Source organism: Chitinophagales bacterium, from assembly GCA_013816805.1.
In the GTDB taxonomy this organism is placed as follows: Bacteria; Bacteroidota; Bacteroidia; order Chitinophagales; family UBA10324; genus MGR-bin340.
The window spans coordinates 1-57,671 of the sequence record JACDDS010000008.1 but is presented as its reverse complement, the minus strand read 5'-3'; the positions used below and the strand labels follow the sequence as shown (position 1 = coordinate 57,671).

The window sequence follows — 57,671 nt, the reverse complement described above, 5'->3', positions numbered from 1 at the left end:
TCTTCAGCAGGTAAAATACTACCCCAGTAGTTTTTTTCACGCACCAGCATAGTAACCGGAATGCCGCGCGTGTGCAGCATTTCAGCCATTTCTATACCGATCAATCCGCCGCCAACAATCACCGCATTTGAAATACCACTCGTGTTTTTTTCCATGCTTTCCAGGTCCTGCAGACTGTATAAACCCTGTACACCATTTAGATTCTCACCAGGCCACCCGAATTTATTGGGTTTACTGCCACAGGCAATAATCAGTTTATCGTAACTGATTTTTTCACCATTACTCAAAATACATTGTTTCCTTTCGCTGTCAATTTGATCTACTCTGTTGTGCACCAGGTTAATGCTGTTCTTTTCCCAAAACCAATCTTCATACGGCTTAATGTGTTCGAATTTCATATGTCCCATATACACATACATGAGTGCCGTTCGGGAGAAAAAAAAATTACTCTCAGAAGAGATCACTGTTATTTCATGGCCGGATAACTGTCGAACGGTACGCGCAGCAGTTGTGCCTGTAATACCGTTACCAATTATAACTATGTGCATGAATAGTAATCTTCACAAGTTAACAAATAGCAAAGAATGTTCGCAGACCTTGAGTTCTTCTTCTATTTCTTCACAAAATTCAATGCAGAGCCATCCAGACAATAGCGCAGGCCGGTCGGCTGAGGTCCATCATTAAAGATATGTCCTAAATGAGCACCGCAACGACTGCAAACCACCTCAGTTCGGGTTGAGCCCGTACTGGCATCTGTAAAGGTTTTTACTGCCTTGTCATTAATGGGTTTGAAAAAGCTGGGCCATCCAGTTCCCGATTCAAACTTGGTTTCAGAGCTGAACAGGGGTTCACCGCATGCTATGCAATTGTAAATTCCTTTCTCATGGTTATTCCAGTAAGGGCCGCTGAAACCCGGATCGGTACCTTTTTCACGGGTAATATAATATTGCTGTGGTGTTAAAAGCTTTTTCCATTCAGCGTCTGTTTTCGTGATGGGATAAGTAGCTTTGGAAGATGGAAAAACATAACTTTTGTTTTCCATTTGTGCACAGGCGCTCAACCCCAACGCCATTAATGCCAGGATAAAAATGAGATATTGCTTCATTATTGAAATTTTTAGAAATTTAATGAATATACGTAACGCTATAAGTGAACAGTTTGGTTCTCTGAAAGAAATATTTTTTAAGTGTACCCAAATTACATCTTCGATAAAAATTAAATAATGATGAAATGGCTTTATACCATTATAACTCTGGCAGTTGCAATCTCTGTTTTGAATATTGGAATTTCGTGCACAAATGCTCCCGAAAAAAAAGTTGCTAAATCACTTTCTGCTTCGGAGGCTCATCTTGGCGAGCACATGGGGCAAATGCAATATTATGTGGTTAAGCTCGGATTGGCCCTACAGCATAAAAACCAACCTCTCGCAAATTTTTATGCCGGAGAAGTAAATGAAACCTATGAGGAAATGCGTTCTTTAAACATTGTGGACGACAGCATCCCAATCAGCAGGTTATTAAATCAATTGCTTTCACCTGTGCTTCAAAATGTAACGTCGGTAATTTCACAAAACGACACTGCACAATTTTTATCGCAATACCAGGCATTGATTGAGACCTGCAACAGCTGCCATAAAGAAACCGGTCGTCCTTTTATCGTGGTCCAGGCGCCACATGAGGAGTATAACGGGCAGGATTTCTCATCAAATAAAAAATAACGGGTTGTTATTTCAATCACTTTAAATGTCTGTTCGTATGACAATTTCCAAAGCCCAGAAAAAAGTAGACGACTGGATTAAAACTACAGGCGTGCGATATTTTAATGAATTGACAAATCTCGCCATTTTAACGGAGGAAGTAGGAGAAGTAGCACGTATCATTGCCCGCAAATTCGGGGAACAATCCTTTAAAGAATCCGATAAAGAAAATAACCTGGAAGATGAGTTAGCTGATGTTCTGTTTGTAATAATCTGCATTGCAAACCAAACAGGCATCGATCTTACGGATGCACTTTCCCGGAATATAGAAAAGAAGACCCTTCGTGATGCGGAACGCCACCAGCAAAACGATAAATTGAAAATATAGAGAAACTATATCTTATCAGTAATCTGCTTAAAATCAAAATGTTATAATATTTTACCTATTAATAGTTAAGTATTTTATTATGGCATTACTTCATTCTTAAATGATTATTTTTAAATTAATTAAGATTTTGATTATGGAAACAACCACTACTTCTCAAAATATAATTTCCTGTTTGCAACGACTATTTATGGTGCTATTGGTTATAAATACCATAAGTAAATTTTCTTCGGCACAAAATCAAAATGATGTCTGGTACTTTGGAAACCATAGTGGAATAGATTTCAGTGGGGCTTTACCGGTTGCTATTTCAAATGCTGCAATGAATGCCTACGAAGGTTCAGCAAGTGAATGTGATAACAATGGTAACCTTATTTTCTATACGGATGGGGTTACAATCTGGGACAAAAATGATCATATTATGCCTAATGGGAGCGGATTAAAAGGAGGAAGCTCCTCAACACAGGCAGCATTAATTGTAAACATTCCTTCTCAACCGGGTATCTATTATGTATTTACCGTTGGTGACCAATACAGTAATGGGGGAATTTACTATTCATTAGTGGACATGAGCCTCAATGGAGGTCTCGGTGATATAGTAGCAGGAAAAAAAAATATTATGTTGCTATTCCAAAGCACGGAAGCGATCGCAGGAGTTTTAAAATACGATCGGTCGGGTGTTTGGGTAATAGTTCATGAGCTGAACAATAACAATTTTGATAGTTACCTGGTTAATTCAGGAGGGGTTTCTGATCCTATAGTATCCTCAATGGGAAATCTCAGGGACTGGGCTCATATAATAGGGCCAATGAAAATATCCCCTAATGGTAATTTCATTGTTTATGAAACTACTTTCGGTTCGTCACAGATAGAGCTTTTTACCTTTAATCAAAAAAACGGGATATTAAATTCAACCAGAAATATCACAGCTTATTTTCCAGCAGTGGAGGGAGCATATGGTGCCGAATTTTCTCCTGATAATCACTTTCTTTATATTTCCGTAATGTGGAATGCAGCGTACCTCTATCAGTTAGATCTTATAAATAATGCTCTGACTGTACTTGATCATGCTGAAGGAGAATATATATGGGATGCGTTGCAACTTGCCAGTAATGGAAAAATATATCTCTCAAGAAATAATGAATCATATGTGGGAGTAATAAATAATCCAAACGCTTCAGGTACAGATTGTATTTACCAAGCGCATGGGTTGGATTTACAGCCAGGAACATTTTGCAGACTAGGTTTGCCAACTATTCCAAGCTACGCTTATAAACCTATTCAAATTTCTGATGCATTAGCAAATACTGTGGAAAAGGGTGCTTTACAATCCGAAGGAGCACAGATCAATATACTTCCTAATCCAATTAGGAATGCTACTCTTGAAATAAATTCATTGTGTTTTAATCAAAATGTAGCGGATAAGATTTCATTAGTGGTTTTGGACCTAAAAGGAAAAATAATTATTAGTAAATCTATCGACCACTACATTAAGGATTATTCTCTCGATATAACTAATCTGCAAAAGGGCTGTTATATTCTGGAGATATTTAATGCTGATGAAAAACGAATAACTAAGTTTCTCAGGGAATAATTTTATTCGTGTTATAAAACCTATCAGTGCAGCAACTGGGTAATTTTTTGTTGATTGATTTTTTTTTGTAAAAGCAATGGAGACTCACTTTCAGACTTCTAAAATCAATTAAGAATATCTTTTCCTGAATTCAGTAATTTTTTGGATTCGGGCTTATCACCTTTAACAGGGAATCCTTATCAGGGGGCTGGGATTCATTAATGTTAGGATTAGGAATCGCAGGGCTTGTCTGATTTGGATTTGTGGCGTTCGGAGGTAAAGGTGTGACATTTATCTGGATCGTATTGGAGTTAGAAGGTGCAGCAGGCGAAGCCTTATTTGAAGAAGTATCCTTAGAAATTTTACCAGGACTTGTATTTAAATTAGGGGTCGTGGGCGTTGTGGTCTGGGCTTCTGAAAATAGGAAGTTAGCAATCACCATTACTACCACAAGCACAATTTGCCTGAGCGGGAATTCTTTTAAAACTTTTATTTTACTACCTGGTCTTTTCATGGTTCAGGTTATTTATTATCTGCTGGAATACAAATACGCAGAGGCATGCTGTTACATATTCAATCCAAAAAATAATTAACAGAGGATTATAAAGCCGGGCCTTCTTTAGATCCGCCTGAATTTGGCGCTTCACCTTTATCACCGAACAAAGAATGCAGCCAATTTTCTATGTCAGGAAAGTGATCTTTCAGCGCTGATCCACCTTTAGTTTTCAGCTCACTAAAATACTCCTGTGCCTTATCTGATAATCCTTCGGCATCGCTCTTATATTTATGTGCCTTATCCTTTAATGTACTGGAGAGCTTCTCCTTTTCTTCGGGAGTCATGTTCATGTATTTATGGGCAGCGAAAGCGGCGGCGGCACCTAATAAAAATGTGGCAATGTGTTTTGAATCTACACTCATAGCGATTTTTTTGAAAGCGAAATTTATGATTAAATATTGACTTATATGTAATCTAAGAATGCATTAATTACTTCACTTAAATTTACTGTTGATTATTTTAGTTTAAGAAAGACAGCTTTATCCGTATCGAATGCGGACAGGCCTTGTATCAAATGCGAACAAGTTTTCATGCTCTTCATAATTAAGTCGCTGTAAATCATAAACTCTTTTTTCTGGCATATTCCTGTCAGGACGAATAGTTTTTATCTCCTTTTACTTCTTCTGTAACAATTACCTGGAATGCATCGCTTTATAATTATAGTGACAACCAATTGACATGATTAGAAATTACCTTAAAGTCGCTTTACGCAATCTCAGGAAAAATAAAGGATTCTCACTGATCAACATTATAGGTTTGTCGGTAGGCTTGGCCACCTGCATATTGATATTGCTTTTCGTTCAGGATGAATTGAACTACGACCGGTATAATAAAAATGCGGGTCGCGTTTACCGCACGGATGCAGATATTCAGTTCGGCGGCGCTCACTTCATCCTTGCTGTCTCACCACCGCAATTGAGCTCTGTTATGTTAAAGGAATACCCTCAGGTAGAAGCTGCAGTCCGCTTCCGGGACTATGGTGGATTTTTGGTAAGAAAAGGAAATGAAAACATCCAGGAAAACAGGGTCATCTATGCTGACTCTTCGTTGTTCTCTGTTTTTACACTTCCCATGATAGCAGGCAATGCAAACAATGCTTTATCAGATCCGAAGTCAATCGTGGTCACCAGAGATATTGCAATGAAATACTTCAACCGAACCGATGTTGTAGGACAAAATTTCACAATCAATGATACAGGCAATTATAAAATTACCGGTGTGATTGAAAACGTACCCCGTCAGTCGCACTTCAATTATGATTTTTTTGTCTCACTGAGCCAATCACCGGAAGCAAAACAGGATAACTGGCTCAGTAATAATTTCAATACATATGTGCTTTTAAAGCCCGGGGTGGATGGTAAAAAATTTGAATCGCATCTCGATGAAATTGTAAATAAGTATGTTTTTCCGCAAGCGCAGCAGATGCTGAATGTATCAAAGGAAAATATGCTGAAGAGCGGAACTCACGTTTACTATTCACTCACGCCACTTACACAAATTCATTTGCACTCAAACAAAGTGGCAGAGTTAAGTGCAAACAGTGATATACGCTACGTTTATATTTTTTCCATTATCGCGGTTTTAATCCTCATCATTGCCTGTGTCAACTTTATGAACCTATCTACAGCACGTTCTGTAAACCGTGCAAAAGAAGTGGGAATTCGTAAGGTTGCAGGATCATTAAGATCAAACCTTATTTTTCAATTTCTCACAGAATCCACCCTAATTAGTTTTTTTTCTTTACTGCTTGCGCTAGTTATAGTGCTTCTCTTATTACCTTATTTCAATCAGCTATCCGGCAAAGAAATCAGTATAGGGTCGGTGTCTATTTCCCGGGTAGTTCCATTGCTGCTTGCGCTGGTGCTGATTGTGGGATTGCTGGCAGGAAGCTATCCTGCATTTTTTCTTTCACGCTTCAAACCAATTGAAGTATTGAAAGGAAAATTTTCCTCAGGCTTTAAAGGAAGCTGGCTCCGCAGCAGCCTGGTGGTTTTTCAATTTGCTACTTCTATCATTCTTATTGTTGGAACCATTGTAATCTATAATCAGCTTAATTATATCCGCAATAAAAATCTGGGCTATAATCGTGAGCAGGTACTTGTAATTCAAAATTGTTACCCGCTTGGTAAACAGGCAAAGACATTCGAAGCTGAATTATTAAAGCTAGCCGGCGTACAACGCGCTACGCTCACAGGATATTTGCCTACAGGATCGTATAGAAGTGACAGCCCTTTATTTGAAGACCCTACGCTTGACCAGCACAAATCGGTATCCATGCAAAATTGGCTAGTGGATGAAAATTATATTCCCACGCTTGGCATGCAGATGGTAAAGGGAAGAAACTTCTCTTCACAATTTGCAACCGATTCAGATGCAATAATCATTAATGAATCTGCGGCAAAGCTTTTGAGCTTTAAAGATCCCATTAATCAAAAACTCTACCTTCTTAAGAATCTTCAAACCAAAGCAGTTTCTGCTTATAACATTATCGGCGTTGTAAAGGACTTTAACTTTAATTCGCTTCGTGAGCAGGTAACGCCAATGGTGCTCTTTGACCGCGAGGAGCATGGAAGCATAGCGTTACGGATCAATACCAGCAACATTCCTGGCCTTATCAGGCAGGTTCAGGATAAGTGGAAAACGATGGCCCCGGGTCAACCCTTTGCATATTCTTTTATGAATGATGATTTCAATAACACCTATCTTTCTGAGCAGCGAATAGGTAAAATTTTCGTCTCTTTTGCTATTCTGGCTATTTTAATTGGTTGCCTTGGCTTATTCGGATTGGTAACCTATGCAGCCGAACAGCGAACAAAAGAGATCGGCATTCGTAAGGTTTTGGGTGCCACCGTCAGCAATATTGTTGCTCTGCTTTCCAAGTACTTTATCAGGCTGGTGATAGTTGCAGCAATTATTGCTTTTCCAATAGCATGGTTTGGTATGAATAAGTGGCTGCAGGATTATTCCTATCGGGTCAGCATCGATTGGTGGACATTCGCGGTAGCTGCTATAATTATTATAACCATATCTATGATCACCGTAAGCTTTCATGCAATTAAAGCTGCTATTGCCAATCCCGTAAAGTCGTTAAGGACGGAATAGCCTTTTACCTTCAACCTTACACTTTTTAACCTAAATCCTTTTAATCCCTAAAAATTCATGATCCACCTGCAAGGCATTACTAAATGGTATTCCGTAGGGCCCGGTAAAACTTATATTATTAATAATGTGGATCTTGATGTTAAGGAAGGTGAATTCATTTCCATTATGGGACCTTCCGGATCCGGTAAATCAACGCTTCTGAATATTATCGGCATGCTCGATGAGCCTTCTGAAGGAGATTATTTCTTCCTTGGAAATAATGTATTTGATCTGAAAGAAAAACAAAGGTCTAAGCTGTATAAAGAATACATAGGTTTTGTGTTTCAGGCTTACCATCTTATAGATGAGCTCACAGTATATGAAAATATAGAAACACCATTGATTTATCAGAATATAAAGGGATCGGAGCGAAGAGCTATGGTTGCAGATATGCTCGACCGTTTTCAGATTGTGGGTAAGAAGGACCTTTTTCCGGCCCAACTATCAGGTGGTCAGCAGCAATTAGTGGGTATTGCGCGTGCTCTTATTGCTAATCCAAAACTACTTCTTGCGGATGAACCAACCGGCAACCTCAATTCCAAGCAGGGTGAAGAAATAATGGCCCTCTTTAAAGAGCTTAATCAGGACGGCGTAACGATCATTCAGGTAACGCATTCAGAAAAAAATGCTTCTTACGGTTCCCGGATTATTCGTTTGCTCGACGGCAGAATAGAGCTATAGAAGTGTAAATGTCTTTCACCTTTAGCGACTATACCAACCCTTCATTCGATAATGTTTTGGTATAAACACTTGTTTATTTAAGGCATTATATTTATCCTCCACTAAATAATTTCCGTTGAAATGTATAAACTCTTATCTGCTATCTTTGCCCTCCTTTTTTAATATCCGGAACACTAAACAATATAAACCCCAAACCTTTTTGATACTGTATGGCTGACAATAAGATTATTTTTTCTATGCAGGGTGTTGGCAAAATGATTCCTCCCAACAACAAGCAAATCCTTAAAGATATTTATCTCTCATTTTACTATGGTGCCAAGATCGGCATCATTGGTACAAATGGAAGCGGAAAATCAACGCTTCTAAATATTATTGCGGGAAAAGATCAGCAATATCAGGGAAAGATTCAATTTGAGAAAGAGTACAGCATAGGCTTGCTTGAGCAGGAACCGCACCTCGACAGTACTAAAACCGTAAGGGAAATAGTGAGCGAAGGGGTACAGGAAGTTATGGATATGCTTAAAGAATTTGAGGATATCAGCAATAAATTTTCGGACCCGATGAGTGCTGATGAGATGGACAGATTGCTGACCAAGCAGGGTGATTTGCAGGAAAAAATTGAGGCCGCTGATGGGTGGGAAATTGATTCAAAGCTGGAGCGAGCCATGGATGCGCTGAACACATCGGATGGAGATTCTGTAATAAAAAATTTATCGGGTGGTGAGCTAAGAAGGGTTGCATTATGCCGGCTTTTACTTCAGGAACCGGATATTTTACTGCTTGATGAGCCCACCAACCACCTCGATGCCGAAAGCGTAATGTGGCTCGAACAGCATTTAAAGCAATACAAAGGAACTGTGATAGCGGTTACGCACGATCGCTATTTCTTAGATAATGTAGCGGGCTGGATTCTGGAGCTTGATCGGGGGGAAGGCATTCCCTGGAAGGGAAATTATTCCTCATGGCTGGAGCAAAAATCACAGCGTTTGATACTGGAAGAAAAGCAGGAATCTAAGAGGCAGAAAACCTTGCAGCGAGAGCTGGAGTGGGTGCGGATGGGTCAAAAAGCAAGACAGGCCAAATCCAAGGCCCGTATCCAGAACTATGAGCGAATGGCGAGCGAGGAAACGAAACAAAAAGAAGACAAGCTCGAAATATTTATTCCGCCCGGACCACGCCTGGGAGCTAACGTAATTGAATCTATAAATGTAACCAAATCTTTCGGGGACAAAGTGCTGTTCGAGGACCTCAATTTCAATTTGCCGCAGGGCGGTATTGTTGGAATTATTGGTCCTAACGGAGCGGGAAAAACGACCCTGTTCAGGATGATCCTTGGAACAGAAAAGCCTGATAGCGGAGTATTCAATATCGGTGAAACCGTAAAGATTTCTTACGTAGATCAAATGCATACTTCTTTCGACCCGAACAAAACAGTTTTTGAAGTGATATCGAACGGTCTTGATTTTGTGGAAGTAGGAAAATATAAGATCAGCTCACGGGCCTATGTTGGGAAATTCAATTTCACAGGAAACGATCAGCAGAAAAAAATAGGTGTGCTTAGCGGTGGTGAACGCAATCGCCTGCACCTGGCACTTACCCTTCGTGAGGAAGCAAACGTATTGCTGCTCGATGAGCCGACCAACGACCTTGATGTAAATACACTTCGCGCTTTAGAAGAAGCCCTGGAAAATTTTGCAGGGTGCGCCGTGGTGATCTCGCATGACCGTTGGTTTTTAGATCGGGTGGCGACTCACATTCTGGCTTTTGAGGGAGATGGAGTAGAATATTGGTTTGAAGGCGGATTCTCAGATTATGAGGAAAATAAAAAGAAACGCCTCGGCGAAACCACACCTCATCGTTTTAAATATAAGAAACTGGTAGCCGGATAAATATACTGTTGCTTCATGTATTGCCAGGTTTTTATATTTTAATTGAGTAAATACGACTATCAATGGCTTGTCAATTTTCAATACCATTCAAGGGAAATGCATCAACAATTATCTCCAGGGTTAACGAGGCTATTACCAAGGCCGGCGGCAGCTTTACTACTGCAGGAAATACGGGTAGTTTTCATATTTCCCCGCCGATAGGTAAAATATCCGGAGAATTCGCGATTGAAGCATCACTGATGAAGATCAATATCAGTCACAAGCCGGTATTCATCCCGTGCAAAACTATTGAGCAGTATATAGCGCGGTATCTGGCCGAATAGCCCGCTATCCTTTAAAATAAGGTGGTAATATAGTAGATTCCAGCAGCCATTAGCATGGAGATAGGAATTGTGATGACCCAGGCAATAAGAAGCTTCCTGGTAATGCCCCACTCTACAGCAGAGACTCTTCTCTTTAAACCTACTCCAATGATAGAGCCTGTTATGGTGTGAGTAGTGCTTACAGGAATTCCCAATTGTGCCGTCGAAAAAAGCGTAATAGCTCCGGCTGTTTCAGCAGCAAATCCTTCGAAAGGATTTAAATGAGTGATCCTGGTTCCCATGGTTTTAACAATGCGCCAGCCGCCCATGGCCGTACCTAGAGCCATAGCACTCTGGCAGGAGATAATTACCCAAAACGGAATAGGCGCATCTTTGCTGATATTATTGGTAGCAATGAGAGCGGCAAAAATAATTCCCATCACTTTTTGTGCATCGTTTGCGCCATGTCCAAGACTGTATGCTGCCGCTGAAACTAATTGCAGCCGCCTGAATAGATTATCAACTTTATGCGGTATCGACCGCCTGAAAATATACATGAGCAATACAGCAAGAAAGAATGCAACGACCATCCCGATTACGGGGGCAAGGAAAATAAAGCTGATGATGCGGAATAGTTCATTGCTGAATACGGCCCCTACGCCTGCTTTAGCTATGGCAGCCCCGGCGAAGCCACCTACAAGAGTGTGTGAAGAGCTTGATGGAACACCGTAGTACCATGTAAATAAGTTCCAGATAATGGCTGCTATTAAGCCACTCAGGACCACCTGCAGCGTAACTATCTCTGGGTGAACAATCCCTTTCCCAACAGTAGAAGCAACATGCAATCCGAAAACAAGAAAAGCAATGAAGTTGAAAAATGCTGCCCAGATCACCGCTGCCCCAGGTGACAATACTTTTGTAGAAACTATAGTAGCAATAGAATTAGCGGCATCGTGGAAACCATTAATTACATCAAAGGCTAAGGCAAGGCCAATTACTATTATAAGAAGGATCATAATAAATAGATGGTTGTCTTACGCCGATTTAATAATGATCGATTCGAGCACATTTGCGCAATCCTCACATTTATCGGTAGCCGTTTCAAGCGCCTGTAATATCTCTTTCATTTTTATTAATTCTATTGCATTTTTTTCCGTTTCAAAGAGATTAGCAACGGCTTTGTCAAAGATATCGTCCGCATGGTTCTCAATACTATTGATCCTTACGCAAGCATCCGTGATCCTTCTCAGGTTTTTAAGGTTTCGCAATTCCATCACGGCTATATAAAGCTCATTGCTGCCTGTTTGTATCAGCTCAGCGAGCTTGACAATGTCGGGTGAAAAATTAGTAATCCTGTATAGCTCCATCCGCTTGGAAGCGCCATGAATATAATCCAGCACATCGTCCATATGAGAAGTAAGCCGGTGTATGTCTTCCCGGTCGAAAGGGGTAATAAAGTTCTTCCCCAGCTCACTAAAAACCTCATGAGCTATCTCGTCTCCCGTATGCTCAAGCTGAGCCACCTTGCGCATATATTCAATCCGCCGGTCAGGAGATGATGCAGTAACGGCGAGGTACAGGTTATTCGCACATTCTTTTAGGTTGGCCGCAGCCCGTTCAAACAACGGATAAAATTTTTTATCCTTCGGGACTAAAAAACTAATAAAGTTATTGACGTTCATAAATCAATGAGTATTTGTAAAAATTATAGAGGCAGATCTTTACAATTTCCGGGATAAAAGCAATGGTTCGGGGTAAAGATAAAATAACGGGTTAACAATAGCTTAACATGAAGCCTTTTCTGCATAATGCTACTTCGGAACAATTATCAGAGTAAAAAAAGGGCCGCTGATTTTTTACAACTTACCCAATATTAATTAATTGTTATCAAATTATTAACGAAATAACTATTTCATAAAGCGGGAAATTAAGATCAGCGCTCACCTTGAAGGTAGCTTTGCACAAATTAATTCTGATCAAATCACATTAACATGAACAAAATCATTGTTGCATTTGCAGCACTAACGTTATTAAATGCCTGCAATAGTTCTACTGACAATACAAATGCAAAGCAGGATCAGCAAAAGAAAAATCTGACAGTTTCAATTGACGGATCCAGTACGGTATATCCAATCTCTGAAGCAGTTGCCGAAGAATATGGAAAGCAAAATCCTGATCTCAAGGTCACAATCGCAGAATCGGGAACGGGCGGTGGAATGAAGAAATTTTCAGCAGGGGAAATTGATATATGCGATGCATCACGGCCTATAAAAAAGGAAGAAGCGGATGCCTGTGCTGTAAAAAATATAAAATACATAGAATTACCAATCGCATACGATGGTTTATCCGTAGTGGTAAATCCTAAAAATACATGGGTTGATAAGCTGACAGTTGCTGAACTAAAGAAAATTTGGTCTTCAGCAGCACAAGGGAAAATTACAAGCTGGAACCAGGTTAGGCCTGGTTTTCCAAATAAAGCCATCAAGCTTTTTGGTCCGGGTACAGATAGCGGCACCTTCGATTATTTCTGCGAAGTGATTAACGGAAAAAGAGGAGACCACCGCGGCGATTATACTGCTTCCGAAGATGATAATATTCTGGTTCAGGGAGTTTCCTCGGATGAAGGCGCCATCGGATATTTTGGCCTGGCCTATTACGAGGGAAACAGCGATAAGTTAAAGCTGATTCCCATAGATGATGGAAATGATGCTAATGGTAAGGGTGCTATTTTGCCTACCCTCGAAACCGTTCAGAACGGAACCTACGCTCCGCTGTCCCGTGCACTTTTCTTATATGCAAATACCGCTGCCGAAAGCAGGCAGGAGGTAAAAGATTTTTTATCCTATTATTTACAGAACGTTCCAAAGCTTTCCAAAGAAGTTGGTTATATCCCGCTGCAGGATGATCTGTATCCAATAGTAACACAACGATTGCAAAATACAGTGACAGGCTCTCTGTATACGAATGGAGAAGAAATGGGTACCACGCTGGAAGGGTTGCTGAAAGGTAATGCAGCTACCTCATCAGAAACACATTAATAGCTGATTAACCATCATAAAAATTTGGAAGTAGTGGATCAGGTGGAAACAGCGGTTCTTGATCAACCTGATGTGAATGCGGATAGCGGTATCCGCTTCGGGTTAACCCGAAGATATTACGTCTATGGGCGTGAAAAAGTAGTACAGGTTCTATTACTATTATGTGCACTGGTTTCTGTATTTACCACCCTTGGAATCATCATTGTTCTGCTACTGCAAACCATTGATTTTTTTAAGGAAGTATCCTTGTGGGATTTCTTAACCGATACCCAGTGGACGCCTCTTTTTGCTGATAAGCATTTCGGTATCCTGCCCCTTTTATCAGGAACATTACTAACATCAACAATTGCTCTTGCTGTGAGCGTACCTCTTGGATTAATGATTGCAATCTACCTTAGTGAATACGCTGCCAAACCTGTGAGAAAAGCAGTAAAGCCTTTCCTGGAAGTGCTTGCCGGGATTCCTACCATTGTGTATGGATATTTTGCACTCGTCACCGTAACGCCTTTATTGCAGAAATTAATTCCATCCCTGTCAGGTTTTAATGCCTTGTCGCCGGGTATTGTAATGGGAATTATGATTTTACCATTGGTGACTTCGCTAAGTGAAGATGCGCTTCGCGTGGTGCCAAACGGTTTGCGGGAAGGTGGCTATGCATTAGGTGCCTCGAGGCTGCAGGTTTCTTTATCCATTGTTTTCCCTTCTGCTTTTTCCGGGATTATAGCCTCCGTTATTTTGGCTTTTTCCAGGGCTATTGGAGAAACTATGATCGTGGCAATTGCCGCCGGGCAGTTACCGAATCTTACTGCAAATCCACTGAACCCCGTTTCCACCATGACGGCATATATTGTGGGAGTAAGCCAGGGTGACACCCCTTATGGCACCCTTTCATACAATACCATTTTTGCCGTTGCCATCACCTTGTTTTTATTTACTTTCCTGTTAAATATTATCAGCTTCAGAATTAGAAAAAGATTTTTAGCAATTGGTGGTGATTGAGTCATGTGAAGAAATCGAACTATGAAGGCAGTAATGAGTTATATGTTAAGAAAACGTTGGATTGATGGGAATACGGTAAAAAGAATCATGATATGATGACTGTTTATGAAATCCATGCATTTAAGCAGCGAACTAAGAATGTTCTATTTCAGGTTTTTGCACTTATGGGACTTTTATTTGCGGTAATTGTATTAGTGTTATTGCTGATCAATGTAATTAAAGATGGAGCAGGGAGAATCAGCAGTGAGTTTTTAACCAGCTACCCATCGCGTAATCCAAAAAATGCGGGAATTATTGCAGGGTTAGCCGGCACTTTGTATATGGTGATTATTACTGCGCTCATTTCTATACCCATCGGGATTGGTGCAGCTATTTACCTGGAAGAATATGGAAAGAAAAACCGGATCGGCAAGCTGATTGAAATAAATATCGCCAACCTGGCAGGTGTTCCATCTATCGTGTATGGATTATTGGGGCTGGGATTGTTTGTTCGTTTTTTTTCACTGGAGAGAAGCCTGATTGCCGGAGCGCTTACTATGAGCTTGCTTATTATGCCTACCATTGTGATTGCGACCAGGGAAGCAATAAAGGCAGTGCCGGGCGGAATTCGCGAAGCCTCCTATGCAGTGGGCGCTACCAAATGGCAAACCATCTGGCATCATCTGATACCCATCTCTTTTCCATCTATTCTTACAGGAATTATTCTGGCAATCTCAAGGGCAATTGGGGAGACAGCTCCACTTATAACGATCGGTGCTTTAACGTATGTCACCTTTTTGCCCTCTAACCTAAAGTCACCCTTTACCATCTTACCTATACAGATTTATAACTGGGTTTCCCGTCCACAGGCTGGCTTTCATGAAGATGCTGCTGCGGGCATTATTGTTCTGCTTGTCTTTACATTGTTGTTAAACTCTATTGCCATTATTTTAAGAAACCGCTTCAGCAGGTAAAAAGGAAATTGGGAAATATGTTTAAGGTGGAAACCATAAAGCTTAACATGTATTACGGCACTACTCATGCACTTAAAGAGGTGACTATGGGTATTCCGGAAAATAATGTAGTGGCTATTATTGGTCCGTCGGGATGTGGCAAATCGACCTACCTGCGCCTTTTTAATCGCATGAACGACATGATCGATGGCGTGCGTATAGAGGGGCAAGTGCTTCTGAGCGGAAAAAATATATATAACGGCACGATGCGGGTAGAAGAGGTTCGTAAAAAAGTAGGAATGGTATTTCAAAAGCCCAATCCCTTTCCGAAATCCATCTTTGAAAATGTAGCCTATGGCCTGCGGATTAATGGCGTAACCAATAAAAAATTTATTGAAGAGTCGGTGGAACGTTCGCTTCAGCATGCAGCATTGTGGGGAGAAGTGAAAGATAACCTGAAGAAGCCGGCTCTCGAGTTATCCGGCGGGCAGCAGCAGCGATTATGCATTGCACGCGCACTTGCTGTGGAGCCTTCTGTAATTTTGATGGACGAACCCTGCTCCGCGCTCGACCCGATCAGCAATGCTAAGATTGAGGAATTGATTTATGATCTGAAGAAAAAATATTCTATTGTAATTGTAACGCACAACATGCAGCAGGCGGGTCGTGTGAGTGATAAGACGGCTTTCTTTTACCTGGGTGAATTGATAGAGTATAATGATACGAAGGAGATGTTTACAAATCCTAAAAAAGAAAGAACCCAAAATTATATTACAGGAAGGTTTGGATAAGGATGGTTGAAAATTTAGAGTTTCGGTTTTAATGGTTGATGTTAAAATATTTGAATCGTTAAAGTTTAATATCCATAAATGGCAACAGAAGAATTGGGAACAAAAAAAATGATTCATCTCGATATAGAGTTGCAAAGACTAAAAAACGAGATCAATGAAATGGGTCTATTGGTACAGCACCAATTAAAAAAAAGCATTGACGCCCTGGTTTATATGGATAAACACCTGGCAAGAGAAGTGATTTTTCAGGAGCGGAGGGTAAATGCCGAAGAATTGAAAATAGACCGCGATTGTGAAAATATTATGGCGCTGTTTAACCCGGTGGCTATAGACCTGCGGCTGGTTTTTGCCTCTTTTAAAATTAACGGACACCTGGAGCGGATTGGAGATAATGCGAAAGGTATTTCCCGCTACGTAACCGAAATGGAGCATCCTTATGATCAGCAACTATTAAATGATTTAAACCTGGTGCCAATGTATGAATTGGCCGACTCCATGATCGCCGATAACCTGGTAGCCTTTGAACAATCGAACACTTCCGAAGCACGGAATATTTTCAGCAAAGACGTGGATATTGACGAGTTCAATAAGAATGCAACGCATACCATTTCAGCATACATCCGGGACCATACGGATGATATCGTTCCCATCCTTAATCTCATTTCCGTGATACGAAAGCTCGAGCGTATCGGCGATCTTAATAAAAACATTGCGGAAGAAATCATCTTCTTCGTGGAAGCCAATGTATTAAAGCATGAAAAAGAAAAGATCTGATAATGGTATCCGAAAATTATTTCCAGGCACCCAAAATAAACAGCATGACGGAACTGCAGCCACGCATCCTGATAGTGGATGACGAGATTGATATCCTCGAATTCATAAGTTATAATCTCGAGAAACAGGGTTATAAAACCACGGTAGCAAAAGATGGGCTGGAAGCCATCCGTTTGGCAAAAATTTTGAAGCCTGATTTAATTTTGCTGGATATAATGATGCCCAACCTCGATGGGTTTTCTACTGCAGAGCACATCCGTGAACTGAAGGAGCTTAACCATTCGATGATCGTTTTTCTTACTGCTAAAAGTGATGAGGAATCAGAGCTTAAGGGTTTTAATATTGGTGCAGATGATTACATCACAAAACCTATAAAACCAAAATTGCTGGTAAGCCGTGTAAAAGCGTTGCTTCGACGGCAGTCTTCCGATTCAGAAAATGATATTATTGAACTTGGGAACATAACGATTGATAAGGATCAGCACCATGTTAAAGTTGGTAATGAAGAAGTTTTTCTGGCAAGGAAAGAATTTGATCTCTTAGTGCTGCTTTCCTCGAAACCTGGAAGGGTTTTTCACCGCAATGAAATTTTAAGTAAGGTTTGGGGCGATGATATTGTTGTAGGCGATCGCACGATCGATGTGCACATTCGAAAAATTCGAATGAAGGTGGGTGAGGAAATAATTAAGACGGTGAAAGGTGTAGGATATAAATTTGAAATCTGAGACATTGATTGAAAATTTATTGAATGCTACTATATGATTGCGAAAAGATTAATGATCGAGCTCAGTTTAAACACTAACCTTTCTATACCTTCATAATGATAACTAAACCAATACCTGAAAGCTGGTGCTGAAAGCTGAAAAATAAAATGAAAAATCTAAAACCGCGCTCGGTAGCTCTTTATATCTCACTTGCTGTTGCTGCTCTTACCATACTGCTTGCATATGCTTTTGATGAATACCAGGTAAAGCCTGTGCTGCACTACCTTTTAATTTTTGTCAGCGTCTTCATCTTCTCCAACTATTTATTTTATTACGCATTGGAGCGATTTATCTACCGGAAAATTAAGCTGATTTACAAAACCATCCATTCGCTTAAGCTCGATCGGTTTACAAGCGATATCCTTGGAAAATCAGTTCGCGAAGATGATCCCGTTTCAGAAGCCGAAGCCGAAGTAATTCAATGGGCAGAAAACCGCAGCCGGGAAATAGAATCATTAAAAAAGGCGGAGCAATACCGTAAAGAATTTCTGTCAAACCTTTCGCATGAAATAAAGACTCCCCTCTTTAGCATCCAGGGTTACATCCACACACTCCTTGATGGTGCCATGGATGACAAGGAAGTAGAAAAGCATTTTCTCGAGAAATCTGCCTCCAGCATCGAGCGACTTTCAAACCTGATAAATGACCTTGAAGAAATTTCTAAGCTGGAAAGCGGTGATGTAAAGCTTGAAAAGGAAACCTTCGACATGCATTCACTTACCAAAGATGTGTTTGAAGAATTTGAGTTTAGAGCGGCTACGAAAAAGATACGCTTCTCTGTGAAGAAAGGTTGTGAGCGCCCTTTTTATGTATGGGCGGATAAAGAACGAACCAGGCAGGTGCTCACAAACCTTGTCGATAATTCCATTAAATATGGTAAGGAAAACGGGAACACTGTTGCCAGCTTTTACGAGATGGGCGACAACATCCTTACAGAAGTTACCGATGATGGCCTGGGCATTACGGAAGAAAGCCTTCCCCGTCTTTTCGAGCGCTTTTACCGCGTAGACAAAAGTCGCTCACGCGAGCAGGGTGGCACCGGTCTGGGTCTTGCGATTGTAAAGCACCTGATAGAAGCGCATGGGCAAACCATTAATGTAAGAAGCAAGAAAGGCGTGGGATCTACCTTTGGATTCACAATGGCTAAGGCAGAAAAATAACCCATACCTCAGTTGCGGAAATCCGTAATAGAAAAAATAGAGTTGCGGAATTCAATTATGGAGTTACAATCCATAGCGGTAACTTCATAACTCTATGCAGCTTGATTTAAACATTATTGTTCACCCTTTAATGATTTTTCTATGAAGGCCTATTTCCGTTTTACAATTTCTTCTTTATGTATTTTTTGTCTCTATAGTTCATCCCTATTTGCCCAGGAAATTTCGCCTCCAACTTATATCTGTGATTGCTGCCCGGAGAATCCTTGCATTAATGGTACAAAATGGTACAATACATCCGCAAGCGTAGGTATTGTTGATTGGACGCTCCTTACCTCGTCTGGTTCCAACGCCGGTTTGGAGGTTTTTGTAAATAATAATAATGACGTAGCGGCAATTAAAAATATCCCCTTTGTCACCTATGGGGGTTAACAAATACAAATCTTATTTCAACAGCTCCAATATTACGGATACAGCCGGCCCCACCTATAAGATGGATATTTACTTCCCTGTTAAATTTTATAGCGGTACTACAAATTGCACCAGTTCTTTAAATGCTGATGAGGAAAGTCAAGCATCAGATGAGAGTGATACTTATGATGATAGCAGCGATTATGATGAGGGTGATGAAGATTGGTATGATGCAGATACCACCAAAGCCGATTCTTCAAGTGATACCGATAGCTTTTCTGATTCACAAAGCAATTCATTACTAAGTGGCCAGCGAAAATATCCGGTGCTTTTATTTCTCCCGGGCGGCGGCTTTAACTCAGCAAAAAAAGATGGTGAGAATGAACAGACCTGCGATTCACTTGCTGCACGCGGCTTTATTGTAGCAACTATTAAGTACAGAACCGATAAGACGCATCCTCAGTGCGATGATGCAAACAACAATTACCTTCTTGTAAGAGCTGTGCAGGATGCCCGATTGGCGCTGCGCGCCTTGAAAGCCATATCAAAAGGAAATTACAATGCTAATGGCAAGGGTTATGTTTTAGACATGCCTTTTCTGGATATGACCCGCATTTTTATAGGTGGCAGCAGCGCCGGAGCGGTAACAGCAGTAACTACGGCTTACTATGATGAATGCGATATTAATGATGCCTTGAACTCTAATAATGAATTAGAGGACAAAAGCCTGGCAACATCACTTCACTCTACTAAATCCATTACCTGCAATGGCAATAGTGTAGACGTGCCGTTCAAAATAGATCTTGCAGAAAGCACCAATGGAGATGATGCGGTAACTTTATATTTCAGCACTACTCAAAATACAAAGGCAGCAATAGATGCCATCAAGGGTATTTTTAATATAAAGGGAGGCGTTCCGGAGTACGGTGGCAACTATGCACCACCTGTAGATACACAGGATCCTGACGTATTGCCTCTCTATGTATTCAATGGAGGTGATCACATCCCGATAATTGAGTTCGATGGGTTGAGTGATGCTACTGTTCCCGCAAGAGATAATTTTGAAAGCAATTACGTAATAGAGACTGGTGCTAATTGCGGTACGGAAAATAATAAGGTTTATGATTTTTGCCTTTCTACTATATGCGATAATTGTAATAACGGAACTTGCCATCATCATGTATTGTATAATGGCTTCTTATGGGGACCTAAAAAAATCTATGACAAGATTATAGACTATAATATTCAAAACAGCACCGACTTTAAAGTTCAATATTACGGTGTACCCGGCGGAACCCATTCCTTCGAAACGGTGGATGGAAACAAATGGCCTTTCATTTATACGCAATCGGCGTTGTTTTTTCACAATATCATTTGCGATAAAGATGCTGTTGTTTCAGACTATGATACTATTATGGATTTTTCGGTGCCAAGCAGTAGCATTAAATTTGATAATTGCACCACAAATAATAATACAAATATTGCCGATTTCCGTTTTAATGTACAAAACGATAATGTATCTGCAGTTTTAAAAACTTTCGATTATGTCGTAGAAATACAACAGAATGGTACTTCAAATATTGTTGCTTCATCAGTTGCGCAAACTGTAAACTTTGAAAAAAGTAGTAATAGTTCAGGACCATATATACTTCCCGGTGAAACAGGAACTTTTTATATTACTGGAGTAAACCTCAAAACCCAATTTCCATTTTTAAATAATGCAACGGACCATAAGATTACAATTACATTAACAAAGCCTAATGGTTTTTACTATTCTGCTTACACTAATCCTTCAACTAATACTACCTACAGTTATCAAAAGTCTTCGCCAGTACCCACCATTTGCGCTTCCCAACGCTTGTCAAATGAGAATACTGAATCAATTGTTATTTATCCAAACCCAACTCAGAATTCATTTTATCTTGAAACTAATTCGCTGGGATATGCGATAAATGTATTTGACCTGACAGGTCATTTGATCGAGTCATTTACGCTTGCATCATATCAAACCTCATTTGGCGAAAGATACCAACCTGGTATTTACTTAATCTCATTATTTGATTCTACTGGTAATATTAGGTTTAACAAGATTGTTAAAACAGGCAAATAATTTCAAAAATCAAACAAAAAGATAAAATGAAAACCATTTTTTTTATACTTTTTTTAATGGCTATGCTTCATCTTTCTGAATCTTTGGCTCAATCACATTTAATAGAATGGCAGCATAACTATGGAGGAACCTTAGGCGATGTACCCAATTCAATTTTTAAAACCTTCGATAAAGGATATTTCATAACAGGTTTTACTCAATCTTCGGATGGTAATATTTTTGATTTTAAGGGTATAACAGATTATTTTATAATTAAAACAGATTCATTAGGTATGATGCAGTGGTCGCAAACATTTGGAGGCTCGGGTTATGATATTGCTAACTGTGGGTTCCAAACAAAAGATGGGGGATATATTATTGCAGGAAGCACTTCCTCCACAGATGGAGATATCTTAGTTAATCATGGAAGTTCAGATGCATGGCTCATTAAAATAGATGCAAATGGTATTTTACAATGGGAAAAAACTTACGGTGGAAGTGGTGATGAAACTGCTTTAAGTATTGCATCTACCGAAGATGGTGGTTACATAATGGTAGGCGAGACGGATTCAAACGATGGGGATGTATCAGGTAATCATGGGCAGGAAGATTGCTGGATCATAAAAATAGATAGTGTTGGAAACTTGGAATGGCAAAAGTGTTTCGGCGGAAGTCATTTTGAAATAGGGTATTCCATTAAGCAAACTCCTGAAGGCAGTTACATCGTTGCAGCTTCTGCTCAGTCGCATGATGGGGATGTAGTAGGCCACCATTATGATAACATCCACTATGTTGATGGATTTGATTTTTGGGTGTTTAAGTTAGATCGTCAGGGAAACATTCTGTGGCAAAATTGTCTGGGCGGTAATAATGATGAGAGTCCTTCAGATTTACAATTGACACCCGATGGCGGTTGCATAGCAGCCGGCTACACGTACAGTAGCACAGGAGATGTGCGTATCAATCATGGATACCAGGATGTGTGGGTCACCAAATTAGACAGCATGGGCAACCTGCAATGGCAAAAAACATATGGAGGCGTTAATGACGAACAAGCTTCACATATCATTCTCTCCAAAGACGGAGGGTATATCGTAGGTGCAACCAATGAGGGGGACGATGGCGAGGTACAAGGCAACCATGGCGGTCAGGATGTTTGGCTGCTGAAGATCGATGAACGCGGAAAACTACAAGGCCAGCTTTCCTTAGGTGGTTCGACGAATGACAGAGAACCTGCTTCGCTGCAAAAAGCGGATGGAAGTCTTGTAATTGCTGCCTGGTCACAATCATCAGACGGAGATGTAACAGCAAATAAAGGAGATGATGATGTTTGGCTCTTTAAATTAACAGGTACACAGATGGATGAATTGAATGGTAAAGAAAATACAAGTGCTGTTGAAAAGAAAGAGATAATCTCCAACAGCAGATTTATAAGTATTGCACCAAATCCATCAGCAGGAAGCTTCCGGCTTTATTCTTCTCAGGAAATAAAGAATATAATCGTCTATGATCTTTCGGGAAAACAATTAGAATTGTTAAATAATATAACAATGGATGCTTCTTTTGGAGAAAGCTACCAACCGGGAATTTATTTGGTGAGGGTAATGCTCGGAGATGGTTCCGTTCGAACTATGAAAGTGGTGAAGTTATAGTATTTGGCCTGTCAATTATTCAGTAGCATTTACAATAGCAATCGGTTGTATAAGATTTGACTAAAGCTTATGCTCCTGCCATTTGCTGTGCCGCATGTACTGAAGCAGTCCGGTCGCTCTGCATAATCACGTAAGCGATGAAAATTAAAATGAGTCCGATCAGTTCAGTGATGTACAGTACTTCCACATGACCGAACCTCGTGCTCGTACCGCCAATGCCCGGCAACAAGGCCCCAATGGCAATCAGTACATTTCCCCAAAACCTTTTCTGTGAACCTTTCTTTCCAAAATAACTCGCAGCCGAATAAATAGCTCCGCCCATTAAAAACACCAATGCATAAATGTTTATGAAAGGAGAAAAGGCGCGTACCCACTGCCATACAAAAACGTCGCCTGACATTTTTAAAGGGTTTACCTTATTCAGATAAATCGGAGATAAGAATACACTGATTGCTGCAACTATAAATACAACCAGGAATAGGGCAGTAAGAAGATTGGCTGTTCTTCTCTTTAATAATAAATAAACAGTTCCCTGGGCAAGCGGCGCACCCCCTAAAAGCGCTCCTGTTACGTACCAGAAACGGAAGTTCAGTTCATGCCAGCCGAATAGCGTATTAAAGCTTTCGGTGAAGGTACCGGCGCCGTAGGTAAGTACGCCAATCATCCACCACAGCAGATAGGTCTTGGTTTTATTTGCATGATAATGGAAATAAAGCTGGATTGAAAAAATGATGGAAAGCGTAAAGGTGATAAGCGGAAGGAAGTATACGGGCTGCATAAACAAGTCAATTTTCCAGGCAAAGAAAAAGCATTTGAATGCTAATTAAATTAATCAGGTGTAGAACATAGTCATTGCTTTGTCAGAGTTCTTGAATTTTGATTTAAAGCGTGTTGAGTGAGCTGTTTTACTTTTCCTATTTTCGGCCTTTAAGATTAAACACCGATAGCTTAATTGAATCATGAAGGGAATTATTCTTGCCGGAGGCTCGGGTACACGATTGTATCCTATTACCTATGCAATCAGTAAGCAGATTACCCCTGTTTACGATAAGCCCATGATCTATTACCCGCTTTCCGTGCTCATGATGGCCGGCATCAGGGAAGTGCTTATTATTTCCACTCCGCAGGATATGGCGGGCTTTCAGCGCCTGCTGGGTGATGGACAGCAGTTCGGCTGCAATTTTCAGTATGCCATACAAAACGAGCCAAATGGGCTTGCGCAGGCATTTGTGATTGGTGCCTCTTTTATAAAAAATGAAAAAGTAGCGCTCATCCTTGGCGACAATATCTTTTATGGCTCCGGATTAGGGAACCTACTGGAAAACAATACCGACCCAACCGGAGGAATCATCTTCGCCTATCATGTAAGCGATCCGCAACGCTATGGAGTGGTGGAGTTCGACGAATTGAACCATGCCGTTTCTATCGAAGAAAAACCCGAACATCCCAAATCCAATTATGCTGTGCCGGGACTTTATTTTTATGATAACACGGTAATTGAAATAGCGCAGCACCTGGAACTAAGCCCACGGGGCGAATATGAAATCACTGATGTGAACCGCGAATACCTGAAAAGAGGAAAATTAAAGGTAGTCATTCTCGACCGCGGAACTGCCTGGCTGGATACCGGCACATTCGACTCACTGATGGCTGCTTCGCAATTCGTTCAGGTAGTGGAAAACCGGCAGGGCTTAAAGATCGGCTGCATAGAAGAGGTGGCATTCAGGAAACGGTTTATCGATGAGAAGCAATTAAAAAAACTTGCTGAACCACTCCTGAAAAGTGGTTATGGCAATTATTTAATAGACTTATTGAAATAGCATTATTGATATGGCTAATATTCAATGCTTATCAATTTTATTCAACCTTTAAGCTTTAATCTAAACTTTCAAACTTTCACTGCCAACTTCATTAATGCCTAAAATTTTAATTACAGGAGGTGCCGGATTTATTGCCAGCTGCCTTGCTTCAAAGCTTAGCGAAGATCAGGGGAACTATGTGGTAATAGTCGATAATATGGTTACCGGATCGTTAGAAAAGCTTCCTTCCCAAAAATTTGCTAACTGGCATTTCATTAAAAGTGATGTAAACAAGTTTGCTGACATCTCCTCGGTAATGGTTTCGTACCAGTTTGACTACGTTTTTCACTATGCTGCCATGGTAGGTGTGCAACGCACCTTAAATAATCCTGTAATGGTGCTTAATGATATAAAAGGCATCCGCAATATATTGGACCTCTCAAAAAACACCGGTGTGAAGTGTGTGTACTATTCTTCTTCATCAGAGGTTTATGGTGAATCCGTCCATTATCCGCAGGATGAAGAAACCACACCGCTCAATTCCCGGTTGCCGTATGCGGTAGTAAAAAATGTAGGTGAATCTTTCTTAAAGTCGTACTACCAGGAGTATGGCCTTAACTACACCATCTTCCGTTTTTTCAATACATACGGGCCTAACCAGTCCCAGGATTTTGTGATCTCTAAATTCCTTCGGGCCGCCATTCAAAATAGGGACGTCACCATCTTTGGCGATGGCATGCAAACACGCACCTTTTGCTTTATAGAAGATAACATAACCGCCACGGTAAATGAATTTAAGGCATCACTGTTTAAAAATAATGTGGTGAATATCGGCAGCGATGCTGAGATATCTGTTCTTGACCTTGCCCGCCTTATAATAAAAATTACAGGGTCGCAGTCTAAAATTGTATTCCTTCCACCATTAAAAGAAGGCGATATGAACCGCCGCCGGCCCGACATCAGTCGGATGAAAAAATTGCTACCCCATGATTTGATCAGCCTTGAAGAAGGCTTAAGAAGGACTATTGAATCCGGAAGATTTTAAATAGGTTCCCATAGACCCACTTCTTTATCGCGATGAAAAGAAAAAAGTGGTATTGGTGAAAAATCAATGACTGTCCCGGTTTATAAAAGAGTTGCCATTTACCTCTATTTTTGCAGGCTATAAATGAAAATACTCGTTACCGGCGGATGTGGCTACATCGGCAGCCACACCATAGTAGATCTGCTCCTTAAAGGATACGAAGTAGTTTCCCTCGATAACTTTTCCAGGGGTAAACGTTATGTACCAGAAAGAATAAAACAAATAACCGGTAAGGATTTCATTAATGAAGAAGTGGAACTTTGCGATGAAGCAGCCACAAGGGCTATTTTTATCAAACATTCTGGTATAGATGGCATCATTGATTTTGCGGCCTATAAAATGGTTGGGGAATCAGTGGCCAACCCCCTTTTATATTATCGTAATAACCTGGTCTCGCTGATTAACTTGCTGCAGTGCGTACAGGAATTTCAAATTGCGAACTTCCTGTTTTCCTCCTCCAGCTCTGCATACGGAAATGTGGAGAAGCTCCCCGTTCAGGAGGATACACCCGTTACAAAGCAGGAATCTCCCTACGGCCGGACTAAATTTTTCGGTGAGCATATTATTGCAGACGCAGTTAATGCCAGTCCTTTTAATGCGCTTATTCTCCGGTATTTTAATCCTGCAGGCTCACATGAATCTGCCTTGCTTGGCGAGCCCTTTGATGAAAAACCAATGAACCTGGTGCCTGCCATCACACGCACTGCCATAGGTTTTCAGAAGAAATTTATAGTGCATGGCATCGATTACCCTACGCGCGATGGCTCCTGCATCCGTGATTACATACATGTAATGGACGTGGCAGAAGCGCACACACAGGCATTGCAATATTTGATGTTGAAAAAAAACATCTCGCCGGAACCAGAGATAATTAACCTTGGAACAGGTAATGGAGTAAGTGTATTGGAAATGATCACTGCTTTTGAACAGGCAACAGGCGAAAAGTTAAATTACCATGTTGGCCCCCGGCGAACGGGAGATGCCATCGCCGTATATTCTGAAAATACGAAAGCGGAAAATTTGCTGCACTGGAAACCCCGCAGATCGCTGGAAGAGATGATGAAATCGGCATGGGAATGGGAAAAAGAGTTATTGAAATCTTCAAAGACCGAAATGGGTACAGCGGAGCAAGCTTAATTTTGTTTTTAAATGAAGGCGATAATAACTAATTTGAGGAGGTTATACTGTTCCTCTATTTTCTATGATCAGGAAAGCATCATAAAACGTCCCGGTGGTAAGTATGCAAAAAAAATGGGTTAGAAAGGAAACGGATCCTGAAATGGTCACCCGGCTTCAATCAGAGCTGAAAATCCATCCTGCACTGCTTCATTTACTAGTACAGCGGGGAGTGGTTGATTTTAACAGTGCGAAAAATTTCTTCCGTCCTGAATACAACCATCTGCACGATTCCTTTCTGATGAAAGACATGGATATTGCCATCAGCAGAATAGAAAAAGCTATCTTATCCAAAGAAAAGATTCTCATATACGGGGATTACGATGTGGACGGCACTACGGCTGTTGCACTGGTTTATTCTTTTTTCTGCGAATTAGGCGCCGGTGTAGATTATTATGTTCCTAACCGGTACACCGAAGGATACGGAATCTCCTTTAAAGCAATAGACTGGGCAGAAGAAAACGGATTTTCACTCGTAATAGCCCTCGACTGTGGCATTAAGGCAAATGACAAAATTGATTACGCCAATAAAAAAAATGTAGATTTTATCATCTGCGATCATCACACGCCCGGTGAAAAAATCCCTGATGCCGTGGCAGTTCTTGATCCTAAAAGAGAGGATTGTAGCTATCCGTTTAAAGAATTAAGCGGTTGTGGAATCGGCTTTAAACTTATCTCTGCTTTCGCTCAAAAAAATAATATTTCTTTTGATCGTATTGTACGGTATCTTGACTTTGCAGTAGTGAGCATTGCATCCGATATTGTTCCCATAACGGGTGAAAATCGGGTGCTTGCTTTTTATGGACTTGAACGAATGAACCGGGAGCCTTGCGCCGGACTCCGTGCCCTGATGGAATTAAATGCATTAAAAAAGGAGATGACCATCTCTGACCTGGTATTTATGATAGGGCCACGTATCAATGCCGCAGGAAGGATGGACGATGCCCGCAATGCAGTTCAGCTGCTGCTTTCTCAAACAGTCAATCTTGCAGCAGGAAATGCCCAAATATTAAACAGGCATAACCTCGATCGCCGCGAGCACGATTTAAGCATTACTCAGGAGGCATTGCATATATTAGAAGACGATCCGGTCCATCAGAAAAAAAGAACCACGGTGCTTTTTCAGCCTCACTGGCATAAGGGCGTTATCGGAATTGTGGCTTCCCGATTGATCGAAACCTGGTACCGTCCAACCATTATTTTAACGGAGTCAAATGGAATGGCAACAGGCTCTGCCCGGTCAGTTCCGGGATATGATATCTATAAGGCAATCTATTCTTGCCGTGACCTTCTGGAGCAGTTTGGCGGGCATATGTTTGCAGCCGGGTTAACGTTACGAAAGGAAAATGTTGATGCCTTCATTCAGCGCTTCGAAGAAGTGGTAGCTGCTACCATCGAAGAACGGTTTCTTACTCCGGAAATAGAGATCAATGCCGAGCTTCACATCAACGATATCACACCTAAGCTGTATAACATCATCAGGCAGTTCGCTCCGTTTGGGCCGCACAATATGAAGCCTGTTTTTGTAACCTACCAGGTTACCGATTCAGGCTGGTCAAAAGTAGTTGGTGGAGATCATTTAAAATTTTCTGTGAAAAAAGACAATTCCCGGTCGTTTGGGGGAATGGGCTTTGGCCTTGGTAAAAAGATTGAAAAAGTGAAAGGAGGAAAGCCATTCGATATCTGTTATACCATTGAGGAAAGTGAATGGAACGGACAAAAGAGGATTGAGATGAACGTAAGGGATATTCAATAATGTATATTATTCATAGAGAAATAATTCATTTTCTTTTTTATTTTCTGCAAAACCTCAAGCAATCGAAAACAATGACTCCAGTTGCATCAATGTAATATTATATTTCCGGAAATTCTGAAAATGCATTTTCGGATAGAATATGGTTTAGTATTAATTTTTCCATATGCCCCAGCCAAAAAAAACCGAGACTTTTATTTCTTCCCGCGATGATCTTGCTGGTTATCTTAAAAAAGGCAAGCCATCGCCTTTCCCTTCGGATATTAAACCAATGCTTGCTACCCTCGTGGATGAGCCCTTCGACGAACCAGGCTGGCTTTATGAAGTAAAGTGGGATGGCTACAGGGCTTTGGGTTATATAAACGACGGAACTGTTGAGATCCGGTCAAGGAATAATAAATCGTTCAACCAAAAATTCTATTCTCTTCATAGCGCTTTACAGCAATGGAAAATAAATGCAGTGGTGGATGGGGAAATAATCGTAGTGAACCAAAAAGGAATAGCTGATTTCAGCGATTTGCAAGGCTGGCGAAGCGAAGCAGATGGTGAGCTGGTGTATTATCTATTCGATGTCTTATGGCTCGATGGCATGGACCTGATGCAATTATCCCTGATGGACCGCCGTGAAATGCTGAAATTTATTGCTCCTGACTTGCCGGGCATCCGGATCAGTGAAACTTTTGATGCCGGTGCTAAAGAATTTTTTGAAGTGGCTAAAAAAATGGAGCTGGAGGGAATGATCGCAAAAAGATCAGATAGCCTTTATACCCCTGACTTACGTTCAAAAGAATGGCTGAAGATTAAAACAGAAAAACACCAGGAAGCGGTTATTGCAGGCTATACGAGAAATGAAAATACATCCAGGCAATTCAGTGCCTTACTGCTGGGCTTGTACGAAAACGGTGAATTTCAATTTATAGGACCCGTCGGGACAGGCTTCACAAATAAAATGCAAACGGAAATCCTTCAAAAATTAAAGCCACTCGAAACTTCTCAGTGCCCATTTAAGGTTGTCCCCAACTATAACAAGCCTTCCCGTTTCAGGCCTGATCCGCCAAAAGCAGAGGTAACCTGGGTTAACCCGGAATTGGTAGCGGAGATCACCTTCCAGGAACTGACTAAAGATGGTTCAATACGTCATCCATCCTTTAAGGGATTGAGGGAAGATAAAAAAGCTTTAGAAGTGGTGAGGGAAAAAGAAATACATACTTCGAATATGATAGAACAAAATAAGGATCCGCTTAACAAAAAACTCTTTACCGCAGCAGGAAAAAAAGAGCGCAAGACCCTTCTCAATCCAAAAGATGAGATGCAGACAAGAAACATTGACGGTCACGATCTGAAGTTTAACAACCTTAGCAAGATTTATTATCCTGAAGTAAAAGGAAGCAAGGCAGTTACCAAGCGGGATGTCATCAATTATTATTACCAGGTTGCACCGTATATGCTGCCGTATATGAAAGACAGGCCTCAAACACTTATCCGCTACCCGAATGGTATAGAAGGTGAAAGTTTCTACCAGAAGGATGTAACCGGTAAAGTGCCAGAATGGATTCAGCAATTTCCCTACAGCAGCGAAGCGGGAGGCAACCGTAATTTTTTGGTATGCACCGATGAAGCCAGTCTCCTGCTGATTGCATCTATTGGAGGGCTCGAAATGCATCCCTGGAGCAGTCGCGTTCAAAAACCTAATAACCCGGATTGGTGCATCATCGACCTGGATCCGAGCGACACCACTACTTTTGAACAGGTAATTAAAGCTGCGCAAACCACAAAGGAAGTGCTTGATGCGATTGAAGTTCCGGCCTATTGTAAAACATCCGGCGCTACCGGCATCCATATTTACATACCGTTAGGCGCCAAATATACTTATGAGCAAAGCAAGGAGTTTGGACGTGTGCTGGTGAAGATTGTTCACGGTCAGATCCCCAAATTCACTACCATCGAGCGCATCATAGAGAACAGGAAAGGCAATATGTATCTTGACTTTTTACAGAACCGTCCGCAGGCGACGCTGGCTGCACCTTATTCTTTACGTCCAAAACCCGGCGCTACGGTGAGCATGCCATTGCACTGGGATGAAGTAAAGAAAGGGTTAAAGATGAAGCACTTCACCATTTTTAATGCGGTAGAACGCGTAAAGGAGCAAGGTGATATTTTCAGCGGTGTGCTTGCAAAAGGCATCAACCTGAAGCAGGTTTTAAAGAAGATGGAGAATGTGTTTGGGAAGCAGGAAATGCATGAATCTTTGCGCAGTTGAAGGAATATCGCCGATTGTGGTATTAAAGTGTATTGTGACAGAAATTTTCCCATTACAGAATATCATAGTGATTTCGCGGTAACACGGTGATGGTTTCATGATAGTAATTAATCTTTTCCACTTTTAATATCAGATCAACACTTCCCTTCATTCGTTATATTTGTTCGCAACAAATTACTTTTATGAAAACACTCGCCATTGCCTCCATTGTTGGATCTGTAATCCTTTATGTTTATTTAGCATTGGCCCACACCGTATTGCCCATCCATAATTCGGATTATAAATACACAACTGCTGAAGACAGCATATTGAAAACATTGAAGTCTGCTAACCTTAAAAAGGGTCTTTATTTTCTTCCTTATATGCCCCCTGATGCAAGTAATGAAGAGAAAATGACGAGAATGAAAGAGATGATGGGTAAACCGGGTGCTTTAGTAAATTATTATCCGGCAATGGAAGAAAATACCAGCACTTATATCATGAGCTTTATTTACAACCTGATATCAGTACTGATTCTTTGTATTGCTTTGGCCACAGCCCGTGACAAGCTTATCAATTTCCGGCAACGACTTTGGTTTGTAATGTTATTTGTCCTGTTTGTCATTTTTTCGGAGATCATGCTCGAATACAACTGGGTAGGCCTTCCTATGCATTATCTGAAAGGCGAAATTATAGACCAGGTAATTGGTTATCTGCTTACAGGAATTTGGCTGGCATGGTACTACGGGAGATTATCTGACAGGAAAAAAAATACCAGTTCTTATACAAACGTACCGCAATAATTACGGTACTAAATTTATAATTTTTCCCAGTCGAATTCGAAACTATTTTCATCCCGGTAAATAAATTCATCCTGGGTAAGCTTCCTTATAGTATAGAACCGTTGTGTGAGGGTATTTTTTCCTTCGAGGCGTGTAAATATCAAGGCCCAGAAATCATTTTTTACCGTTAAGGTCCAGGTTGCATCTGTCCAGGGGATACCATTTGTAAAAATTGAAACCGTATTTGATCCGGTACGGTTAATACTTGCAGTCATTGTTTGATACTTATAAATATAAAAGTTGGAAATGTTTATTGTAGTATCGTAAACAGTAGAGTCGAGGTTATTGATTGTATCTGTCACGATCAGGCTGTCTACATTTACAGAAAGGGTATCCGTCATAAAGGTATTAATGATACTGTTTCCGTTTGCATCCTTTACATCCTTTATACCCCAGTTTCCTTCCAGCCGCATATCACGCGGAGTTAAAGTAAAGGCGGGACCTTCCGGGTATTCAAAGCAACCACTGAATGATAAAGTAAAAAAACAAACCACTGAAAAGAAAAGAAGTGCTTTAAGAGAGAAGGCAGGTAATGACCTGAATAATTTCATTGTATAAATCGAATTAATAAGAGCGACAAAGATAGAATAACTGGCTCACAAATGAAATCAGGAACATTTGTTATGTGATGCTGATAAAAGACTTTATAGTATCAGGTAAAGCATATCACTTATTTTGCAGACCCTGCATGTTTATTTTAGGTAAGCCTATTCTCCACGTTCTACCTTGGCTGTAATTTCTTCTACAATTTCCGGATTCAGCAGGGTGGAAATGTCACCTACCTGCTCATAATGGTGTTCGGCTATTTTGCGTAAGATACGGCGCATGATCTTTCCGCTCCGGGTTTTGGGAAGCCCACTTACTATGAAAACCCTATCTGGTTTTGCTATAGGACCAATGGTACCTGAAATTAGTTCTACAACTTCCTGCTCAATTTTTTTTTCATCCTTAATCGTATTCCTGCAAATCACAAAAGCAATAATGGACTGCCCTTTAATATCATGAGGAACCGGTACTACAGCACTCTCTGCTATATCCGGATGCTGATTGATGGCACTTTCTATTTCCGCCGTCCCGATCCGATGTCCTGAAACTTTTATTACATCATCCACGCGCCCTGTGATCCGGTACATACCTTCCTCGTCTCTACGGCAACCATCTCCCGTGAAGTACAATCCCGGATAAACTTTAAAATAAGTTTTCATAAAGCGATCATGGTCGTTATAAATCGTGCGTGCCTGGCCCGGCCACGAATTCCTGATGCATAAATTTCCTTCTGCTTTCTGTGCATCTAATATATTTCCATGCACATCCACGACTACAGGCTCAATTCCCGGAAAAGGTAAGGTAGCAAACGATGGCTTTGAGGGAGTAATGCCTGCCAGCGATGTAATGAGGATGCCTCCTGTTTCCGTTTGCCACCAGGTATCCACTACAGGGCATCTTTGTTTTCCTACATTAGTAAAATACCATTGCCATGCTTCCTCATTAATAGGCTCACCCACAGTGCCTAAAACCCGTAATGATTTTAAGCTGGAGTCACGCAGGTGATCTGTTCCCTTCGCCTCAAAAGCGCGTATTGCAGTTGGCGCTGTGTATAAAATATTGACCTTGTATTTATCAATTATTTGCCACCAGCGATCCCAATCAGGATAAGAGGGAACTCCTTCATACATCAGGGTAGTGGCACCATTGAGCAGCGGGCCATATACTGCGTAGCTGTGGCCGGTAATCCAGCCAATATCTGCAGTACACCAGAATATGTCGTGCTCGTGGTATTGAAAAACATTTAGAAAAGTATAGCCAGCATATACCATATACCCGGCGGTTGTATGAACCAGCCCTTTAGGCTGCCCGGTTGATCCTGAAGTATAAAGAATAAACAAAGGGTCTTCGGCGTCCATAATCTCTGCTGCATGCCCGCTCTCCGCATTCGCCATAAGTTGTTCCCAGAACAGATCACGGCCTGCCACTACTTCTATATCAAATTGAGATCTTCTGTAAATAATAACATTCCGCACGGAAGGACATTCCTGCAGGGCTTCATCAGCTATTCGTTTTAAATAAACAGGTTTATCGCCGCGGTAAAACCCATCAGCAGTTACCAGTAATTTGCATCCTGCATCCCTGATTCTACCGGATAAAGATTGAGAAGAAAATCCTCCAAAAACAACGGAATGAATGGCTCCTATCCGTGTACAGGCAAGCATTGAAATGGCAAGCTCCGGAATCATGGGCATGTAAAGGCATATCGTATCACCTTTAAGAATTCCCAGCTGCTGCAATACATTCGCGAACCGGCATACTTCCCGGTGCAATTCAAGGTAAGTTAAGATGCGATCTGTTTCTTTCGGATTATTTGGTTCCCAAATGATAGCCGGTTTATTGCCGGATGTCTTAATATGTGCGTCAAGACAATTTTCTGAAAAATTTAACTTTCCTTTTTCAAACCACTTAAAGTTAACCTGATCAAAGTCTCCGGATTTTACACGTTGCCATTTTTCTTTCCAATGAAATCCTTCTGCGACTTCAGCCCAAAACAAATCGGGGTTATTAATACTAAGCACATAGGTTTTTTTGTATTCTTCATAAGAGGTAATGCGGGAAACCATCAGAAATTTTTTATCGAACGAATTGTAAGCCAAAATAATGCAAGTCATGAAGCCTCGTGTGATGGATGCATCTATAGACAATAAGTACTAGCGTTGTTCATGACTGTCCAGCCGATCATTATTTAAATACCTTTGCGCGCAACTTTTACTATGGATCTTATTCATTCTTTACTTGACTTCATTCTTCATATTGATAAGCACCTTACCCAGCTTATTTCTCAATATGGCACGCTCACCTATTTCATTTTATTCGCCATTATTTTTTGCGAAACGGGCTTCGTGGTAACTCCATTTCTTCCCGGTGATTCTATGTTATTTGCAGCGGGAGCTATTGCTGCATTAGATAATAGCGGATTAAATATTATGCTGCTGGCTGTGCTGCTCATCATAGCCGCATTTACCGGTAATATGCTGAACTACTTCATCGGCAAATCGATAGGTCCAAAGGTGTATGAAAAAGATTTACGGCTGATCCGGAGAAGCTATCTTGACCGTACAAAAAACTTTTTTGCAAAATATGGATCGATGACTATTATCTATACGCGGTTTGCTCCCATACTTCGAACTTTTGCCCCGTTTATAGCGGGGGTAGGACAAATGAAAATTAATACGTTTATTATCTACAATTTTATTGGTGGATTTCTATGGGTAGTATGTTTTCTTGCAGCGGGGTATTTTTTTGGAAACATCACGTTTGTAAAAGATCACTTTGAAACGGTAGTGATTGGAATTATTCTAATATCATTTATTCCTGCGGGATATGCTTTTTTTAAAACGCGGTTTGGGAATAAAGAGATGACAAAAAAATGACTTACACTCAAATTAAAGTGAGATTAAAAAAATATATTTTTATATTATGCAGCCTTCACTTCTATGAAACCTTTTTATTGCGCTATTGTTTTTCTTATGTTGACCTTTTGTGCTAAAGGTCAGCGATATTATCCACTGGTAGATAGTGGCGCAATATGGAACAGAGAAGTCAGAGATTGTTATTATACTGGCGGTTTCTACTCATGCGAGTGCCATGGTGGTAAATTCTTTTTAGACGGTGATACCCTGATTCAACATGTACTCTACCAGCAATTAAAATTTCAAGATCTCTATTATTATTCCTATACATCGGATAACCCGCCATTGAACTACGGTTATAATTATGCTCATCCCATCACCGTACTTATAGGAGCACTTCGTGAAGATTCGATGAAAAAGGTTTGGTTGCGTTTATTTACTTATCCCTTAGATAATTGTCCAATAAACCTTCCATTAAACCATGATACGCTCTTATATGATTTTAATATAAAAATAGGTGATACGCTCCAGTGGTTAAACGAATCACCTGTAGTAACTAATATTGATTCTGTCCAGATTTTGAATGGTGAATGGCGTAACCGCATTTCATTTACTAACACTTTCATAAATTGGATTGAGGGAATTGGCTCTTTAGAGGGATTACTTTCTCCGTATGAAATTTATTTTGAATGCAGTTCCGGGCTTACCTGTTTTAGAAAAAACGATGAGCTGCTTTACGAAACATTAGCTTCTTCTCCGTTTAGCTTAACCTCCTGCGATTCTATACTGCTTACTGTTGAATATCCAAGTCCACGCAATTTTATATTTACGATTTCGCCCAACCCAGCTTCAACCTTTTTATCTATTGACTTTTCATCACCTGATTTTTCTTCTGCTCAATTAAAGATTATGAATACAATAGGACAAACACTGCTTAGTGATAAAATTGAAAGCGGAACATCCCTCCAGATTGAAGCGGAACTCTTTTTGATAATATACTCTTCTGTGAACTTTGGCTAAATGGGAAATTATTAGGAGTGAAAAAAATAGTAATGTTCAAATAGCACATTGGCTTTATAGATATTATTCCAGCTTAAAATTGAGAACAACAACCTTCTACACCATCTCTTCCGGCTTCACCCATTCATCAAATTGCTCCGGTGTTACATAGCCCAATTCCACTGCAGTTTCCCTGAGCGTTTTATTTTCACGATGTGCTTTCTGTGCTATTTCAGCTGCTTTATAGTAACCGATTTTAGTGTTTAAAGCAGTTACCAGCATCAGTGAATTGCTGACGTGCTTTTTAATATTTTCATTCAGTGGTTCTATTCCAACTGCGCAGTTATCATTAAAAGAAATGCATGCATCGCCGATGAGCCTTGCTGAATGAAGGAAGTTATAGATCATCATGGGCTTGAAGACGTTCAGCTCAAAGTGGCCTGTTGCGCCGCCAATATTTATCGCTACATCATTACCGAGCACCTGCGCCGCAACCATAGTCATGGCCTCGCACTGAGTCGGATTCACTTTACCCGGCATTATAGAAGATCCGGGCTCATTATCCGGAATCCGCATTTCGCCTATTCCAGCCCGCGGACCAGAGGAAAGCATCCGGATATCATTAGCAATCTTCATCAGGCTGACTGCAACCGTTTTTAAGGCGCCGTGCGCTTCCACAATGGCATCGTGTGCAGCGAGGGATTCAAATTTATTTTCAGCAGTAATAAAAGGAAGGGTAGTGAGGCCGGCTATTTTATTTGCTACTTTTTCTGCATAGCCCTTAGGTGCATTCAGCCCTGTGCCTACTGCAGTTCCGCCTAATGCAAGCTCAGAAAGATGAGGCAGGGCATTCCTGATCGCCCGCATTCCATGATCAAGCTGAGATACATAACCGGATAATTCCTGCCCCAATGTAAGCGGGGTTGCATCCATAAAATGGGTTCTTCCGATTTTTACCACATGCATAAATTCCACGGATTTTACGTAAAGTGTATCCCGAAGCTTTTGTATTCCCGGTAGCGTGGTTTCTGTCAGAATTTTATATGCTGCAATGTGCATTGCGGTCGGGAATGTATCATTAGAAGACTGAGATTTATTTACATCATCATTTGCAGAAAGTACTTTTTTTTCATCGGTCAGATTTCCTCCATTAAGCACATGTGCCCGGTTAGCTATTACTTCATTTATATTCATATTTGACTGGGTTCCGCTGCCCGTCTGCCAAACTACAAGCGGAAACTGATCATCCAGTTTTCCTTCTATTATTTCATCACATACCCTGCAGATCAGAGTGCATTTTTCATTTGATAAAATTTCTAAGTCAAAGTTGGTAAGTGCAGCAGCCTTTTTTAAAAGGGCAAATGCACGGATAATTTCTTTCGGCATCCGGTTAATGTCTTCTGCAATCTTAAAATTCCGGATTGATCTCTGAGTTTGTGCGCCCCAGAATTTATCAGCCGGAACCTGTACCATTCCCATAGTATCCTTCTCAGTACGGAATTCCATTGTTATCTATTTAAATGAAATACTAAAATAGTGCAGAATTATAAAGCCGATAATTTTTTTGAATTTGGTATTAATTAGTGCAGAAAGAAGATAGTTTTTCAGTCACAAGTTTCTGATATATTTTTTATTCACCTTTTAGTTAATTTTATTTATTCGTATTTCTGATAATAATTTGTGCTGCAATATTCCAAATTCAATGTGAATTTGTCGATTGCTGTATTGATGCAGTTTTACACACAGTTGTTGTTTTTTTATTAAAATCTTATCTATGTCTGTTGAAAATGGTAAGAGTCATTTAATCATATGAAATTTTTACTTACAGCAATATTTGTTTTTAACTTTCTTAAAATGACGGGTCAGGCTCCCTTTGAAAAGATATATGGCGGAATAAATGCAGAAAGCTTACGATCTGTCGCAGTAACTTCTTCAGGACAATTTATTGCAGGCGGCACTACACAAAGCTTTGGCAATTCTACCATCAATTCGCCGGATTATTATCTCATAAAAACCAATATGAATGGCGGAACATTATGGACAAAAACATTTGGAGATTCGTCTGATAATTATGGAAGAAATGTGCTCGAAACAACAGATCATAATTACGTGATGTCGGGCTATTCGTATAACTTACTAAACAACAGCTATGATTTTTATGTAGTAAAAACGAATACGGATGGAGTTAAAATATGGGAACGTTATTTTGGAGGTATATACACAGAAATGCTATACGATGCACTTGCAATAAGCGGTGGAAGAATTATTTTATGCGGTTCCACTTTAAGCTTTGGTAATGGCGGAAATGACATCTACCTGGTTGAAATTGACTCAGCAGGAAACATATTGCGCGAAAATTCCATTGGCGAAGCAGGGAATGAAGTTGCTGTAAATATGGAACCAATGAAGGATGGCGGATACGCAATAACGGGTTATACCAATTCATTTACTCCCGATTATGATATATATCTTGTGGAAACGGATAGTGATCTTAATGTGAAATGGTCAAGAAATTTTGGTGCAAACGGTAATGACTATGGCTATGATGTTAAGGAGGATAATCAATCTAACCTGATATTGCTGGGTGACTGGGAAAACAGTTTGGATACCAGTAATATTGTTTTCATTGAAACAGATTCACTTGGCCTGAATCCATTCATGAAATTTCCGGGAAGCCACGAAGGCGATTTAGGATTTTCATTAAATAAGACCAGCGATAATGGATTTGTGATTGCTGGCTATACCCAGGTACCGGGCAAAGGGAGTGAAATGCTTTTATTAAAAATTGATTCGAATGGTGACACTCTTCAGAACAACCATTTTGGAGGAATAAAGAATGAGGTGGCATTCAACGCCATCCCTCTTTCGGACAATGGGTACCTGATTGCAGGAGAAACAGAAGGATTTGGAATTTACAATTTGGATGGCTATCTGGTAAGAGTTGATTCACAGGTAACCATTCCATGTCCGGATTCAATCACATTTATAACCAGCTCAGATGAATTGTGCGAAGATGAACACGTCTTCTTTACAAATACTACGGTGAGCTCTCAGGATTTTACCTGGCTTCAGGATGGCGCATACGTTTCAGGTACTGATGATGCTGCAATCTTTTTTAATGAATCGGGAGAATATAATATTACGCTCGAAGCCTGTGATCAATATTCTTCAGCATTTATTAAAGTAAATCCAAAACCACCGACCAGTTTTTCTTACAGTGTTTCTAATGATTCGACCATTTTTAAATTAAATCCGGCAGTTATTCCTGCAAGCATATACTGGAACTTCGGTGATGGAACTACCGACACCAGCCATTTAAATCCTTCTCACCTATATGCTTATCCCGGAATGTATTGGGTGCTCCTTTCAGTAGTGGATTCAAACGGCTGTGACAGCCTGTTTAAAAATCAGATCGACGTGCTGAGTGGAATTGATAATCTTACGGCAGAAAAATGTCAGTTTTTTATATATCCTATTCCATCAGCAGGAGAAATAAATATCCTTTGGAAAAATTTTAAAAGCGGTTCCTCGAAATTGCAAGTCTTAAATGTAACAGGTGAATTAGTAGCCGAAATTCCTATTACCGGCGACGCCGGAAACGATAAGATACTGATGCCATACCCGGGAATTTATTTTATAAATGTGGGAGCAGGGGTAGATTTTTTCCGGCAGAAATTGATCATTCAATAAATTCTTCATCATTGAAAAAAAAATATCATCTTGATTTCTTAATAGATTATTATCATGATGATACAGAATCAATGAAGACCATTCTTGAGCTTTATTTAAAGGAAACTCCGAAGGAAATTGTCAGCATTGAAAAAGCACTGGCACAAAAAGATATTGCAACGGCGAAAGCCACTACACATAAGATCAAAACAAATATTGCCATGCTTGGAATCAAAGAAACAGATGCATTTGTAAACGCTATGCACTTAATTGAACCGGGCGATAAAATTTCAGGCGATATTCTAAAGCTGTTTACAGGTTTCCAGGAAAATATAAAAGCTGCACTTGCAGAAATAAAATCTGACTTTTTTGGTAAGATCTAATTCTTGCAATTCAGCAATTAACATTGAGAAGGTATTAACCTCATTTTTTTCAGGCTGAAAAAGAGGAGCCGCAACCGCAGGTTTTTGTGGCATTAGGATTTTGAAAAACAAATCCCCGTGCATTTAATCCATTTTCATAATTAATGCCCATTCCAAAAAGGTATAATTTATGAGATCTGTTCATAATTATTTTTATTCCCTCTATTTCATATTCTTCGTCATTCTCTTCCTTTTTATCAAAGCCTAATATATAACTCATGCCAGAGCATCCACCTCCTTTTACCCCGATCCGCAATGCATTGTCAGAGGGTATTTTTTCCTCACTCAACAACCGTTTAATTTCATTTACAGCACTATCAGTCAAGGATACCGGACATTCAAAAGTGGTCGTTGTTTTATCTTCAAAAAATACATCATTCATAAAGCTCGCTGTTTACAATACAAAAATAGTAACAAAGCCGGTATAAATTGTGTTCCATTGAGTCGTTTAATATTAGCATAATATTGTTTTTTTGATCTTTGCCTTCATTATCACTTATTAAAATTATTTCGCTTGTATGAATTGGTCTGATGTGCTTGAAATTTTAAAATATATTCTTCCTTCCCTGGTGGTTATGCTTACGGCATATTTGATTCTAAGCAATTTTTTAGGTTCACAAAAAGAGCTCAAGCAGTTAGAGCTACGTGTGGAAAATTATAAAACTTCATTACCTGTACGGTTACAGGCATACGAACGCCTTACTATTTTTTTAGAACGGATTTCTCCTAATAATTTATTGCAGAGGGTGAATAAGGCAGGTATGAATGCGCGGGATTTGCAGTTGGCACTCATCTCAAATATCAGGGCTGAATTCGAGCATAACCTTGCACAACAAATCTATGTTTCGGCAGGCACCTGGTTGATGATTGTTCAGGTAAAGGAAGAAATTGTTTCTATTGTCAACCGTATTTCTGCTGATATGCCTGAAACTGCAACTGGAAAAGACCTTGGAAGGGGTGTATTGGAATACTTTATTAATAATGAGCAGGCATTACCCACTCAGAAGGCGCTAGATACACTAAAGGCGGAAGTGAGAAAAGTTTATTAATCGACCTTTAGGATAGTATATAAATTTTCTTAAAAGCATCTGATTCCGGATGGAAAGCAAGTTTGATACATCGCTTCGTATTTATTTTATCATTGCCTTTATAAATCTGATGGCAATTTTTTTTGCTGCCGATTGGCTGGCAATGGTCACCAGGCCTTTAATGATCCCTGTTTTGTGGGTTGCTTTTTTTCAGGTAACAAAAAATGTATTTAGCCCTGTCCGGTATCTTATTCTGTTCGCATTATTTTTTTCATGGATCGGTGATATAAGCATGGCATTGCAGGCCATGGATTCTCTTTTTTTCTTTATTGGTTCGGTATTATTCTTAATAGCCTATATAATTTATGCTGTTGCTTTTTTTACTGAAATCAGGAATAGAAAAATGATGCTGGCGCAAAGACCCTGGCTGGTAGTAATAGGTTTTGCATACGGTTTTGGTTTTCCTCTTTTGTTTAGAAAGCAGCTGGATGATATGTTGGTTCCGGTTATCCTTTATGAGTGCATCGTTACTATAATGATTTTAATGGCATTTAGTCGTTTCAATGTTTCAGGTAATAAGAGTTTTCAGCAAGTTTTTGCAGGTGTTATTTTTTTTCTCCTGTCTGATTCACTGGCTGAAATCAACAGGTTCGTACAGCCTTTCATTCTTGGTTCATTCCTTATTATGTTCGCTTATATATTAGCGCAAGTGTTAATTATGAAGGGGATAGCGGACCAATATGCATTTATGGAAGAGAAGGTTATTTAATACTATGATTTTTTTCTGTTTCAAAACAATACTTTTGCGGATCAGAATACTACAAAATAAAGCTTCCTATCTACTACTGTAATGTACCGAACCAATACCTGCGGTGAACTTCGATTTACGGATGCAGGAAAAACTGTTACGCTTAGCGGATGGGTGCACCGTATCCGCAATTTTGGGAGTATGATCTTTGTTGATCTCCGCGACCGTTATGGTATAACACAGCTGGTTTTTAACCCGGAAAAAAATGCTGAGCTCGCTGAGAGGGCGAAAGAGCTTGGCCGCGAATATGTAATCTCTGTTACTGGTACCATTTATAAGCGGTCGAATATCAATTCAAATTTGCCAACAGGTGATATTGAAATCTTTGCAGAAAACTTTGAAATATTGAATGTTTCAAAAACTCCTCCTTTTACTATTGAAGATGAAACGGATGGCGGGGACGAGTTGCGCATGAAATACCGCTACCTTGACTTGCGCAGAAAACCGGTACAACAAAATTTATTGCACCGCCACCAGGTGGCAAAGGCTGTCCGTGAATATTTAGACGGAGAGGGATTTGCAGATGTGGAAACTCCTCACCTAATTAAATCAACTCCCGAAGGTGCCCGGGATTTTGTAGTTCCCTCCCGCCTGAACCCGGGTCATTTCTACGCTTTACCCCAGTCTCCGCAAACCTTTAAGCAACTGCTGATGGTCAGCGGATTTGATCGCTATTACCAGATTGTTCGTTGTTTTAGAGATGAAGATTTGCGTGCCGATCGTCAGCCTGAATTTACACAAATAGATTGCGAGATGGCTTTTGTTGAGCGTGAAGATGTGCTCCAGATGTTTGAGGGCATGGTGAAGCACGTATTTAAAAAGGTAAGAGGAATTGAGCTGCCTGCCTTTCCGCGTATAACCTATGAGGAAGCAATGAAATGGTATGGGAACGATAAGCCCGATACGCGCTTTGAAATGAGGTTTGTTTATTTAAAAGATGGTATAGTGAACCGGGTTGAAAAAAAAGACTTTAAAATATTTAATGAAGCCGAAGCGGTAGTCGGAATCAATGCAAAAGGTTGCGCTGAATATTCCCGGAAGCAAATAGATGACCTTACCGCATTTGTAAAACAACCCCAGGTTGGTGCACAGGGATTGATCTACATCAGGTATCATGCAGATGGATCTTTAAAATCTTCAATAGATAAATTTTATGATTATGAAGATTTAAAAAAAGTTACTGCTGAGTTTCAGGCGCAGCCAGCTGATCTGATATTGCTTCTTGCAGGAGATATTTTGAAAACCGTAAAAGCGCTTAGTGAATTGAGATTACTTATGGGAACTATGCTGGGCCTCAGGAAGGCAGAAGATTTCAAACCGCTGTGGGTCCTTGATTTTCCTTTGCTGGAATATGATGAAGATGAAAAAAGATGGAATGCAATGCATCATCCATTCACTTCGTGGAGGAAAGAAGAGGATGGGCTTTTAGATACCAATCCCGGAAGAGTAAAGGCAAATGCATATGATGTGGTGATTAATGGAGTGGAAATTGGAGGAGGCTCTATTCGTATTCACAACAGGAATGACCAGATGCGGATGTTTAAGATGCTCGGCCTTTCGAGGGAAGAAGCGGAAAGCAAATTTGGTTTTATCCTGAATGCTTTTGAATTCGGTGCGCCTCCTCACGGAGGAATTGCTTTTGGCTTCGATCGGTTTTGTTCTATTACGATTGCGAACCAGGAAAACATTCGTGACTTTATCGCTTTTCCTAAAAATAATATGGGACGGGATATGATGCTCGATGCCCCGGGGGAAATTGATGATAAGCAAAAGAAAGAGTTGGGGTTATAACGGTATTATAATTCAATGAAAGCCAAGGGTTGCTTATTTCTGTTTGTAACAAAGTAAAATAGCGGCACACACTATTTTACTTTAGGGCCTCAAAGTAAAATAAGCCCGATCCTTATATTTTTCTTAAGTGGAGTAATTCAAACGGGGGAAGATGCCTTAAATACATTGAAAAAAATTATTTCTTTGAAAGAACACCTGCTTGAAGATAAGGTGATGATGATGGGGAAAAAAGTAAAAAATGCAATACCATTATTGAACTATCTTTTCAGGCAACCGGCAACTACTATTAACCAAATCAGTGAATCTCTAAATCTTACCCCAAAAACATCGGGCCTTCTTATTTCAACCTTTCAAGAGGCAGGGACGGTGAAAGAAATAACAGGTGCAGCCAGGGATCGCGTATTTATTTTTGACCCTTATCTGAAAATTTTCAGAACTTAAATAGAAATTGTAAAATTTATAAGACTCTATTACCTCGGAGATCGACTTAAAATAAAGAAGGAGTTGAAGCAAAATTCTTTTCTAATAATTCTTGAAAAATTCAAAGTTAGCTTCGAATTTCACTAAATTTTTCCTCTTCAGGATAAAGCCATTTAGAGGCCCTTTATTGAAATAAGTATCTTTGGCGATGTAAATAAACTTAAGCACAACACGTGGCTTCTTACCTATTTGATTTTGGAATGATCGGCTTAGGAACCATGGGCCGCAACCTCTTGCTTAATATGGCTGATCATGGATTCGCCGCAGCAGGATTTGATCTGGATACAGGGAAAATTTCTCAGCTGGAGTCGGCGGCAACACCCGGCTCACAGGTGAAAGGTTTTCCAACTCTTGCACAAATGACCAAAGCACTGAACAGGCCGCGTAAAATAATGATGCTGGTACCAGCAGGCAAGCCGGTAGATGACGTAATTGAAAATTTATTGCCGCTGCTGGAAAAAGGCGACGTAATCATAGACGGGGGAAATTCTCATTATACCGATACACTCCGGCGTGTAAAATACGTGGAAGAAAAAGGAATCCATTTTATGGGAATAGGTATCTCGGGAGGAGAACGAGGCGCCCGAAACGGTCCGAGCATTATGCCCGGTGGAGACCAGGAAGCCTACAATTCAATTAAGCAAATACTGCAAGCTGTAGCAGCAAAGGTTGGCGATAGCGCATGCGTGGCCTACCTGGGTAAAGATGCTGCGGGCCACTATGTTAAGATGGTGCACAATGGTATTGAATACGCCATTATGCAACTCATCAGCGAAACGTACTGGCTTCTGAAAAAAGGAGCAGGATTAAACAACGACCAGCTTCATGGAGTGTACGCTGCCTGGAACGAAGGAGATATGAAATCTTTTCTTCTAGAAATAACAGCAGCTATTTTTTTGCAGCAGGATGACAAAACTCCTAACAGGCTCGTCGATTTGATACTCGATAAAGCCGGATCAAAGGGCACCGGTAAGTGGACTTCACAGGATGCTATGGATTTGCCTGTGCCTGTCCCGGTGATTGATATCGCAGTTTCCATGCGCGACCTTTCTTCATATAAAGAAGAAAGAGTAGCAGTAGCTCAGTTATATTCATCTCAGGATTTAAATAATAAGCCAGGCATATCCCAAGATCAATTGCGGGATGCTCTGCATTTTGCTACCATAATTTGTTATGCACAGGGACTGGCAATGCTTCAAAAAGCTTCCGAAGAATTGAAAATGGAAATTCCAGTTCCTGAGGTGGTAAGGATATGGCGCGGTGGATGCATTATCCGCTCAGCACTCCTGGAAATTTTCCTTCAGGCATTCAATAAAACTGCTTCCCTTTCTAATATTTTGCTTGATCCTAACGTGGCTTCCCTATTGAAATCTAAAGAGCAATCGATCCGGCAAGTAATTACGGAGGCTGTAAAAAATGGATTTCCCGTTGCGGGAATGATGGCTGCAATTTCCTATTTCGATGCGTACCGGAGCGCTCAGTTACCTACAAACCTGATACAGGCACAAAGGGATTTATTTGGGGCACATACCTACCAACGTGTTGACATGTCCGGCACCTTTCATACAGAATGGAATCAATAATATACTAAATGCAAAAAGATAAACGACCATCAGCTTCACTCCTGTTTATTTTTGGAGGAAGCGGCGATCTCAACTTCCGTAAGCTCACTCCGGCGCTCTACAATCTTTTCCTGGATGATTTTCTTCCGGAAAAATTCGAGATTATCGGTATTTCCAGGGGAGAATTTTCTGATAGCGATTATAAAAATCATTTGCTGGAAGGCTTGCAAAAGTTTTCACGCAGGCAAAATGAAATCCCGGATAAATGGAAATCTTTTTCTGATCACATATCTTATCTGAAGATGGATGCATCCGATGCAGGTGCTTATCCTCAGATAGCGGACATCGTTAAAAATAAAGAGAGGGAATGGGGCATTCATCCAAATTCTATTTTTTACATGGCTGTGGCACCGCAGCTGGTGCCTGAAATTGCTCCCCTCTTAGGTAAGCTTGAAATTTGTGCTGATAAAAAATGTACACGCATTGTAGTAGAAAAACCATTTGGTCACGACCTGCAAAGCGCGCACGAGCTGAATAATCTTTTACAGGGGATTTTTGCGGAAGACCAGATCTACCGCATCGACCACTATTTAGGAAAAGAAACGGTACAGAATATCCTTGCGTTGCGCTTTGCCAATACCTTATTTGAACCAATCTGGAATCGCAATTTCCTCGACCATGTGCAGATCACAGCTGCAGAAACGGTTGGTCTTGAAAACCGTGCAGGCTATTATGATACCTCCGGTGCATTGCGAGACATGGTGCAAAACCACATACTTCAGCTTATCTGCATGATTGCTATGGAAGCTCCTGTTAGCTTTGAAGCAAATGAAATCCGTAATAAAAAAGTGGATGTGCTGAACGCCATACATCCGATTACTAAGGACGAAGTGCATCAGTTTGCCGTCCGTGGACAATATAACAGCGGTAATATTAACGGAGAAAAAGTAAGTGCTTATAGAAACGAAAAAGATGTAAGCCCGAAATCGGGGACCGAAACATTTGCGGCTGTAAAATTTATTATTGACAATTGGCGGTGGGAAGGAATTCCATTTTATGTGCGCACCGGTAAATACTTGGAAGAAAAAACTACTTTAATCACCTTACAGTTCCGGCCAGCGCCACATTATGCTTTTCCTTCGGAAGCAGGAACCAGCTGGCGGCCGAACAGGCTTACAATTCGTATTCAGCCTGAAGAAGATACACGGATTCGTTTTCAGGCGAAGCGCCCGGGACAATCGATGGTGCTGGATCCCGTAGATATGGTTTTTAATTATAAAACCGCTTACGACGGCAATTCTCCGGAAGCCTATGAAACCCTGTTGCTCGATGTAATGCAGGGTGATGCCACCTTGTTTATGAGGGCAGATCAGGTTGAGGCTGCCTGGACTGTGATCACTCCCATTTTAGAAGCGTGGGAGTCGAGGATCCCGTCCGACTTCCCGAACTATAAGCCAGGTTCCTGGGGACCTGAAGATGCCGAAGCATTAATTTCAAGAGATGGCAGGTATTGGATTTCATTGCCTCAGAATGAAGGCGGCTCATAAAATTGCATCTTATATAAAACAATGCGAATTCATGTTGAAGAAACTCCGAAAAAGCTTATCGCTGTTTTTGCCGACTGGATCATTAATTATATTGGAAAGGTCTTAATGCACCAGGAAATTTTCACCTGGGCAATTTCCGGAGGAAACTCCCCAAAACAACTTTATGAGTTATTAGCGCAATCACCTGCAAGTGATAAGATATTATGGAAGCAACTGCATATTTTTTTTGGTGATGAACGTTACGTGTCATTCGATGACATTAGAAATAATGGAAAAATGGCTTATGATGCTCTTCTTTCTAAGGTACCAATTCCACCAGACCAAATTCATTACATGCGCACTGATATTAAGTTAGAAGATTCTGTAGCAGCGTATAAAAAAATTCTACACGATTACTTTGATACAGAAAAAAATTCGTTCGATCTGGTATTGCTGGGAATGGGTGACAACGGTCATACGTTATCCATTTTCCCCGAATCACCGCTTGTTGCAGAGAAAGCAAAATGGGTAAGCGGATGTTATGTGGAAGAACAGCAAATGGAGCGCATTACCCTTACTGCACCTATTGTAAATAAAGCTTCTCAGATTGCATTTTTAGTTACCGGAGAAAATAAAGCCGCGATGGTAAAAAAGGTGATAGAAGGAGCTTTTACTCCAGACCAATATCCGGCACAATTGATAAAGCCTGATACAGGTGAGTTACATTGGTTTTTAGATCTGGCGGCTGCCTCAGAATCAGATAGGAGTAAAATTATGTAGAAGCGCACTTATCTGACATGTGCTGCGAATACAACTATCTTTCTGATATTTATATCTACCCATTGCAGAATAATTTAATAATATAATTCATTCCACTCACTGGCATTTATTTTTCAGATCTTAAATCTTTTACATGAAATCAGTAATTCTTTCTATTTCTTATTTATTTATTGCTTTACCATTATTCTCCCAGAATTCAGATTCAGTTACGCTTCGTAAAATTTTTAATCAGGCACTCCTAAAGGGTGAAGCGTATAGCAATCTTGAAGTGCTCTGCCGTGATTATGGGAAACGACTGGCTGGGTCACCCGGTGCTGCAGGTGCTGTAGAATACACAAAAAAGCTTATGCTCGATCTTGGTGTAGACTCTGTCTGGCTGCAGCCCTGCATGGTTCCTCACTGGGTAAGGGGTGAAAAAGAAATTGCCTATTACATAAGTTCCAAATCTGAAAAAAAGCCGTTGACCATTTGCGCTCTTGGCAATTCAACTGGAACAGGTGTCCAGGGAATTACAGCCTCACTTATTGAAGTAAGAAATTGGAGAGAGCTGGATTCTTTAGGGCGAAAAAATATACAGGGGAAGATTGTCTTTTTTAACCATCCGATGGATCAAACTAAAATCAGCACCTTCGATGCATACGGTGATGCCGTTCAATATCGCTTTTCAGGCCCTGATTCTGCAGCCAGCTTTGGAGCCGTTGCAGTTGTGATTCGCTCTGTATCTACTGCGCACGATGATTTTCCACATACCGGTTCTTTGGGCTACCGTGATTCTACCAGGAAAATTCCAGCCTGTGCGCTCAGCACTATGGCAGCTGATGAGCTCAGTTCACAACTGAAACAAGATCCCGGCACAAAATTTTATTTCAGACAAACCTGTGAGATGCTTCCGGATGTGCTTTCCTATAATGTAATAGCGGAATTACGCGGTGCCGATCATCGGGATGAATATATTACAGTTGGTGGCCATATTGATGCATGGGAAACCGGAAATGGTGCGCATGATGATGGAGCAGGAGCTGTGCAAAGTATTGAAGTGCTGAGGATTTTTAAGCAATTAAACATGCATCCATCCCATACCATTCGTGCAGTAATGTTTATGAATGAAGAAAATGGAACAAGGGGAGCTAAACAGTATGCAGCACAGGCAAAGCTTAAGAATGAGAAGCACCTTTTCGCTATTGAATCAGACGCCGGCGGCTTTTCTCCTATTGGATTTGGATTTGATGCTCCAAAAGAAGTTAGAGAAAAGATTCAATCATGGAAACCTCTTTTCACACCCTATAGCATTTATGATTTCGAGCACGGCGGCGATGGGGCTGATGTAGGATATCTAAAAAATACAGGAGCGGTGCTCAGTGGATTATCACCTTCGCCAAACAGATATTTTGATTACCATCATGCTGCCAGCGATACTTTTGATAAGGTAAACAGGCGTGAGCTGGAATTAGGTGCTGCTGCAATGGCCGCACTGATTTATTTAGTGGATAAATATGGGTTATGAAAGCTATCTGTTGAACGAAAAGAATTTTCCCTTTCTCGAATATGGTCGGCGAGGACGCCGGCAAGGGAGAGGAATTCTAAATATAAAATCAAAAGATTAAAAGTTATATTATCGACGCTTGTTATTCTTTATATTAAGAAAAGTTGATGAATTTGTATAATATCTGATTAACCTTTAAGAATCATATATGTTTTAGGTGTAATTTTGTATTTATTATTCTTACCTTTTCTTAATCCCTATTTAACTTATGAAATTTTTCTCCACACTCTGTGTGCTTCTCTCTTCTATGCTTGTTACAAAGGCTCAAACAAAAATCTTAGATAGTTCCATTGACTGGACTTCTGGTAACCTCACTGTATTTCTCTCAGACAGCCTTCCAGTACAATCGGTACAAATACTCATCGGCTCAGCTCCCGACAGCAGTGACCTATCGAATCAAACCTTCACTTTAGGAACCAACCTAAGTGAAGCAGATAACATGCTTGTGCTGCCACTTGGAACCTTTTCTCATGGTGACTATTACCTCGACCTTCTTCTAACCACTGAAGCAACTACCGTCGAAGAGATGGAGTACAAAGCATCGTACTTCTAAGGAAACAATATCGCATTACCTTTTAATGTAGTGTGGAATAGATACGTCCACACCTCACTGCGCCTAATCAATTTCCGTATTCTCACTATTCTCAACCTGATTCACTTACATGAAAAAATTATTACTGTCCTCACTCCTTTTTTCTCTACTCTTTTTCATTTCATCAAATAGTTACTCACAACGGAACCTCTACTGGAAGCCACAAGGCACCTCGACCAGTATGAAGGTTAAAGGCAACTATCAGGTTGGAAGCTGCAGTGGTGGAATAGCAACTACGCCACCGACCTTAATTGATACCATCATCTTCAATAACTGTTCGGTAACCAGTGCGACCTTGGATTCAAACATGACCGTTGCCAAGGTGACCATGACTTCACTGTACACCGGCACCGTTTCTTTGAATACCGGCAAGACACTCTCCTTTGATATCGGAAGCTTCAAAGGAGGGATCTTTAGTGGAGGCAGTGCCACCATCAACTGCAATAGCTCATTTACCATTGACGGAACTGCTTTCACCAGTACTTCAGGCACCATGACCTTAGCAGGAGATGTAACGCTAAAGACAGGAAGCTTCACCCACAACAGTGGTAAAATTGTTTTCAAAAAAGCATCTAATACCACTACGGTTGTCAATTCATCAGCTAATACCAGCCGCTATATCTTCTATGATGCTGAGTTTACTGCTCCGTCCCAGACCACACAGTTCACGATTAAGAATATAACACTTGAGGTGGATCATAAGCTGACGTTATCCGGCAGCAACCAGCTCTTTTTAAACACCATCACAAGCTCAACCATTGAAGTACCGGGTAATATCTTAAGTTCTAATACAGCTTCAGTAGGTGGAGGAACGGTTACCATCATCGTTAACGGTACGGGTACTCAGACCATAAATGACAACCAGGGGAGCACGATTTCCGGAAAGCTTCCCAATATACAATTCAATAAAACCGGCGGAACGGTAACCTTAATGGGTAGAATAGGTATGGGTGGAAGCACTATGTGGGAATATATAGCAGGAACCGTGAATGAAGGAATTTCACGGGTAATGTGTTACTACAATAACAGCTTAAAGAATAGCTCATCAGGTACCATGAAGTTCTACGACCTTGAAATGTTTGGCTTAGGAGGAGTGCATACCATTTCTGGAACCGTGCAAGTGGCAGATACCTTCGTCACTTCCCAAAGTGCTGACTGTATCATTAACGGTGGCATATTGAAAATATTGAAGGATATCAAATGGAACAATACATCAGTAACTTCGATAGGGAATACGACCTTCAAATTCACTGGTACAAATAATCAAAATATCTACGGTGCAGCATCACCACAGTTGTATAAGATGGTGGTGGATAAAAGTGGGGGACAGGTGACGTTGCAGAAAGCGGTATCAGTTTCTAATAATTTAGATTTAGTCAATGGGTATATTATTACCGATACAACCAATGTTTTAACCCTTCGGAGTGGAGCAACGGCTACGAGTGTTTCAAACACGAGCTTTGTTAAAGGACCAGTTATAAAGATCGGGAATAGTGCTTTCACCTTTCCGGTGGGGAAGGGAGCAACGTATAAACCAATTGCCATTACTGCACCGTCATTGACCACCGATGCTTTTAGAGCTGAGTACTTTAATACACAACAAACATTAGGAAGTGCCAAAGACTCACTTACCTATGTCAGTGATTGTGAGTATTGGAATACGAAGCGAATGATTGGCAGTAGCAATGTGAAGCTTACTCTTTATTGGGATGCAACCACCTGTGATATTTATACACTTTCTACTTTAAAGATCGGACGGTGGGATGGAGCGAAGTGGCATAATACCGGTACGGTTACCACGTCGGGAACAACTTCTTCTGGTAATATTCAAAATGTATATCCAGTAAGTATATTCGGATATTTTATAATCAGTAAAAAATCTCCTTCTTTATATGCGCATGCAGGGACAGATACATCCTTTTGCAAAGGGGGAACAAAATATTTAGGAGGAAATCCATCAGGTACAGGGGGGATTGGGGCACTGACTTATTCATGGTCTCCTGATAGTTCATTAAGTTCTATTTCCTCTCCCAATCCCATAGCCCAACCTTCTGTTACACAGTTGTATGTTTTAACCGTAACGGACCTTGATCATACGCTTGCATATGATACTTCTGTAGTAACTATTAAACAGACTCCAGTAGTACATGCTGGTAGCGACCAATTGATTTGTGGTGCGGGTTCCTCCATTATAATTGGTGGAGGACCAACTGCTGAAAATGTTAGTAACGGATTTAAAACTATTTGGAAAACAGGGATGGATACAATTGCATGGTTAGCTAATCCAGTTATTTCACCAATAATAACTACTTCATACGATGTTACGGTAACAAATGCGAATGGATGTGTTTCTAAAGACACACTTGTTATCAAAGTTTATCCAAAGCTTTCAATTAATGCAGGAAGAGATACAACTTTATACTTAGGGTATGGTTCGTTAAATATTGGTGGTCTGCCTACAGCAATGGGAGGAAAAACACCCTACATCTATAATTGGAATCATTCTGATATATTAAGCAATCAAACGGTGTCTAATCCCGCAACTTCTTATTCTGCCGCCTGTAATTTTTCAGTTACAGTAGTAGATTCCGTAGGGTGTGCAGCTTCAGACAACGTTGTTGTAACCATACTGCCACCAGCTAAGAAGAAAACTTCATCCTATGGACTTTTATCGAGCCAAAGCATTACCCTAGCTGATTCAATAAATGTAAGTGGGAAAGTGGGGGCTAAAACTACTGTTTCAAACAAAGTATATGCTTCAAATGGAATTTATATCAACACATCAGGAGTTGATTCGGCATTAACTGATTTAGATTCAGTTATTTCCCGATTTAAAAAACTCTCTGCTACTTCTATTCATGTTAATCTTAATAAGCATCTTTATTCATCCGGCGTGTACAAAATAGATAGCATGGGATATTTAAATGACACCCTAACCCTCAGCGGTAGTAGCGATGCGTATTTTATTTTTCTTATCCGTGATTCTTTAGTATTAAATAAGGGAGCTTTTATTAATAACCTCACGAATAATCCAGAAAGAGTCTTTTTTATTATTAGTGGTAAATATAATTTTCACCATACTGTCAATGCTGGTGGAAATTATCTGGTTAAAGGAAATATTAAAGGTGACACTCTTAATGGTAACACTTCACTGCTATCTAAAGGTTCTATAAATGCATCACTTATAAGCGCATCAAATCTGGATATATCAGCAATTACAATCCGTCCTGCTGATTATTTATCTATTCTAAGCATTATCGGAACAGGAAGATCCATAGATGCAGATGGAGTGCAAGACTGGCTTGGTTATAATACGGAAAATACAAAGACAGTGCATTTGGATGATGCTTCAACTGAAATTGGATATGGATCGGGCGGATGGAATGATTGGTCCTTTGCCACGAATATAACTAAATTAAACAGCCGGATTTTCCGACTTCATTTCGGTAGCGGATACTGGGATTGGGATAAAGGATGGTATAGCGAACCAGACATTTATCAAAATACAGGTGAGGCTTCAGTAAGTCTTCCTCAAAATATTGGCTGTATTGGTGAAGACTTATATAAACCTAAACCACAAGTTATTAGCGATAGATTAACGGATATTAAATATAATCTGGACGCTAATAAGGCCGACGCTTTATTCCATTTTAACATGATATTCTCCACCTATGATTTTGATGTTAAGGAATTATACATGGCACGTGACCTGAATATGAATTTAAAGTATGTTGAATTGGGCAATGAACTTTACAAAGGAGGTAATCAAAAAACATGGTGTGCTTATCCCAATGCTACAAGTTATATAGCTACTGCTAATACTTATCTTGACAATCTTCATTTTCTTAAAACGAATGAATCTAAATTCAATAATTTGAAGGTTTCCGTAGTGGCATCATCACCTGGTATTGAAGATGACAACAACAATGGCGCTTCAATAAATACTGATGGAGGTATTTGCAGGGAAAATACTTGGAATGCGGTTTTAGGACTACCAAATACTGGGGGGAGTAATTTACATCTTCAGACCGGGGATGCATTAAGTTTTCACAATTATCCATCTTCCGGAGTTACTCCAGGTGGGCAAAACACATATTTCCCACAGGTTTCTAATTTACCAACCATTCTTTCAGTGCCATTCAGTCAGGTAAACGATAATTTTAGAGCAAAATCTCTTAAAGTTGTTCCCGCAGGCATTGAAGCCTGGGTTACTGAATTTAATTTAAGTGATGATAGGGTGGCTTTATCAGGCTCATGGGCGCATGGACTATACATGGCTGCATTAACGCTTCAATATTTAGATTTTGATGTTATAAAACATGTATATGTACAAACCAGTACTTTGGATGCAAACAGTGGTGCTTTCTTCGTAGATGATAAGGGGTTTTCTTTTAGCAAATTTGGTGACGTTTTTACAAACTTAACAACCAAACCATGGGAGTTAACTGCCACAGGTGATTGTTTAAAATTAATTGGCGAAGCTATGAGGGAAAATACATATGCAACAAAGCTTAATTTTGACAATAGTTATATAATTTTAAATACTCCGTATTCGGCTCTTTATTCATGGAAGTTTTATAAACCTAATTCAATAGATGATGTTGAACAAGTAATTATAATAAACTTAGGTGATCAGCCTAAGGAAGTTTCTCCTAAAGATTTTGGTTGGACATCTGGTGCCTATGGCTATGAACAAATAAGTTTAACTGAGCTTAATGGAAAGAGCTATATAAACCCTTTTTGCTATATTATTGGGAATAAGGACGTAGCATATTTCACTCAAGATGGCAAAACCAAGTTAGGAACAAGTACTGATATTGATCACATTAATTACCCACCACTAATGCATCCTGATCCAATAACGGTCAACTCTCTTTCAACCTTGGTTACAATTCCCAAATATTCCATAACTAGAATCTATCAAGTAAAATCAAGCGTCATCATCAAATGTGATACAAAACCAGGATGTATGATTCCTCTGGCTATTGATATGCAAGGAGGCTTTCAACAAGGAATCCCATTTGCTGGGTCTGCAGTTAACATTTCAGCAACAGGGGCTTCTACCTATTCCTGGAATTTAGTAAGCCCTTGTCCCAATTGCATACCTAATTCACATCCTGTTATAGGAGACGTTTCATTGATATATTTAAGTAATTATGAAGGAAATAATACTTCATTAATCCCAATTCTTAACGGCTCTTACACCATAACTGTTACGGGGGACAACGGTAGCACTGCGCAATGTAGTGTAACTGCGAATGTCAAACCTGATTTAAACGTAACTTCAAGTGTTTCTGCAGATCCAGCTACATATGACATTGCAGCAGGAACTGGAGTATCTCTTCAGGCAACGAGCCAGACGACCGGTCTTAACTATTGGTGGGGCCCTGGATTAGGTTTATATACATCATCAACGGGTGGTACCAGCACTATTACGGGGTCACAGGTCTATGCCCGTCCTAATCAATACACATCCTACTCATCATCAGAGCATAACTACAATGATGTTTCGTATTATAATTATATGAATTATACTGTAACCGGAATAAATTCAACAACCGGCTGTTATACGTTAGCTGATGCGTATGTTGATCGAAGCGATAATAATTCAGCTGTAAACATTCAATATACTCATAGTGGTAAATCACCCTTTTTGTGCTAACGAGGATATTGTTTTGTCGGTTAGCGAGCCATTTGGTTTAAACCCGGGTTCAATTACATATACTTACAAAGATATTTCAGAATATCCGGCTGTTACTTTAGGTACTCAAACTTCAAGTGCGTCTACGAATACATTTACCTTATCCCCATCAAATTCAAATTATCCTTCAGATTCATTTATTTTGGAAGTAGATATTTATCAACAGTCATCCCAAAAAACCGCTAAATCATTTGCACATATCACTATCATTCCAAGCATAGATTTCATTCCACCACCTAGATTATCCGTTTGTAATGAAGCAATAACTATTCAGGCTGAAGGAGCAGACCAAAAAGGCTCTGATGGATTTATACATTATGGAAATTATGACTTTAAATCAGTAAACGGAGGAAATGAAACATTACTACAAAGTGGTACTAACCCTAAATACTCTACAACAGGTAATTTAGCAAATGGTAATAGTACATTTAAAGTTTATGGAACTGTTGCTTCAGATGACGGGAGTTTACAATGTCCCGGTGTAACAAATGATGCCAGTATTACAATAAATAGGACCGGGAGCGATCCGACTCCGAGCATTTCGTCTACAAGTGGGTCTATATTTCTTGGTCAATGTATTAAATTAACTGCCTCTACTTCTGGAACGAATACTTCATATTATCAATGGCAAGAACCAGCGAATGGTGGGCTGCAAGCATTAACTGGTAGTTCTGTGATTGCACAACCAGAAACTGAGGGCACATTTAATTATACTGTGAATTCAATAAATGTTCATGATAATTCAAATGGATGCTGTGGAAGTGCAACAAAGACTATTACGGTTACATCCAAACCTAATCTTTGTACGAACTGCGGAGCTTTTCAAATTTGTACTGGATCTGGAAGCTATACCTTAAATGCCACTGCTGTTAGTGGTTATACTTATCAATGGGTTATGAATGGAGTTGAAATCAGCGGAGAAACAAATCAAAATTATACCTATCATAACAGTGATATTCCTCTTTCTGGTGCTGAATATTTTTGTAGGTATAAAAAAACATTTTCCGGTGTTGGAGATTGTTCATTTGAATCTAACCATCATATAGTAAGTTACTCGGGAATTTGCCGGGAGGCTTCCGATACGCTTGAATATAATAGCTTGGAAAACAGAATAATATGCTCAGTTTTCCCAAATCCTAATGATGGTAATTTTACTTTAAAACTAAAATCTACAAAAACGTTTGAGGGAAAGGTAGAATTTACCTTGTCAGATTGCTCCATGCGAATCTTGTGGTCAAAAGAATACTACTTAAATGGATCAGAAGTTGTAGAAAATATACAATTTAAATCAAAACTTGAACCGGGGATTTATTTTGTAAAATGTCTTGCTAATGCTGATTTTATTGTAAAACCTATTATCATTCAATAATCATGAAATATGTTATTTACTGCTTAATTGCATTAGCGTTTCATAATAGCGTCTATGCTCAAACATGGCTGCCGTTGGGTGAAGGTGTACAACCAGAACATTCCTATCAAAGTGCTGATGTGAAATCCATGGTTTTTGATAGTGTTAATAAATGGTTGTATGTAGGTGGTGATTTTTACTATGCAGGTGATAAGGTATCTCGAATGATGGGAATTTGGAATGGCACTAGCTGGATTTCAACTGAAAAACCTAATGCTTATTTAGGAAGTCCGGTTGC

Annotated in this window: 50 protein-coding genes (1 of these 50 running past the window's edge); 39 read left to right on the top strand and 11 right to left on the bottom strand. The window is 40.2% G+C overall.

The features are described from left to right. Together H0W62_08270 and msrB are read right to left on the bottom strand one after the other, a co-directional pair. Nucleotides 1-548, bottom strand: the 5' end (the start) of a protein-coding gene (locus tag H0W62_08270; GenBank protein MBA3648530.1) for an NAD(P)/FAD-dependent oxidoreductase. The gene continues 727 nt to the left of window position 1, outside the view; 548 of the gene's 1,275 nt are visible here — the first part of the coding sequence; it begins with the start codon at nt 546-548; its stop codon lies beyond the left edge, outside the window. A gap of 62 nt (nt 549-610) precedes the next feature. Next, nucleotides 611-1,105 (bottom strand): peptide-methionine (R)-S-oxide reductase MsrB, encoded by a 495-nt coding sequence (gene msrB, locus H0W62_08265; GenBank protein ID MBA3648529.1) that lies wholly within the window; start codon nt 1,103-1,105, stop codon nt 611-613. A gap of 117 nt (nt 1,106-1,222) precedes the next feature. On the opposite strand from msrB, the gene H0W62_08260 reads away from it, so the two are divergent. From H0W62_08260 to H0W62_08250, 3 genes are all read left to right on the top strand, one after another. Further along, the gene (locus tag H0W62_08260) at nt 1,223-1,717 is read left to right on the top strand and encodes a hypothetical protein (GenBank protein MBA3648528.1); all 495 of its coding nucleotides are present in this window, start codon (nt 1,223-1,225) and stop codon (nt 1,715-1,717) included. Nucleotides 1,718-1,754: 37 nt separating this feature from the next. Beyond that, nucleotides 1,755-2,084 carry a nucleotide pyrophosphohydrolase gene (locus tag H0W62_08255; protein MBA3648527.1) on the top strand — a complete coding sequence of 110 codons (330 nt, stop codon included), beginning with the start codon at nt 1,755-1,757 and terminating at the stop codon, nt 2,082-2,084. Between the two features lie 133 nt (nt 2,085-2,217). After that, complete coding sequence (locus tag H0W62_08250) at nt 2,218-3,675, top strand: T9SS type A sorting domain-containing protein (GenBank protein ID MBA3648526.1); 1,458 nt, start codon at nt 2,218-2,220, stop codon at nt 3,673-3,675. 130 nt (nt 3,676-3,805) lie between these two features. Here H0W62_08250 and H0W62_08245 read toward each other — a convergent pair whose 3' ends face one another. Together H0W62_08245 and H0W62_08240 are read right to left on the bottom strand one after the other, a co-directional pair. Continuing rightward, complete coding sequence (locus H0W62_08245; GenBank protein MBA3648525.1) at nt 3,806-4,168, bottom strand: hypothetical protein; 363 nt, start codon at nt 4,166-4,168, stop codon at nt 3,806-3,808. 86 nt (nt 4,169-4,254) lie between these two features. Next, nucleotides 4,255-4,572 (bottom strand): hypothetical protein, encoded by a 318-nt coding sequence (locus tag H0W62_08240; GenBank protein MBA3648524.1) that lies wholly within the window; start codon nt 4,570-4,572, stop codon nt 4,255-4,257. Between the two features lie 316 nt (nt 4,573-4,888). On the opposite strand from H0W62_08240, the gene H0W62_08235 reads away from it, so the two are divergent. The 4 genes from H0W62_08235 to H0W62_08220 all read left to right on the top strand — a co-directional run bounded on the left by H0W62_08235 (nt 4,889) and on the right by H0W62_08220 (nt 10,244). Next, entirely contained in the window at nt 4,889-7,312 is a 2,424-nt protein-coding gene (locus tag H0W62_08235) for an ABC transporter permease (GenBank protein MBA3648523.1), read from the top strand. Nucleotides 7,313-7,369: 57 nt separating this feature from the next. Then, nucleotides 7,370-8,032: an ABC transporter ATP-binding protein gene (locus H0W62_08230; protein ID MBA3648522.1), complete on the top strand. Its 663-nt coding sequence runs from the start codon at nt 7,370-7,372 to the stop codon at nt 8,030-8,032. 209 nt (nt 8,033-8,241) lie between these two features. After that, nucleotides 8,242-9,921 (top strand): energy-dependent translational throttle protein EttA, encoded by a 1,680-nt coding sequence (gene ettA, locus H0W62_08225; protein ID MBA3648521.1) that lies wholly within the window; start codon nt 8,242-8,244, stop codon nt 9,919-9,921. 62 nt (nt 9,922-9,983) lie between these two features. Further along, nucleotides 9,984-10,244 (top strand): hypothetical protein, encoded by a 261-nt coding sequence (locus H0W62_08220; protein MBA3648520.1) that lies wholly within the window; start codon nt 9,984-9,986, stop codon nt 10,242-10,244. Nucleotides 10,245-10,255: 11 nt separating this feature from the next. Here the strand turns inward: H0W62_08220 and H0W62_08215 are convergent, their stop codons facing one another. Further along, entirely contained in the window at nt 10,256-11,239 is a 984-nt protein-coding gene (locus tag H0W62_08215) for an inorganic phosphate transporter (GenBank protein ID MBA3648519.1), read from the bottom strand. An 18-nt stretch (nt 11,240-11,257) separates the two neighbouring features. Beyond that, nucleotides 11,258-11,905, bottom strand: coding sequence for a DUF47 domain-containing protein (locus tag H0W62_08210; protein MBA3648518.1), 648 nt, complete (start codon nt 11,903-11,905; stop codon nt 11,258-11,260). A 309-nt stretch (nt 11,906-12,214) separates the two neighbouring features. On the opposite strand from H0W62_08210, the gene H0W62_08205 reads away from it, so the two are divergent. From H0W62_08205 to H0W62_08160, 10 genes are all read left to right on the top strand, one after another. Beyond that, complete coding sequence (locus H0W62_08205; protein MBA3648517.1) at nt 12,215-13,261, top strand: PstS family phosphate ABC transporter substrate-binding protein; 1,047 nt, start codon at nt 12,215-12,217, stop codon at nt 13,259-13,261. A gap of 90 nt (nt 13,262-13,351) precedes the next feature. Continuing rightward, entirely contained in the window at nt 13,352-14,260 is a 909-nt protein-coding gene (gene pstC / locus H0W62_08200) for a phosphate ABC transporter permease subunit PstC (protein ID MBA3648516.1), read from the top strand. A 95-nt stretch (nt 14,261-14,355) separates the two neighbouring features. Beyond that, complete coding sequence (pstA, locus tag H0W62_08195; protein ID MBA3648515.1) at nt 14,356-15,213, top strand: phosphate ABC transporter permease PstA; 858 nt, start codon at nt 14,356-14,358, stop codon at nt 15,211-15,213. A gap of 17 nt (nt 15,214-15,230) precedes the next feature. Then, nucleotides 15,231-15,983 carry a phosphate ABC transporter ATP-binding protein gene (locus H0W62_08190; GenBank protein ID MBA3648514.1) on the top strand — a complete coding sequence of 251 codons (753 nt, stop codon included), beginning with the start codon at nt 15,231-15,233 and terminating at the stop codon, nt 15,981-15,983. 78 nt (nt 15,984-16,061) lie between these two features. Next, the gene (phoU, locus tag H0W62_08185) at nt 16,062-16,757 is read left to right on the top strand and encodes a phosphate signaling complex protein PhoU (GenBank protein MBA3648513.1); all 696 of its coding nucleotides are present in this window, start codon (nt 16,062-16,064) and stop codon (nt 16,755-16,757) included. Between the two features lie 44 nt (nt 16,758-16,801). Further along, nucleotides 16,802-17,482 carry a response regulator transcription factor gene (locus H0W62_08180; protein MBA3648512.1) on the top strand — a complete coding sequence of 227 codons (681 nt, stop codon included), beginning with the start codon at nt 16,802-16,804 and terminating at the stop codon, nt 17,480-17,482. A 146-nt stretch (nt 17,483-17,628) separates the two neighbouring features. Beyond that, entirely contained in the window at nt 17,629-18,681 is a 1,053-nt protein-coding gene (locus tag H0W62_08175) for a sensor histidine kinase (protein ID MBA3648511.1), read from the top strand. 141 nt (nt 18,682-18,822) lie between these two features. Further along, nucleotides 18,823-19,110: a hypothetical protein gene (locus H0W62_08170; GenBank protein ID MBA3648510.1), complete on the top strand. Its 288-nt coding sequence runs from the start codon at nt 18,823-18,825 to the stop codon at nt 19,108-19,110. Then, nucleotides 19,091-21,199, top strand: coding sequence for a T9SS type A sorting domain-containing protein (locus H0W62_08165; GenBank protein ID MBA3648509.1), 2,109 nt, complete (start codon nt 19,091-19,093; stop codon nt 21,197-21,199). The genes H0W62_08170 and H0W62_08165 overlap by 20 nt, the downstream gene beginning before the upstream one ends. A 26-nt stretch (nt 21,200-21,225) precedes the next feature. Beyond that, the gene (locus tag H0W62_08160) at nt 21,226-22,830 is read left to right on the top strand and encodes a T9SS type A sorting domain-containing protein (GenBank protein MBA3648508.1); all 1,605 of its coding nucleotides are present in this window, start codon (nt 21,226-21,228) and stop codon (nt 22,828-22,830) included. Between the two features lie 67 nt (nt 22,831-22,897). Here H0W62_08160 and H0W62_08155 read toward each other — a convergent pair whose 3' ends face one another. Beyond that, nucleotides 22,898-23,608, bottom strand: coding sequence for a hypothetical protein (locus H0W62_08155; protein ID MBA3648507.1), 711 nt, complete (start codon nt 23,606-23,608; stop codon nt 22,898-22,900). 181 nt (nt 23,609-23,789) lie between these two features. Here H0W62_08155 and rfbA point away from each other — a divergent pair, with 181 nt between their 5' ends. The 6 genes from rfbA to H0W62_08125 all read left to right on the top strand — a co-directional run bounded on the left by rfbA (nt 23,790) and on the right by H0W62_08125 (nt 31,684). Beyond that, the gene (rfbA, locus tag H0W62_08150; protein MBA3648506.1) at nt 23,790-24,650 is read left to right on the top strand and encodes a glucose-1-phosphate thymidylyltransferase RfbA; all 861 of its coding nucleotides are present in this window, start codon (nt 23,790-23,792) and stop codon (nt 24,648-24,650) included. Between the two features lie 94 nt (nt 24,651-24,744). Then, the gene (locus H0W62_08145) at nt 24,745-25,674 is read left to right on the top strand and encodes an NAD-dependent epimerase/dehydratase family protein (protein ID MBA3648505.1); all 930 of its coding nucleotides are present in this window, start codon (nt 24,745-24,747) and stop codon (nt 25,672-25,674) included. A gap of 123 nt (nt 25,675-25,797) precedes the next feature. Continuing rightward, nucleotides 25,798-26,850 (top strand): UDP-glucose 4-epimerase GalE, encoded by a 1,053-nt coding sequence (gene galE, locus H0W62_08140; GenBank protein ID MBA3648504.1) that lies wholly within the window; start codon nt 25,798-25,800, stop codon nt 26,848-26,850. A 103-nt stretch (nt 26,851-26,953) separates the two neighbouring features. Next, entirely contained in the window at nt 26,954-28,645 is a 1,692-nt protein-coding gene (recJ, locus tag H0W62_08135; GenBank protein MBA3648503.1) for a single-stranded-DNA-specific exonuclease RecJ, read from the top strand. A gap of 268 nt (nt 28,646-28,913) precedes the next feature. Further along, on the top strand, nt 28,914-30,902 hold the full coding sequence (ligD, locus tag H0W62_08130) for a DNA ligase D (protein ID MBA3648502.1): 1,989 nt from the start codon (nt 28,914-28,916) through the stop codon (nt 30,900-30,902). A 182-nt stretch (nt 30,903-31,084) separates the two neighbouring features. Further along, on the top strand, nt 31,085-31,684 hold the full coding sequence (locus tag H0W62_08125; GenBank protein ID MBA3648501.1) for a hypothetical protein: 600 nt from the start codon (nt 31,085-31,087) through the stop codon (nt 31,682-31,684). Nucleotides 31,685-31,698: 14 nt separating this feature from the next. Here the strand turns inward: H0W62_08125 and H0W62_08120 are convergent, their stop codons facing one another. Then, on the bottom strand, nt 31,699-32,274 hold the full coding sequence (locus H0W62_08120; protein ID MBA3648500.1) for a hypothetical protein: 576 nt from the start codon (nt 32,272-32,274) through the stop codon (nt 31,699-31,701). 156 nt (nt 32,275-32,430) lie between these two features. Then, complete coding sequence (acs, locus tag H0W62_08115; GenBank protein MBA3648499.1) at nt 32,431-34,335, bottom strand: acetate--CoA ligase; 1,905 nt, start codon at nt 34,333-34,335, stop codon at nt 32,431-32,433. Between the two features lie 150 nt (nt 34,336-34,485). Between acs and H0W62_08110 the strand changes: the two genes are divergently transcribed. After that, nucleotides 34,486-35,145, top strand: a complete 660-nt coding sequence (locus tag H0W62_08110) for a DedA family protein (GenBank protein ID MBA3648498.1) — start codon at nt 34,486-34,488, stop codon at nt 35,143-35,145. Between the two features lie 63 nt (nt 35,146-35,208). Further along, nucleotides 35,209-36,144 (top strand): hypothetical protein, encoded by a 936-nt coding sequence (locus H0W62_08105; GenBank protein MBA3648497.1) that lies wholly within the window; start codon nt 35,209-35,211, stop codon nt 36,142-36,144. Nucleotides 36,145-36,240: 96 nt separating this feature from the next. Here the strand turns inward: H0W62_08105 and fumC are convergent, their stop codons facing one another. Next, on the bottom strand, nt 36,241-37,629 hold the full coding sequence (gene fumC / locus H0W62_08100; protein MBA3648496.1) for a class II fumarate hydratase: 1,389 nt from the start codon (nt 37,627-37,629) through the stop codon (nt 36,241-36,243). 303 nt (nt 37,630-37,932) lie between these two features. On the opposite strand from fumC, the gene H0W62_08095 reads away from it, so the two are divergent. Further along, nucleotides 37,933-39,813 (top strand): T9SS type A sorting domain-containing protein, encoded by a 1,881-nt coding sequence (locus tag H0W62_08095; protein MBA3648495.1) that lies wholly within the window; start codon nt 37,933-37,935, stop codon nt 39,811-39,813. 11 nt (nt 39,814-39,824) lie between these two features. Further along, nucleotides 39,825-40,175, top strand: coding sequence for an Hpt domain-containing protein (locus H0W62_08090; protein ID MBA3648494.1), 351 nt, complete (start codon nt 39,825-39,827; stop codon nt 40,173-40,175). Nucleotides 40,176-40,224: 49 nt separating this feature from the next. On the opposite strand, the gene H0W62_08085 is transcribed toward H0W62_08090, so the two are convergent. After that, nucleotides 40,225-40,596: an iron-sulfur cluster assembly accessory protein gene (locus H0W62_08085; GenBank protein MBA3648493.1), complete on the bottom strand. Its 372-nt coding sequence runs from the start codon at nt 40,594-40,596 to the stop codon at nt 40,225-40,227. 136 nt (nt 40,597-40,732) lie between these two features. On the opposite strand from H0W62_08085, the gene H0W62_08080 reads away from it, so the two are divergent. The 12 genes from H0W62_08080 to H0W62_08025 all read left to right on the top strand — a co-directional run. Then, nucleotides 40,733-41,263, top strand: a complete 531-nt coding sequence (locus H0W62_08080) for a hypothetical protein (protein MBA3648492.1) — start codon at nt 40,733-40,735, stop codon at nt 41,261-41,263. Nucleotides 41,264-41,312: 49 nt separating this feature from the next. Beyond that, nucleotides 41,313-42,011, top strand: coding sequence for a lysoplasmalogenase (locus H0W62_08075; protein MBA3648491.1), 699 nt, complete (start codon nt 41,313-41,315; stop codon nt 42,009-42,011). A gap of 81 nt (nt 42,012-42,092) precedes the next feature. Next, nucleotides 42,093-43,841, top strand: a complete 1,749-nt coding sequence (aspS, locus tag H0W62_08070) for an aspartate--tRNA ligase (GenBank protein MBA3648490.1) — start codon at nt 42,093-42,095, stop codon at nt 43,839-43,841. Nucleotides 43,842-44,024: 183 nt separating this feature from the next. Beyond that, complete coding sequence (locus tag H0W62_08065) at nt 44,025-44,282, top strand: hypothetical protein (GenBank protein ID MBA3648489.1); 258 nt, start codon at nt 44,025-44,027, stop codon at nt 44,280-44,282. Between the two features lie 239 nt (nt 44,283-44,521). Then, nucleotides 44,522-45,904, top strand: a complete 1,383-nt coding sequence (gndA, locus tag H0W62_08060; protein ID MBA3648488.1) for an NADP-dependent phosphogluconate dehydrogenase — start codon at nt 44,522-44,524, stop codon at nt 45,902-45,904. An 8-nt stretch (nt 45,905-45,912) separates the two neighbouring features. Beyond that, on the top strand, nt 45,913-47,430 hold the full coding sequence (locus H0W62_08055) for a glucose-6-phosphate dehydrogenase (GenBank protein MBA3648487.1): 1,518 nt from the start codon (nt 45,913-45,915) through the stop codon (nt 47,428-47,430). A 21-nt stretch (nt 47,431-47,451) separates the two neighbouring features. Further along, nucleotides 47,452-48,189, top strand: coding sequence for a 6-phosphogluconolactonase (gene pgl, locus H0W62_08050; GenBank protein MBA3648486.1), 738 nt, complete (start codon nt 47,452-47,454; stop codon nt 48,187-48,189). Nucleotides 48,190-48,322: 133 nt separating this feature from the next. Then, nucleotides 48,323-49,693, top strand: coding sequence for a M20/M25/M40 family metallo-hydrolase (locus H0W62_08045; GenBank protein MBA3648485.1), 1,371 nt, complete (start codon nt 48,323-48,325; stop codon nt 49,691-49,693). Between the two features lie 247 nt (nt 49,694-49,940). Continuing rightward, nucleotides 49,941-50,285: a hypothetical protein gene (locus H0W62_08040; GenBank protein MBA3648484.1), complete on the top strand. Its 345-nt coding sequence runs from the start codon at nt 49,941-49,943 to the stop codon at nt 50,283-50,285. Nucleotides 50,286-50,394: 109 nt separating this feature from the next. Next, the gene (locus H0W62_08035; GenBank protein MBA3648483.1) at nt 50,395-55,986 is read left to right on the top strand and encodes a hypothetical protein; all 5,592 of its coding nucleotides are present in this window, start codon (nt 50,395-50,397) and stop codon (nt 55,984-55,986) included. Next, complete coding sequence (locus H0W62_08030; protein ID MBA3648482.1) at nt 55,961-57,394, top strand: hypothetical protein; 1,434 nt, start codon at nt 55,961-55,963, stop codon at nt 57,392-57,394. Before H0W62_08035 ends, H0W62_08030 begins: the two co-directional genes overlap by 26 nt. Before the next feature lie 2 nt (nt 57,395-57,396). Beyond that, the coding region (locus H0W62_08025) for a hypothetical protein (GenBank protein MBA3648481.1) at nt 57,397-57,671 on the top strand (275 nt) is incomplete at its 3' end.

Bases quoted from the DNA above. Each gene is read 5' to 3' on its own strand.
- msrB (MBA3648529.1), bottom strand. From the start codon at position 1,105: ATGAAGCAATATCTCATTTTTATCCTGGCATTAATGGCGTTGGGGTTG.
- H0W62_08260 (MBA3648528.1), top strand. From the start codon at position 1,223: ATGATGAAATGGCTTTATACCATTATAACTCTGGCAGTTGCAATCTCT.
- H0W62_08255 (MBA3648527.1), top strand. From the start codon at position 1,755: ATGACAATTTCCAAAGCCCAGAAAAAAGTAGACGACTGGATTAAAACT.
- H0W62_08250 (MBA3648526.1), top strand. From the start codon at position 2,218: ATGGAAACAACCACTACTTCTCAAAATATAATTTCCTGTTTGCAACGA.
- H0W62_08245 (MBA3648525.1), bottom strand. From the start codon at position 4,168: ATGAAAAGACCAGGTAGTAAAATAAAAGTTTTAAAAGAATTCCCGCTC.
- H0W62_08240 (MBA3648524.1), bottom strand. From the start codon at position 4,572: ATGAGTGTAGATTCAAAACACATTGCCACATTTTTATTAGGTGCCGCC.
- H0W62_08235 (MBA3648523.1), top strand. From the start codon at position 4,889: ATGATTAGAAATTACCTTAAAGTCGCTTTACGCAATCTCAGGAAAAAT.
- H0W62_08230 (MBA3648522.1), top strand. From the start codon at position 7,370: ATGATCCACCTGCAAGGCATTACTAAATGGTATTCCGTAGGGCCCGGT.
- ettA (MBA3648521.1), top strand. From the start codon at position 8,242: ATGGCTGACAATAAGATTATTTTTTCTATGCAGGGTGTTGGCAAAATG.
- H0W62_08220 (MBA3648520.1), top strand. From the start codon at position 9,984: ATGGCTTGTCAATTTTCAATACCATTCAAGGGAAATGCATCAACAATT.
- H0W62_08215 (MBA3648519.1), bottom strand. From the start codon at position 11,239: ATGATCCTTCTTATAATAGTAATTGGCCTTGCCTTAGCCTTTGATGTA.
- H0W62_08210 (MBA3648518.1), bottom strand. From the start codon at position 11,905: ATGAACGTCAATAACTTTATTAGTTTTTTAGTCCCGAAGGATAAAAAA.
- H0W62_08205 (MBA3648517.1), top strand. From the start codon at position 12,215: ATGAACAAAATCATTGTTGCATTTGCAGCACTAACGTTATTAAATGCC.
- pstA (MBA3648515.1), top strand. From the start codon at position 14,356: ATGACTGTTTATGAAATCCATGCATTTAAGCAGCGAACTAAGAATGTT.
- H0W62_08190 (MBA3648514.1), top strand. From the start codon at position 15,231: ATGTTTAAGGTGGAAACCATAAAGCTTAACATGTATTACGGCACTACT.
- phoU (MBA3648513.1), top strand. From the start codon at position 16,062: ATGGCAACAGAAGAATTGGGAACAAAAAAAATGATTCATCTCGATATA.
- H0W62_08180 (MBA3648512.1), top strand. From the start codon at position 16,802: ATGACGGAACTGCAGCCACGCATCCTGATAGTGGATGACGAGATTGAT.
- H0W62_08175 (MBA3648511.1), top strand. From the start codon at position 17,629: ATGAAAAATCTAAAACCGCGCTCGGTAGCTCTTTATATCTCACTTGCT.
- H0W62_08170 (MBA3648510.1), top strand. From the start codon at position 18,823: ATGAAGGCCTATTTCCGTTTTACAATTTCTTCTTTATGTATTTTTTGT.
- H0W62_08160 (MBA3648508.1), top strand. From the start codon at position 21,226: ATGAAAACCATTTTTTTTATACTTTTTTTAATGGCTATGCTTCATCTT.
- H0W62_08155 (MBA3648507.1), bottom strand. From the start codon at position 23,608: ATGCAGCCCGTATACTTCCTTCCGCTTATCACCTTTACGCTTTCCATC.
- rfbA (MBA3648506.1), top strand. From the start codon at position 23,790: ATGAAGGGAATTATTCTTGCCGGAGGCTCGGGTACACGATTGTATCCT.
- H0W62_08145 (MBA3648505.1), top strand. From the start codon at position 24,745: ATGCCTAAAATTTTAATTACAGGAGGTGCCGGATTTATTGCCAGCTGC.
- galE (MBA3648504.1), top strand. From the start codon at position 25,798: ATGAAAATACTCGTTACCGGCGGATGTGGCTACATCGGCAGCCACACC.
- recJ (MBA3648503.1), top strand. From the start codon at position 26,954: ATGCAAAAAAAATGGGTTAGAAAGGAAACGGATCCTGAAATGGTCACC.
- ligD (MBA3648502.1), top strand. From the start codon at position 28,914: ATGCTTGCTACCCTCGTGGATGAGCCCTTCGACGAACCAGGCTGGCTT.
- H0W62_08125 (MBA3648501.1), top strand. From the start codon at position 31,085: ATGAAAACACTCGCCATTGCCTCCATTGTTGGATCTGTAATCCTTTAT.
- H0W62_08120 (MBA3648500.1), bottom strand. From the start codon at position 32,274: ATGAAATTATTCAGGTCATTACCTGCCTTCTCTCTTAAAGCACTTCTT.
- acs (MBA3648499.1), bottom strand. From the start codon at position 34,335: ATGGTTTCCCGCATTACCTCTTATGAAGAATACAAAAAAACCTATGTG.
- H0W62_08110 (MBA3648498.1), top strand. From the start codon at position 34,486: ATGGATCTTATTCATTCTTTACTTGACTTCATTCTTCATATTGATAAG.
- H0W62_08105 (MBA3648497.1), top strand. From the start codon at position 35,209: ATGAAACCTTTTTATTGCGCTATTGTTTTTCTTATGTTGACCTTTTGT.
- fumC (MBA3648496.1), bottom strand. From the start codon at position 37,629: ATGGAATTCCGTACTGAGAAGGATACTATGGGAATGGTACAGGTTCCG.
- H0W62_08095 (MBA3648495.1), top strand. From the start codon at position 37,933: ATGAAATTTTTACTTACAGCAATATTTGTTTTTAACTTTCTTAAAATG.
- H0W62_08085 (MBA3648493.1), bottom strand. From the start codon at position 40,596: ATGAATGATGTATTTTTTGAAGATAAAACAACGACCACTTTTGAATGT.
- H0W62_08080 (MBA3648492.1), top strand. From the start codon at position 40,733: ATGAATTGGTCTGATGTGCTTGAAATTTTAAAATATATTCTTCCTTCC.
- H0W62_08075 (MBA3648491.1), top strand. From the start codon at position 41,313: ATGGAAAGCAAGTTTGATACATCGCTTCGTATTTATTTTATCATTGCC.
- aspS (MBA3648490.1), top strand. From the start codon at position 42,093: ATGTACCGAACCAATACCTGCGGTGAACTTCGATTTACGGATGCAGGA.
- gndA (MBA3648488.1), top strand. From the start codon at position 44,522: ATGATCGGCTTAGGAACCATGGGCCGCAACCTCTTGCTTAATATGGCT.
- H0W62_08055 (MBA3648487.1), top strand. From the start codon at position 45,913: ATGCAAAAAGATAAACGACCATCAGCTTCACTCCTGTTTATTTTTGGA.
- pgl (MBA3648486.1), top strand. From the start codon at position 47,452: ATGCGAATTCATGTTGAAGAAACTCCGAAAAAGCTTATCGCTGTTTTT.
- H0W62_08045 (MBA3648485.1), top strand. From the start codon at position 48,323: ATGAAATCAGTAATTCTTTCTATTTCTTATTTATTTATTGCTTTACCA.
- H0W62_08040 (MBA3648484.1), top strand. From the start codon at position 49,941: ATGAAATTTTTCTCCACACTCTGTGTGCTTCTCTCTTCTATGCTTGTT.
- H0W62_08035 (MBA3648483.1), top strand. From the start codon at position 50,395: ATGAAAAAATTATTACTGTCCTCACTCCTTTTTTCTCTACTCTTTTTC.